The sequence below is a fragment of the Chthonobacter albigriseus genome (assembly GCF_013839445.1).
In the GTDB taxonomy this organism is placed as follows: domain Bacteria; phylum Pseudomonadota; class Alphaproteobacteria; order Rhizobiales; family Pleomorphomonadaceae; genus Chthonobacter; species Chthonobacter albigriseus.
Map to the genome: position 1 here is coordinate 55,227 of NZ_JACDIT010000004.1, position 55,010 is coordinate 110,236.

At 65.9% G+C, this 55,010-nt stretch carries 59 protein-coding genes and 2 tRNA genes (1 of these 61 only partly in view); 33 read left to right on the top strand and 28 right to left on the bottom strand.

The genetic code is table 11. The features are described from left to right. Positions 1–41 precede the first annotated feature (41 nt). From HZ321_RS12500 to pncB, 3 genes are all read right to left on the bottom strand, one after another. Complete coding sequence (locus HZ321_RS12500) at positions 42–221, bottom strand: DUF2158 domain-containing protein (protein WP_181702696.1); 180 nt, start codon at positions 219–221, stop codon at positions 42–44. Between the two features lie 416 nt (positions 222–637). Beyond that, positions 638–808, bottom strand: coding sequence for a hypothetical protein (locus tag HZ321_RS12505; RefSeq protein ID WP_181702697.1), 171 nt, complete (start codon positions 806–808; stop codon positions 638–640). A gap of 57 nt (positions 809–865) precedes the next feature. Beyond that, positions 866–2,167, bottom strand: a complete 1,302-nt coding sequence (pncB, locus tag HZ321_RS12510; protein WP_181702698.1) for a nicotinate phosphoribosyltransferase — start codon at positions 2,165–2,167, stop codon at positions 866–868. A gap of 667 nt (positions 2,168–2,834) precedes the next feature. Between pncB and HZ321_RS12515 the strand changes: the two genes are divergently transcribed. After that, positions 2,835–3,356, top strand: coding sequence for a DUF2585 family protein (locus tag HZ321_RS12515; protein WP_181702699.1), 522 nt, complete (start codon positions 2,835–2,837; stop codon positions 3,354–3,356). 6 nt (positions 3,357–3,362) lie between these two features. Here the strand turns inward: HZ321_RS12515 and fni are convergent, their stop codons facing one another. Continuing rightward, complete coding sequence (fni, locus tag HZ321_RS12520) at positions 3,363–4,388, bottom strand: type 2 isopentenyl-diphosphate Delta-isomerase (RefSeq protein ID WP_181702700.1); 1,026 nt, start codon at positions 4,386–4,388, stop codon at positions 3,363–3,365. Positions 4,389–4,549: 161 nt separating this feature from the next. On the opposite strand from fni, the gene HZ321_RS12525 reads away from it, so the two are divergent. Both HZ321_RS12525 and HZ321_RS12530 read left to right on the top strand, forming a co-directional pair. Beyond that, positions 4,550–5,518, top strand: coding sequence for a polyprenyl synthetase family protein (locus HZ321_RS12525; protein ID WP_181702701.1), 969 nt, complete (start codon positions 4,550–4,552; stop codon positions 5,516–5,518). Between the two features lie 24 nt (positions 5,519–5,542). Beyond that, a complete protein-coding gene (locus HZ321_RS12530; protein ID WP_181702702.1) occupies positions 5,543–6,100 on the top strand; it encodes a sterol desaturase family protein in 558 nt (185 codons plus the stop codon). On the opposite strand, the gene HZ321_RS12535 is transcribed toward HZ321_RS12530, so the two are convergent. The 5 genes from HZ321_RS12535 to HZ321_RS12555 all read right to left on the bottom strand — a co-directional run bounded on the left by HZ321_RS12535 (position 6,042) and on the right by HZ321_RS12555 (position 11,223). Next, entirely contained in the window at positions 6,042–6,965 is a 924-nt protein-coding gene (locus HZ321_RS12535; protein ID WP_181702703.1) for a phytoene/squalene synthase family protein, read from the bottom strand. The two genes, HZ321_RS12530 and HZ321_RS12535, sit on opposite strands and share 59 nt — an antisense overlap. Beyond that, positions 6,962–8,446, bottom strand: a complete 1,485-nt coding sequence (locus HZ321_RS12540; RefSeq protein WP_181702704.1) for a phytoene desaturase — start codon at positions 8,444–8,446, stop codon at positions 6,962–6,964. The genes HZ321_RS12535 and HZ321_RS12540 overlap by 4 nt, the downstream gene beginning before the upstream one ends. After that, positions 8,446–9,600, bottom strand: coding sequence for a lycopene beta-cyclase CrtY (crtY, locus tag HZ321_RS12545; protein WP_181702705.1), 1,155 nt, complete (start codon positions 9,598–9,600; stop codon positions 8,446–8,448). The genes HZ321_RS12540 and crtY overlap by 1 nt, the downstream gene beginning before the upstream one ends. After that, the gene (locus HZ321_RS12550; RefSeq protein WP_181702706.1) at positions 9,597–10,877 is read right to left on the bottom strand and encodes a nucleotide disphospho-sugar-binding domain-containing protein; all 1,281 of its coding nucleotides are present in this window, start codon (positions 10,875–10,877) and stop codon (positions 9,597–9,599) included. The genes crtY and HZ321_RS12550 overlap by 4 nt, the downstream gene beginning before the upstream one ends. Before the next feature lie 163 nt (positions 10,878–11,040). Next, complete coding sequence (locus HZ321_RS12555; RefSeq protein ID WP_181702707.1) at positions 11,041–11,223, bottom strand: hypothetical protein; 183 nt, start codon at positions 11,221–11,223, stop codon at positions 11,041–11,043. Between the two features lie 288 nt (positions 11,224–11,511). On the opposite strand from HZ321_RS12555, the gene HZ321_RS12560 reads away from it, so the two are divergent. Both HZ321_RS12560 and HZ321_RS12565 read left to right on the top strand, forming a co-directional pair. Beyond that, a complete protein-coding gene (locus tag HZ321_RS12560) occupies positions 11,512–11,808 on the top strand; it encodes a hypothetical protein (protein WP_181702708.1) in 297 nt (98 codons plus the stop codon). Between the two features lie 153 nt (positions 11,809–11,961). Further along, positions 11,962–12,162 carry a hypothetical protein gene (locus HZ321_RS12565; RefSeq protein ID WP_181702709.1) on the top strand — a complete coding sequence of 67 codons (201 nt, stop codon included), beginning with the start codon at positions 11,962–11,964 and terminating at the stop codon, positions 12,160–12,162. A 70-nt stretch (positions 12,163–12,232) separates the two neighbouring features. Here HZ321_RS12565 and HZ321_RS12570 read toward each other — a convergent pair whose 3' ends face one another. From HZ321_RS12570 to HZ321_RS12580, 3 genes are all read right to left on the bottom strand, one after another. Continuing rightward, positions 12,233–12,403, bottom strand: a complete 171-nt coding sequence (locus tag HZ321_RS12570; RefSeq protein ID WP_181702710.1) for a hypothetical protein — start codon at positions 12,401–12,403, stop codon at positions 12,233–12,235. Between the two features lie 380 nt (positions 12,404–12,783). Further along, positions 12,784–13,383, bottom strand: coding sequence for a transglutaminase-like cysteine peptidase (locus HZ321_RS12575; RefSeq protein ID WP_181702711.1), 600 nt, complete (start codon positions 13,381–13,383; stop codon positions 12,784–12,786). A 116-nt stretch (positions 13,384–13,499) separates the two neighbouring features. Then, positions 13,500–13,709, bottom strand: coding sequence for a hypothetical protein (locus HZ321_RS12580; protein ID WP_181702712.1), 210 nt, complete (start codon positions 13,707–13,709; stop codon positions 13,500–13,502). Positions 13,710–13,935: 226 nt separating this feature from the next. Here HZ321_RS12580 and HZ321_RS12585 point away from each other — a divergent pair, with 226 nt between their 5' ends. Next, positions 13,936–14,145 carry a hypothetical protein gene (locus HZ321_RS12585; protein WP_181702713.1) on the top strand — a complete coding sequence of 70 codons (210 nt, stop codon included), beginning with the start codon at positions 13,936–13,938 and terminating at the stop codon, positions 14,143–14,145. Between the two features lie 150 nt (positions 14,146–14,295). Here HZ321_RS12585 and HZ321_RS12590 read toward each other — a convergent pair whose 3' ends face one another. Further along, complete coding sequence (locus HZ321_RS12590) at positions 14,296–14,835, bottom strand: hypothetical protein (RefSeq protein ID WP_181702714.1); 540 nt, start codon at positions 14,833–14,835, stop codon at positions 14,296–14,298. Positions 14,836–15,110: 275 nt separating this feature from the next. On the opposite strand from HZ321_RS12590, the gene HZ321_RS12595 reads away from it, so the two are divergent. Then, positions 15,111–15,419 (top strand): hypothetical protein, encoded by a 309-nt coding sequence (locus HZ321_RS12595; protein WP_181702715.1) that lies wholly within the window; start codon positions 15,111–15,113, stop codon positions 15,417–15,419. A 7-nt stretch (positions 15,420–15,426) separates the two neighbouring features. After that, entirely contained in the window at positions 15,427–16,038 is a 612-nt protein-coding gene (locus HZ321_RS12600; protein ID WP_181702716.1) for an exopolysaccharide biosynthesis protein, read from the top strand. Between the two features lie 5 nt (positions 16,039–16,043). On the opposite strand, the gene HZ321_RS12605 is transcribed toward HZ321_RS12600, so the two are convergent. Together HZ321_RS12605 and HZ321_RS12610 are read right to left on the bottom strand one after the other, a co-directional pair. Beyond that, complete coding sequence (locus tag HZ321_RS12605; protein ID WP_425305396.1) at positions 16,044–16,481, bottom strand: YqaA family protein; 438 nt, start codon at positions 16,479–16,481, stop codon at positions 16,044–16,046. After that, positions 16,478–17,365 carry a nickel/cobalt efflux transporter gene (locus HZ321_RS12610; protein ID WP_181702717.1) on the bottom strand — a complete coding sequence of 296 codons (888 nt, stop codon included), beginning with the start codon at positions 17,363–17,365 and terminating at the stop codon, positions 16,478–16,480. The genes HZ321_RS12605 and HZ321_RS12610 overlap by 4 nt, the downstream gene beginning before the upstream one ends. 455 nt (positions 17,366–17,820) lie before the next feature. Between HZ321_RS12610 and HZ321_RS12615 the strand changes: the two genes are divergently transcribed. The 6 genes from HZ321_RS12615 to HZ321_RS12640 all read left to right on the top strand — a co-directional run bounded on the left by HZ321_RS12615 (position 17,821) and on the right by HZ321_RS12640 (position 22,879). Next, positions 17,821–19,353: an O-antigen ligase family protein gene (locus HZ321_RS12615; RefSeq protein ID WP_181702718.1), complete on the top strand. Its 1,533-nt coding sequence runs from the start codon at positions 17,821–17,823 to the stop codon at positions 19,351–19,353. Positions 19,354–19,444: 91 nt separating this feature from the next. Then, the gene (locus HZ321_RS12620; protein WP_425305397.1) at positions 19,445–19,969 is read left to right on the top strand and encodes an antitoxin Xre/MbcA/ParS toxin-binding domain-containing protein; all 525 of its coding nucleotides are present in this window, start codon (positions 19,445–19,447) and stop codon (positions 19,967–19,969) included. Continuing rightward, positions 19,966–20,637: an RES family NAD+ phosphorylase gene (locus HZ321_RS12625; protein WP_181702720.1), complete on the top strand. Its 672-nt coding sequence runs from the start codon at positions 19,966–19,968 to the stop codon at positions 20,635–20,637. The genes HZ321_RS12620 and HZ321_RS12625 overlap by 4 nt, the downstream gene beginning before the upstream one ends. 124 nt (positions 20,638–20,761) lie before the next feature. Continuing rightward, entirely contained in the window at positions 20,762–21,163 is a 402-nt protein-coding gene (locus HZ321_RS12630; protein WP_181702721.1) for a VOC family protein, read from the top strand. 601 nt (positions 21,164–21,764) lie between these two features. Continuing rightward, a complete protein-coding gene (locus HZ321_RS12635; RefSeq protein ID WP_181702722.1) occupies positions 21,765–22,436 on the top strand; it encodes a MerR family transcriptional regulator in 672 nt (223 codons plus the stop codon). Next, on the top strand, positions 22,433–22,879 hold the full coding sequence (locus HZ321_RS12640; protein ID WP_181702723.1) for a PIN-like domain-containing protein: 447 nt from the start codon (positions 22,433–22,435) through the stop codon (positions 22,877–22,879). Before HZ321_RS12635 ends, HZ321_RS12640 begins: the two co-directional genes overlap by 4 nt. On the opposite strand, the gene HZ321_RS12645 is transcribed toward HZ321_RS12640, so the two are convergent. From HZ321_RS12645 to HZ321_RS12655, 3 genes are read right to left on the bottom strand one after another with little or no spacing between them, the layout of a single operon-like run. Beyond that, complete coding sequence (locus HZ321_RS12645; RefSeq protein ID WP_181702724.1) at positions 22,876–23,736, bottom strand: restriction endonuclease; 861 nt, start codon at positions 23,734–23,736, stop codon at positions 22,876–22,878. The two genes, HZ321_RS12640 and HZ321_RS12645, sit on opposite strands and share 4 nt — an antisense overlap. Before the next feature lie 36 nt (positions 23,737–23,772). Beyond that, the gene (locus tag HZ321_RS22030) at positions 23,773–24,348 is read right to left on the bottom strand and encodes a GIY-YIG nuclease family protein (RefSeq protein ID WP_425305398.1); all 576 of its coding nucleotides are present in this window, start codon (positions 24,346–24,348) and stop codon (positions 23,773–23,775) included. Between the two features lie 26 nt (positions 24,349–24,374). Next, positions 24,375–27,779, bottom strand: a complete 3,405-nt coding sequence (locus HZ321_RS12655) for a DNA methyltransferase (RefSeq protein WP_342343847.1) — start codon at positions 27,777–27,779, stop codon at positions 24,375–24,377. A 403-nt stretch (positions 27,780–28,182) separates the two neighbouring features. Between HZ321_RS12655 and HZ321_RS12660 the strand changes: the two genes are divergently transcribed. The 4 genes from HZ321_RS12660 to HZ321_RS12675 all read left to right on the top strand — a co-directional run bounded on the left by HZ321_RS12660 (position 28,183) and on the right by HZ321_RS12675 (position 32,265). Further along, on the top strand, positions 28,183–28,767 hold the full coding sequence (locus HZ321_RS12660) for a recombinase family protein (RefSeq protein ID WP_181702727.1): 585 nt from the start codon (positions 28,183–28,185) through the stop codon (positions 28,765–28,767). A 575-nt stretch (positions 28,768–29,342) separates the two neighbouring features. Beyond that, positions 29,343–30,002, top strand: coding sequence for a hypothetical protein (locus tag HZ321_RS12665; protein WP_181702728.1), 660 nt, complete (start codon positions 29,343–29,345; stop codon positions 30,000–30,002). A gap of 105 nt (positions 30,003–30,107) precedes the next feature. Beyond that, positions 30,108–30,893, top strand: coding sequence for a hypothetical protein (locus HZ321_RS12670; protein ID WP_181702729.1), 786 nt, complete (start codon positions 30,108–30,110; stop codon positions 30,891–30,893). Position 30,894: 1 nt separating this feature from the next. Continuing rightward, positions 30,895–32,265: a hypothetical protein gene (locus HZ321_RS12675; RefSeq protein ID WP_181702730.1), complete on the top strand. Its 1,371-nt coding sequence runs from the start codon at positions 30,895–30,897 to the stop codon at positions 32,263–32,265. Positions 32,266–32,850: 585 nt separating this feature from the next. Here the strand turns inward: HZ321_RS12675 and HZ321_RS12680 are convergent. The 5 genes from HZ321_RS12680 to HZ321_RS12700 all read right to left on the bottom strand — a co-directional run bounded on the left by HZ321_RS12680 (position 32,851) and on the right by HZ321_RS12700 (position 36,555). After that, positions 32,851–34,695 carry a site-specific integrase gene (locus HZ321_RS12680; protein ID WP_181702731.1) on the bottom strand — a complete coding sequence of 615 codons (1,845 nt, stop codon included), beginning with the start codon at positions 34,693–34,695 and terminating at the stop codon, positions 32,851–32,853. A 97-nt stretch (positions 34,696–34,792) separates the two neighbouring features. Next, positions 34,793–34,869 (bottom strand) — tRNA-Arg (locus HZ321_RS12685). 31 nt (positions 34,870–34,900) lie between these two features. Further along, a complete protein-coding gene (locus HZ321_RS12690) occupies positions 34,901–35,206 on the bottom strand; it encodes an ETC complex I subunit (RefSeq protein ID WP_181702732.1) in 306 nt (101 codons plus the stop codon). Positions 35,207–35,269: 63 nt separating this feature from the next. Next, positions 35,270–35,346 (bottom strand) — tRNA-Pro (locus HZ321_RS12695). A 474-nt stretch (positions 35,347–35,820) separates the two neighbouring features. Beyond that, positions 35,821–36,555: a class I SAM-dependent methyltransferase gene (locus HZ321_RS12700; RefSeq protein WP_181702733.1), complete on the bottom strand. Its 735-nt coding sequence runs from the start codon at positions 36,553–36,555 to the stop codon at positions 35,821–35,823. Positions 36,556–36,945: 390 nt separating this feature from the next. Between HZ321_RS12700 and folP the strand changes: the two genes are divergently transcribed. From folP to HZ321_RS12770, 14 genes are all read left to right on the top strand, one after another. Then, entirely contained in the window at positions 36,946–37,767 is an 822-nt protein-coding gene (gene folP, locus HZ321_RS12705; RefSeq protein ID WP_181702734.1) for a dihydropteroate synthase, read from the top strand. Continuing rightward, on the top strand, positions 37,764–38,132 hold the full coding sequence (gene folB, locus HZ321_RS12710) for a dihydroneopterin aldolase (RefSeq protein WP_181702735.1): 369 nt from the start codon (positions 37,764–37,766) through the stop codon (positions 38,130–38,132). Before folP ends, folB begins: the two co-directional genes overlap by 4 nt. Continuing rightward, positions 38,125–38,664, top strand: a complete 540-nt coding sequence (folK, locus tag HZ321_RS12715) for a 2-amino-4-hydroxy-6-hydroxymethyldihydropteridine diphosphokinase (protein ID WP_244635843.1) — start codon at positions 38,125–38,127, stop codon at positions 38,662–38,664. Before folB ends, folK begins: the two co-directional genes overlap by 8 nt. Next, positions 38,661–39,347 (top strand): (5-formylfuran-3-yl)methyl phosphate synthase, encoded by a 687-nt coding sequence (locus HZ321_RS12720; protein WP_181702736.1) that lies wholly within the window; start codon positions 38,661–38,663, stop codon positions 39,345–39,347. The genes folK and HZ321_RS12720 overlap by 4 nt, the downstream gene beginning before the upstream one ends. Before the next feature lie 4 nt (positions 39,348–39,351). Continuing rightward, positions 39,352–39,990 carry an amino acid kinase family protein gene (locus tag HZ321_RS12725; RefSeq protein WP_181702737.1) on the top strand — a complete coding sequence of 213 codons (639 nt, stop codon included), beginning with the start codon at positions 39,352–39,354 and terminating at the stop codon, positions 39,988–39,990. A gap of 19 nt (positions 39,991–40,009) precedes the next feature. After that, positions 40,010–41,437: a DUF6513 domain-containing protein gene (locus HZ321_RS12730; protein WP_181702738.1), complete on the top strand. Its 1,428-nt coding sequence runs from the start codon at positions 40,010–40,012 to the stop codon at positions 41,435–41,437. Then, complete coding sequence (locus HZ321_RS12735) at positions 41,437–42,000, top strand: DUF447 domain-containing protein (RefSeq protein WP_181702739.1); 564 nt, start codon at positions 41,437–41,439, stop codon at positions 41,998–42,000. The genes HZ321_RS12730 and HZ321_RS12735 overlap by 1 nt, the downstream gene beginning before the upstream one ends. A 133-nt stretch (positions 42,001–42,133) precedes the next feature. Then, the gene (locus tag HZ321_RS12740; RefSeq protein ID WP_181702740.1) at positions 42,134–42,343 is read left to right on the top strand and encodes a hypothetical protein; all 210 of its coding nucleotides are present in this window, start codon (positions 42,134–42,136) and stop codon (positions 42,341–42,343) included. A 165-nt stretch (positions 42,344–42,508) separates the two neighbouring features. Continuing rightward, a complete protein-coding gene (locus HZ321_RS12745) occupies positions 42,509–43,942 on the top strand; it encodes an amidase (protein ID WP_181702741.1) in 1,434 nt (477 codons plus the stop codon). A 32-nt stretch (positions 43,943–43,974) separates the two neighbouring features. Further along, entirely contained in the window at positions 43,975–45,639 is a 1,665-nt protein-coding gene (locus HZ321_RS12750; RefSeq protein WP_181702742.1) for an amidohydrolase, read from the top strand. 119 nt (positions 45,640–45,758) lie between these two features. Then, positions 45,759–46,859 carry an ABC transporter ATP-binding protein gene (locus HZ321_RS12755; protein WP_181702743.1) on the top strand — a complete coding sequence of 367 codons (1,101 nt, stop codon included), beginning with the start codon at positions 45,759–45,761 and terminating at the stop codon, positions 46,857–46,859. 3 nt (positions 46,860–46,862) lie between these two features. Then, the gene (locus tag HZ321_RS12760; protein WP_181702744.1) at positions 46,863–47,786 is read left to right on the top strand and encodes an ABC transporter permease; all 924 of its coding nucleotides are present in this window, start codon (positions 46,863–46,865) and stop codon (positions 47,784–47,786) included. Next, on the top strand, positions 47,776–48,582 hold the full coding sequence (locus tag HZ321_RS12765; protein ID WP_181702745.1) for an ABC transporter permease: 807 nt from the start codon (positions 47,776–47,778) through the stop codon (positions 48,580–48,582). The genes HZ321_RS12760 and HZ321_RS12765 overlap by 11 nt, the downstream gene beginning before the upstream one ends. A gap of 29 nt (positions 48,583–48,611) precedes the next feature. Beyond that, positions 48,612–49,634 carry an extracellular solute-binding protein gene (locus HZ321_RS12770; RefSeq protein ID WP_181702746.1) on the top strand — a complete coding sequence of 341 codons (1,023 nt, stop codon included), beginning with the start codon at positions 48,612–48,614 and terminating at the stop codon, positions 49,632–49,634. A gap of 97 nt (positions 49,635–49,731) precedes the next feature. Here the strand turns inward: HZ321_RS12770 and HZ321_RS12775 are convergent, their stop codons facing one another. Both HZ321_RS12775 and HZ321_RS12780 read right to left on the bottom strand, forming a co-directional pair. Further along, the gene (locus tag HZ321_RS12775) at positions 49,732–50,586 is read right to left on the bottom strand and encodes a tetratricopeptide repeat protein (RefSeq protein ID WP_181702747.1); all 855 of its coding nucleotides are present in this window, start codon (positions 50,584–50,586) and stop codon (positions 49,732–49,734) included. A gap of 524 nt (positions 50,587–51,110) precedes the next feature. Beyond that, positions 51,111–52,151: a hydantoinase/oxoprolinase family protein gene (locus tag HZ321_RS12780; protein ID WP_181702748.1), complete on the bottom strand. Its 1,041-nt coding sequence runs from the start codon at positions 52,149–52,151 to the stop codon at positions 51,111–51,113. Positions 52,152–52,179: 28 nt separating this feature from the next. Between HZ321_RS12780 and HZ321_RS12785 the strand changes: the two genes are divergently transcribed. Next, positions 52,180–52,869: a HisA/HisF-related TIM barrel protein gene (locus HZ321_RS12785; protein WP_181702749.1), complete on the top strand. Its 690-nt coding sequence runs from the start codon at positions 52,180–52,182 to the stop codon at positions 52,867–52,869. Here the strand turns inward: HZ321_RS12785 and scpB are convergent. The 3 genes from scpB to nagZ form a co-directional block, all read right to left on the bottom strand. Then, on the bottom strand, positions 52,866–53,588 hold the full coding sequence (gene scpB, locus HZ321_RS12790; protein WP_425305399.1) for an SMC-Scp complex subunit ScpB: 723 nt from the start codon (positions 53,586–53,588) through the stop codon (positions 52,866–52,868). The genes HZ321_RS12785 and scpB overlap by 4 nt on opposite strands. Then, positions 53,585–54,337 carry a segregation and condensation protein A gene (locus tag HZ321_RS12795; RefSeq protein ID WP_244635861.1) on the bottom strand — a complete coding sequence of 251 codons (753 nt, stop codon included), beginning with the start codon at positions 54,335–54,337 and terminating at the stop codon, positions 53,585–53,587. Before HZ321_RS12795 ends, scpB begins: the two co-directional genes overlap by 4 nt. A 111-nt stretch (positions 54,338–54,448) precedes the next feature. Further along, positions 54,449–55,010 carry the 3' portion of a beta-N-acetylhexosaminidase gene (gene nagZ / locus HZ321_RS12800; protein ID WP_181702750.1) on the bottom strand. The gene runs 452 nt beyond the window's last position, so the window shows 562 of its 1,014 coding nt (coding positions 453–1,014); its start codon lies beyond the right edge, outside the window; it ends in the stop codon at positions 54,449–54,451.

The window sequence follows — 55,010 nt, forward strand, 5'->3', positions numbered from 1 at the left end:
ACTGAAGGCGCCGCCGCGTCGGGTGGCGGCGCCCGGCCGCTTCACTGCGGCAGGTGGACGAGGTCGTCCGGCCGGAACGGCACGTTGCGCTTCTGCGAGTATTCGGTCCAGGCGCACCACACCGCGCTCTCTTCGCGCGTCTCGGCCACCTGGATCACGATCATCTTCGGTCCGCCGTCCTTGGGCTGTACGACGTCACCGATACGAAATGAATTCGGCATCAAAACTGCTCCACAACGTCGCATCTGCGATGGAGCAGAGTTGGCGTCGAGGCCCTCGCCTGTCAAAGCGCAATTGGTCGTAACGGGCGCAAACTCCTCGTTTACGTAAACGCCGAACCGGGATGACGCAGACGAGGGGCCCGGCAGGAGGTCGTCTGCCAGCCCCTCGTCCGCAACATCGACTTTGACGCCTAACCTACCTGTAGAAATCAAGCTGCGCTTCCACCGACGCCCCCGCCGGCGCGGCGGAAAACCCGCCGTACGCCGTGCCATATTGGAACACTTCCGCCCCGAGTCCACGTCGAAACGCTAGGCACGAGGGACGTCCGCCCGCTTTGTTGCAACGACGACACGCATTAGTCCGATGGAATGAGGAGGGACGCGAGAGTTCTACGGAGACAGCTCCCGGCGAGGTTTCAGCCGGCTGACCGGTTGGCGCTCTGCTGGGCCCGCGCGTCGAACAGCGCCTTGCGGCGTTTCTCGAACCAACGTTTGAAGAACGGGTCCACGTGCATCCGCGTGATGATCTCGCCGTCGCTCACGGTTCCGGCTGTCCATCCGAGCCAGGTGGCCATGTAGCTGTCCATGGGGCGCCTCCTTTGCTTTCAGGAAGCAAAACGCCCGCCCCCGGCACGTCGTTCCCGTTAGACAACAACCTCCCGTTCGACCCGCCCGCCGGTGCCGAACACCCGGAGGTAGCGCTCGATCTCCTCCGGGTCGCCGGTCGCCTTCGACGGGTTGTCGGAGAGTTTCACGGCGGGCCGGCCGTTCGCCTTGGTCACCTTGCAGACCAGCGAGATCGCGTCGAGTTCGTGCGCCGCATTCGGCGCGCAGCCGCGGAAGTCGTTGGTGAGGTTGGTGCCCCAGCCGAAGCTCATGTTCACGCGGCCGTCGAAGTGCCGGAACACCTTCTCGATGGTGTCGACATCCAGCGCATCGGAGAAGACGAGCAGCTTGTCGCGCGGATCCTGGCCCTTGGCCTCCCACCACTCGATGATCGCGTCCCCGCCCTCGATCGGCGGCGCGCTGTCCGGGCGGAAGCCCTTCCAGTTGGCCACCCAGTCGGGCGCATCGCGCAGGAACGCGGCCGTACCGAAGGCATCGGGCAGCACGACGCGCAGATTTCCGTCGTACATGTCGCGCCAGTCGCGCAGTACCTTGTAGGGCGCTTCCCGCAGGTCCTGGTCGGAGTTAGCGAGCGCGGCATAGACCATCGGCAGCTCGTGCGCGTTGGTGCCGATCGCCTCCAGGTCGCTCTTCATGGCGAGGAGGACGTTCGAGGTGCCGATGAAGGCGCTGCCGAGCCCCTCCTTCAGCGCGTTCACGCACCAGTCCTGCCAGAGGTAGGAGTGCCGCCGACGGGTGCCGAAGTCGGCGATCCTCAGCCCTTCCAGCGTCCGCAGCCGCTCCACCTTCGACCACAGCTTCGCCTTCGCGCGGGCATAGAGCACGTCGAGCTCGAAGCGGCCCATGGCCTTCAGCACCGCGCGCGATCGCAGCTCGTTGATGATGGCCAGAGCCGGGATCTCCCACATCGTCGTGTGGGTCCACGGCCCGTGGAACTCCAGCACATACTGGCCGTCCTCGCGGCGCAGCTCGTATTCGGGAAGCTCGAAGTCCTTCAACCACTCCAGGAAGCGCGGCTCGAAGATCTGGCGGTGGCCGTAGAAGCTGTTGCCTGCGAGCCAGATCCATTCCTTCTTGCCGAGCCGCAACGTCCGGGCGTAGTCGAGCTGGGCGCGCAGCTCCCCCTCGTCGATCTCGTCGGCGATCCGGATCCGATGCCGCCGGTTGATCAGCGAGAACGTGACCTCCACATCCGCGTAGCGGCGCCAGATCAGCTGCTGCATCAGCAACTTGTAGAAATCGGTATCGAGCAGCGAGCGGACGATCGGGTCCAGCTTCCAGCTGTGATCCCAGACCCGTTTGGCAATATCGATCGTCATCGTCCTTCTCCCGAGTGGGGGATCCTCGGGGCCGACAGGCCGCTGCACCGCGGACGCGGCGGCAGAGGTCAAGTCACCTCGCCAAACGCCATATACCTCTGGCAACCGGACAACCAGACCTTTTTCGCTCGATTGCGGACCGCGCGCGTCTCGGGCGGGAACCGGCCGGGGGCCGAGCAGCTTCCCATCCCGATCGTACGTTCCGGCTAGAGCCCAACGGAAAACCACAGGAAGAACCCGCCAAAGGCAAGCCCAACCGCCGCCATCTGCCGTCTGGAAGTCCGTTTGGAGCGGTCCTTCGCCAGGTTGGCCGCCGCGATGAGCCAAATCGTGGCTACGAGGCAAGATACGCCCATCCAAGCCATGAAGATTTTCAGCAAAATCATGTCGACTCTACTCACCAGAACCAACGCAAACCGACTCTCCTTGATCAGATTAAGAACTTGTTAATCTGTCTCAACCCGCCGAACCGGAGGCTGGTGAATATACAGTTGAGACATCGCGCGGGGATTGAATGAAAAGCTTGCGATACCGTGAAGGAAACAAGACGGGTCCGGACCCCCACCTTGCAAGGGCCCTCCCCGGATCGGACCGTTCGCCTTCACCGACCCTGGCAGCCGGGGCACGGTGGGTCTCGACGCGCTGTCCGGGAGCCGGTCGAACCGCCATGGGGGCCCTCCTGATCTTCGCCGCAACGGCCTTCGGGCTTCACCTTCTCGGTCGAAACCTCGTCTGCGGCTGCGGAGAGATCCTGATCTGGTGGGACGAAGCAGAGGGCATCGGCAATTCCCAGAACCTCTCGGACTGGTATTCGCTGCTCCACTTCGGCCACGGCATCCTGACGTGGCCGCTCTTGCGCTGGCTTGCGCCGCAGTGGCCGCTTGGGAAAAGCTGTCTCGTGGCGCTGTTCATGGGATCGGGATGGGAGCTCGTCGAGAACACGCCCTTCATGATCGCGCGTTTCGGCGACAGCGGGCCCGGCGATTATCCATGCGACAGCATTCTCAACGCGCTGAGCGACATGAGCTTCGGCCTCGCCGGATTTCTGTTCGCTCGCAAAGTCCGGCTGCGGGCCGGACTTGCGGCCCTGGTGGCGATCGAGCTGACGGTCACGGTGGCGATCCGCGACGGGTTCGTCCTTGGTGCGGCGCGGCTTATAGCGCCGTCTGTCGTGCTTGCCGAGGAGTAGCGCTTCTTAGACAGGCGAGAGTTGCGCAGCCCGCAACGCGGCAACGTTGGCGGAACCCGTGCAGAAGCACGCGATCTGCAGTGCGCAGATCATGGTCCGGAAATGGTCGACAACGGCGTCTGTAGAGGCCACCGCACCTTCCAGGACGACCGCCGCCTGTCCGACCAGATCGGCACCAAGCGCCAAGGCCTTGGCCGCGTCGATCCCCGTGCGAATGCCACCCGATCCGATGACGGTGACGGACGGGCACGCCTTTCGGACCTGCGCGATCGCCTCGGCGGTCGGAATACCCCAGTCGGCGAACGCCATCGCCACCGCCCGGTCGCTTTCCGTCGCGGCCCGTTGGCCCTCGACCGCTGCCCAACTCGTGCCCCCGGATCCGGCCACGTCAATGACCGAGACCCCGGCGTCGACGAGCCGGCGGGCGACGCTTCCGGAAAGCCCGGCGCCCACCTCCTTGACGACGACGGGTACCGACAAAGCCCGACAGGTCGCCTCGACGCCGGCGAGCACGCCTTTCCAGTTCCGGTCGCCCTCCGGCTGCAGCGCCTCCTGAAGCGGATTGAGGTGGATGATGAGCGCATCCGCTTCGATCATCTCCACGGCGCGTTTCGCGCGATCCAGACCGTCGGCCCCGACCATCTGGGCTGCGCCGAGGTTGGACAGAAGCGGGATCGTTCGCGCCGCCCGGCGGAGGGCCCCTGTCAATCCGACATTGCCGCCGGTTTCGATCGCGATCCGCTGCGAGCCCACCGCGAACGCCAGGCCGAGTGTTTCTGCCGCTTCCACCAGGTGCCGGTTGATGGCCGCGGCTCGCGCAGGGCCGCCGGTCATCGAACTGATCAGGAAAGGTGCCCGCAGGGTCCGGCCGAGAAAAGCTACGCTCAGGTCGATCGCGTCGAGGTCCAGTTCGGGCAGCGCCACGTGGTCGAAACGCAGCCGGTCGAAGCCGGCGCCCTTGCCCTCCACCGCGCCGCCACCTGCCATCACGATGTCGAGATGATCGTCCTTTCGGCCGGCGATCCCGCCCATTCCAGGCGTTGTCGCCCTCCCCACAACGGAAACCATCAGGCGTCCCCAGCGTTGGTGCAAAGAACAAGACGAAGACCGTCCTCCGCAGCACAACGCGTGCCGGCGCGAGAAGTTCGTTCAAGGCGCCGGCATCGACACCGGTCTCCGAGGAGTTTCAAACCATGAGATCAGCGGTGGCCGGCAGCGTTGACCTGCAAACCGAGATCCGCGACGCGCGGTCCAGGATCGACCACAGGCTCGATCGCCTGATGCTGTCGGACCCCGGTCAGCGAGACCTGGTCAAGGTCGCCATGCGGGAGGCGGTCCTGCTTCCCGGCAAACGGCTGCGGCCGCTGATGACGGTTCTTGCGGCGCGCGACCTTGGCTTCGACGGGCCTGCCGCTGTCGATGCCGGGTGCGCGCTGGAACTGGTGCATACCGCGTCCCTGCTGCTCGACGATCTGCCCTGCATGGACGACGCTACCCTCCGGCGCGGGGAACAGACGATCCACCTGCGCTACGGCGAGGATGTTGCCGTGCTCGCCTCGATCGGGCTGCTGACCCAGGCCTACGGGCTGCTGGCGGTCGCACCGATGCTGACCGACGTGCAGCGGACGCAGTTGGTTCAGATCCTGTCCGACGCGGTCGGCGTGAACGGCCTCGTCGGCGGCCAGTACACCGACCTGCGCGGCGCCGACCGGCGACCCAACCCGGCGGACGTTGTTGTCACCAACGACCGCAAGACGGGCGCGCTCTTCATCGCCGCGACCGAATTCGCCTGCCTTGTCGCCGACGCCGGCGAGGAGGCGCGAACCCACCTCCGGAACTTTGCCCGGGAGCTCGGGCGGGCCTTCCAGATCATGGACGACATGGTCGACGCGGACGGAGATGAGATCGCAGCCGGCAAGGACGTCCGGCAGGACCACGGAAAGGTGACCATGCTGTCGCTGCTCGGTCGCGATGCGGCCCGCCGCCGACTGTCGGGCCATGTCGCGGGATCGCTCGCGGCGTTGGCCGCCCTGCCCGGGGGGCCGGGCCGCATGGCTTTTCTCGTCCGCCAGACCTTCGGGGAAGCGGTCGAGGCCCGGCGGCGGGCGATGGGTCACCACGGGACGGAAGCGGAAACGTCGTTCGCGGCGAGCGCCGAGTAGGCCGAACCAACCCCTGGAGGCTGTGTGCAGGTACTTCTGAACATCCTGATCGTTGTCGGCACCGTGGTGGTTATGGAAGGCGTCGCCTATGCCTCCCATCGCTGGATCATGCACGGTTGGGGATGGGGCTGGCACCAATCCCATCATGAAGAACACGACGGGATCTTCGAGCAGAACGATCTCTATGCCGTGGTCTTCGCCGGGGTCGCGATCCTGCTGTTCGCCGTGGGGGCGGCGCACTCGCCATCTCTCTTCTACGTGGCCGTCGGCGTGACGATCTACGGCGCGCTCTACTTCGTCGTCCACGACGGCCTGGTGCACCAGCGCTGGCCGTTCCGGCGCGTCCCGAAGAGCGGCTACCTCAAGCGCCTGGTACAGGCCCACCGCCTCCACCATGCGATCGAGGGAAAGGACGGCGCCGTCTCCTTCGGCTTCCTCTACGCGCCGCCGGTCGATGAACTGAGGGCGGCGCTGAAGCGACGCCACGGTCGCCGTCTCGGACGGGACTCGGGATCGGGGTCGGTCAGACCGGACGGGTCCAGAGCGTCGGATCCCGGAGAGCCGATCCACGGTGACGGCTGACCAAAACGCCGACGCCCGCGGACGCGGCATGGCCGATCTTCTCCGGTCCCGATGTGCGGACACGCTCGTCCCAGGCTGCAGCGCCCCGGCGGCGAACCTTGACGCCGATTGCCCGGTAGACATCGAGGGCCGTGCCGATCGCCCAGGCGGAACGGAGCGGCAGGTGCGAGAGCCCGAGCCGTGCCGAGGCGTAATAAGGCTCGGCAGCGTCGAGCAGCCGGGCGACGACGCCGGCCAACGGCTCGCGATACGCTGGATCCGCCAGCCGGTCAGCGGGGATCCCCGCGTCCTCCAGCCAAAGCCGCGGAAGATAGACCCGGCCCGTCAGGGCGTCCTCAACCACGTCTCGAGCGATATTGGTCAGCTGGAAAGCGATCCCGAGATCTGCAGCCCGGTCAAGGGTTTGCGACTGGCGCCGCCCCATCGTCATGCTCATCATGACGCCGACGACGCCCGCGACCCGCCAGCAGTAGAGCAGGAGATCGTCCAGGGTTCCGTAGCTCCGGCCTTCGACGTCCATCCGGTAGCCGGCGAGGTGCTCCAGGGGATAGCTCATCGGGAGCCCCACCCCGCGGCTGACCTCCGAGAAGGCCTGGAACGCCGGATCATCCGGCGGCGGCCCGACATAGGCTCGACGCGTCTGCTCCTCCAGGCGGGCCAGACGGTCGGCGGGCGAGCCGGCGTAGGCTCTGCCGGGGCCGCCGAGGAACTGACCGTCGATCACGTCATCGCAGTGCCGGCACCAGGTGTAGAGCAGGACGGCGTTGCGCCGGGTCGCTGGATCGAGGAGTCGGGCGGCGGCGGCGAAGCTGGAGGACCCGGCGGCGATGGTCAGGCCGGCGTGGCGGTGGATCGAGTCGGTCATCGCCGGGCGTCCGCGATCATCAGGCCGGCAGTTGCCTTGGCCGATCCGACCACGCCGGGCACGCCAGCGCCCGGATGGGTACCGGCTCCGACGATGTAGAGGTTATGGATCCGGTCGTCGCGGTTGTGCGGCCGGAACCAGGCGCTCTGCGTCAGGATCGGCTCGAGCGAGAAGGCCGAGCCGACGAAGGCATTGAGTTCGCTCTTGAAATCGTCCGGCGTGAAATGCCGGACGGTGACCAGATCGTCCCTGAGACCCGGCAGAATGCGCTGTTCCAGGTGGTCGAGGATCAGGTCCCGGTAGCGGGGCCCCTCCACGCTCCAGTCGAGCGGGGCGTGGCCGAGGTGCGGGACGGGGGCCAGGACGTAGTAGCTGCCCATGCCAGGCGGAGCGAGGGAGGGATCGGTGACGCTCGGAGCGTGAAGGTAGAGCGAGAAATCCTCGGCAAGCCGGTCGCTGCCGAAGATCTCGGTGATGAGCGGCCGGTAGCGGGGACCGAACAGAACAGTGTGGTGTGCGATCGGGTGGTTGCGGCGGAGGCCGAAGTAGATGACGAACAGCGACATGGAAAAGCGCTTGTTCATCAGCGACTTGGCTTTTGACGCCCCATGCGGGTGATTGCTCAGGAGATCGCGGTAGGTGTGGACGATGTCGCCGTTGGAGGCGACGAGGTCGACCGGATGGCGCTCGCCGGCGGCGATGACGGCGGTAATCCGGTCGCCGGCAGTCTCAATTCGGTCGACTGGCGTGGAAAGGCGCAGATTTCCGCCGATGTCCTGAAAGAGACGGACCATGGCGGCGATCAGGGCACCGGTACCGCCGCGAGGGAACCAGACGCCGCCTTGCCGCTCGAGGGCGTGGATCAGCGTGTAGATCGAGGACGTCGAGAAAGGATTGCCGCCGACCAGAAGCGAATGGAACGAGAAGACCTGCCGGAGCTGTTCGTCCTTGATAAATTTCGAGACCATGCTGTAGACGCTTCGCCATGCCTGAAGCTTGGCGAGATCCGGCGCGACACGGATCATGTCCTTGAACGAGAGAAACGGGACAGCCCCGAGTTCCTTGTATCCCTTGGCGTAGACGGCGCGGGAATAGTCCAGGAAGCGACGGTAACCCTCGATGTCGTCCGGCGACTTCATCGCGATCTGCCGGTCCAGCAGATCCTGGTCGTTATCATAGTCGAAGGCATAGCCGTCGTCAAACAGGAGTCTGTAGAACGGCGATACCGGTAGAAGTTCAACGTAATCGCTCATCCGACGTCCAGCCGAGGCGAAGACTTCCTCAAGACATGGCGGATCCGTGATCACGGTCGGGCCGGCATCAAAGATGAAACCTTGATCCTCGTAGACGTAGGCGCGGCCGCCGGGTTTGTCCCTCTTCTCGAAGAGACTGGTCTGGATACCTGCGGCCTGCAGCCGGATCGCCAGCGCGAGGCCACCGAAGCCTGCGCCGATCACAGCCGCGGTTCTTTCTGAGGTCATCAATGGCTCCGGGAGTGGACGGTGGCGGCCAGGGCGCGAAGCGCCGGGCCGACAGGAATGGGCGGCCGGCCGGCGAGGATGCGGATCTTGTCACCGAGGGTGGACCGGCCGGCGTAGAAACGGGCGATGAGGGGTTCGGGGAGCGCGTAGAACCGAGCGAAGATCGGCCGCCGCCCGGCCGGCTTGGCGGCCAGAAACAACATACGATTCAAGGCTCTGTAGAAGCCCTGCCGACGCCACTGCGCCTTGGCGTGGGCCTCCAGCGCCGCAAAGATGGCAGCAGCGTCGAGGGTCGGCAGGTGGGCGATCAGGTCGGCGGTGCGGACGGCATCGGGAAGGGAATAGCCGGTCGTCGGGTGGAAGAAGCCGCCCGCGGCACCGAGCTTCGGCACGCCGGCGGCCTCTTTCCAGAAGGCGTCGATGTCGCCGGAAAGGGTGATCGGGAGATCGCCGACCTCGCTGCGGAGGGTGTCGATCGGCTCCCAACCCTGCTGATCGACGTAGTCGTAGGTGTAGTCGTGTTTTTCGCGCGCTTCGGACGCTACGTAGCCGGTGTCCTCCACGAGAAGGACCTCGGGAGCGAAGGGCAACAGATAGATGAAGCGATATCCGTCGGTCTGCGGGACGGTGGCGTCCATGATGACCGGTCGGTCGAGACCGTGTGGATGCGACAACCGGAATACATGCCCGACGAAGACCTGATGGCCGAACGCCATGTGCGGCGTGGCGACGGGTCCCCGCCCGTCGATCACGGCCTTGGCGGTCAGCATGGTGCCGTCGGCAAGCGTCGCGGTGGTCGGCGTCAAGGCCCGGACCGGCGTCCGTAGCCGAATGTTATCCCCGCCGATGTCGGCTGCGATAACCTGCCGGAAGCGATCGGAGGTGATCGAGGCGTAGCCGCCGGAGAGAACCCGTGACTGGCTTGGAAACCGCACGGACTGACCTCTCCAGTGGCGCACCACGAGCGGCTCGATCCACTCTCTCTCCCTCGGCAGGAGGTCGGTGTCATGGAAGGACCAGGTATGTTCGCCGCCGATGCGGTCGCTCGCTTCCAGGACGAGCAGCGTCACCTCCGGCCGGTGCATGCGCAGGCGGCGGGCGAGCAATCCGTTGGCAAGACCGCCCCCGACGAGGATGATGTCAGGCGCGGTCACAGCGTGACCTCCGCTTCCGGCACGGAGCGGTGCTGCGGATTGGCGAAGTGGAGGACGATCTCCGCCGCCCGGGCCGCACCGCCGGCCGCGGCGACCTCCGGTGCAAAGCTCCGCGCTTGGTCGCGGAAGGTCGGTTCGTCGATGAGGCGGGTGAGCGCATCGGCGACGGCATCGACCTTTAGCCGGCGCTTGGACAGGCGGAGCCCGACCCCATGGTGGACGATGCGGGCGGCGGCGCCCGGCTGGTCGAAGGCGATCGGGATCGCCAGCACCGGCACGCCGGCGGCCAGCGCGTCGAAGACCGTGTTCGTGCCAGCATGGGTGACGACCGCAGACGCCTGACGAAGCATCGCCCTCTGCGGGACGAAGTCGGTGATCAGGTCCGCGCCGATGTCGGCGGCCGCAAGAGCATCGAGCCCGCCACAATGGGCGACGACCGAGCGGGCCCCGATCCTGCGGCAGGCCTCGGCGACGGCGCGGAAGATGCCTGCGCGGTGGCCCTGGAGCGTGCCGAGGGAAACGAAGACCACCGGACTGTCATCGTCCCACGGCAGGCGCACCGGCGGCTCGCTGTCGTCCATAGGCCGCAGTGGCCCGACGTGCCGCAACCGCCGCTCAGGCCGGGCGCGCGGGAACTCGAAAGCCGCGACGGTCTGGCTGACGGTGGCGAGCGGCGACACGCAATCGGCCAGCGTGCAGCGTGGGCGCAGGCCCAAACGGGACGACTGGCGGCGGATGGCGCGGTGGAGATCGCCCATGAGGGCGTCGTGAATACGGGCGGCGAAGCGGTTCCGGGCCAGTCCGCGCGGGCTGGGATCGTAGTCGAACGGCAGCACGGGAAGCGGCACCGCCGGATCGCGCTCCACCGGCAGCGCGGAGGCGAGCGAGATCCACGGGATGCCGAGATGGTCGGCGACGAGCGCACCGGCTGCCTCCATCTGATCAGCGACGACGATGTCGGGCCCGAGGCCGCGCATCACCGCGGGCAGCCGCGCGCACAGCATGTCGGTCTGCCGCCGCATCTCGTGCACGACGCCGAGCAGGCCCCACGGCGTGTCCGGCGACGCCGCGCGACGGACTGCGGCTTCCTGCGCACCCGGGGGGTAGTGGTCGGAACCGACGGGAATGAATCGCAGCGACGGCAAGCGGACAAGCTCGCCCATGTCGGGGATGCCGACGAGTGTCGCCCGGTGGCCGGCCGCGGTCAGGCGCTCCGCGACAGCTTCATGTGCGCGCAGATGGCTCACGAACGGCGGAGCGATGAAGACCGCGTGCACCGTCGAACCGCCTCCTTGCTGCTGTCATCGGCAAGGGCGGAACGCGGGGGTTTCGGAAAAGTTGCCGCCGGGGAGGAAGAAGATGCGGGCGACGCGCGAAAGTGATCGGAACGGCCCCTGCCTCAGGGCGCCCGGCGCTGCGCGGGTGATGCCCGAACTCGTTCTATCCCGAGCCGCCGGGTGCGACCGGCGTGGAGGGCTCGCCCGGTCCTGCCGGGGCGAGCACGTCGGTGGGGCCGACTTCGGTAAGGTAGATGTAGAGGAGGACGACGACGATGCACACGACCAGCGCGACGCCCAGGGCCGCAAGGCCGCGACCGTTCGGATCTTGCTGCGGATCGGACATCTGCCTTCCCCCTCGGGCCCGGTGCTGAACCATTCGACCGGGTGGCAGAACCCTACCCCGGAAATTGAAGAAGCCGCCACCCGAGGGTGACGGCTTCTCTAACCAGCGCCCGCGGCGGTGGGGGGCGATGACTGCGGACGCTGCTATCCCAATAACGGCGCCCCGAAAGGTTCGTTCCGCGAGCCGCGAGATTTTTTCATATCGGCATGGGGCGGGCCGGAGAGAGCTGCGGCGGGATCAAAAGCCGGGCGGCAAAGGTTGTGGTGCCGTTGGAAGGAGGTGACGCCGATGAATACCGCCAATCTGCAACTGGAAGGCCTCTACACGGCCCTGACCGCCTTGCTCGCGGTTCTGCGGGAGAAGAACGTGCTGTCGCGCGAGGACGTGGATGAGGCACTGGACCGGGCGGAGCGGAGCATCGAAGCCGACGCGCGCCGGCCTGCCGAGGTAAGCGGCTCCAACCGCGACGCGGTCCGTTTCCCGGTTCGCTACCTGCGCCAGGTGAACCGCGCCCTGGAGGGCGGCGAACTTCCGAGCTTCACCGACGTGGCGGGTGCGATCGGCGCCGAAAAGGCGGGACGGTGACGAAATTGGTTCGCCGGAGACTTTGCCGGGGGCACGCTCCCGCCCATCTTTGCGTCGGAAGAGGCAGTTTTCGCAACGACGGGCTTGCCGCGTTGCCGGAAGCCGGCTAGCAAACCGCTCCATTGGACCTGCCGAGAAGACGGACAAGGAATTATGGCAGAATACCTGCTCTGGGCGATCGGCATCGGTCTTGTCGTCGCGGCCATCGGCTTCATCGTGTACTGGCTGACCCCGGCCGACCTGGACTATCAGGGACGACTGAAGGTGAGCGAGTTCGCCATGGCCGTAGGCCTCGTGGTGGCCGTCGTCAGCGGGATCGTGCTCTACACCATGGCGACCGCCACGCCGATCTGACACAGCGCTCCGAGTAGCGGATGGCTGGCTGCCGGCGTGCGGAAGAGGTCCGGCCGGCCGGCCGATTCGATCAGCTGGTCACGCGCCAGATCATCGCTGCGATGGCCAGCGCACCGATGGCGACGGTGGTGATGAGGCGGACCGGCGTGGTACGCGGCGGATCGGGCGGCTCTTTCGGATCCGGCCTTGGGACCGCAGCGCGTGCCCGCGGATCGGCGGATGGGTGTTCGTCTTCGGCCATCGGTCGGGGCCTCCGGTCTCCTCGCCCTCCCCCGCACCGGATGCTCGCACGGCTCACGGAACTGTATCAATCCGAAACATGATGTGATTTCACCAGCCGCCCGATCCGTGATGAACTCGACCACGTCTTGATGACGTACGCTTTGGATCGACTGATCTCCCGGAGCGCCAGGACCCCTTCCCGCCAGACGAACCCACCTGGCAGCCGGAGGTGTCTCGGATCAACGGACCGGATCAGGCCTCGGAGGCCGGCAGTGCCGGGCGGCGGGCTCTGGCCGGATTGGATTTCAGACAGTCGATTTGATCGGCAGACCTCCATTTCGCTGACGACTGGCCGGCGCTCCTCACCGGAGCGCCGGCCTTCCTCGTTGGAGGCAGCGATCAGAGGGCGAGCCAGCGCAGCGGATTGTCGGGCGACTGGATCTTCACCAGGGTGAGATCGGTGTTGAACCAGGTGCCGACCAGCGGGCTGCGGTTGTCGAGCACGAGGTCGCCGCTGTCGGTGCGCACGACGAGAACGGCGTGGCCTTCGCCGGCGCGGGTCTGGGCCACCGCGACGAGCAGCGCCGAAGCCGGGAAACCGGCGGCGATGAGGCGGCTGCGCTTGGTGAGAACGAAGTCCTCGCAGTCCCCCGTCCGCGGCTCCAGCGACCAGACGTCCTTCAGCGGGCCCTTTCCGGTGTCGGGCCTCAGGCGGATGGCGGCGTTGACGCTGCGGTTGACGCGGCTGATGAGGGCGAAGGCGTCGGTGTCGAGCGCGACGAGGGAGGGGCTTTCGCTGGCGGCACACTGGGCGGGGTGCTCGGCGCAGAAGACCGCGAATCCCATCGGCGCGAGTGTGGGCTTGCGGAGGGTCTGCAGTGCCACCTTCAGCGCCGCGACCTTGTTCGGGGAAGAAACAGAATCTGCAAGGGCGGATGAGGGGGACGCCAGCGAAGCCGCAACGGCGAGGCAAATAATCGCGAGAGCAGACTTCTGCATCCCGGACTCCTGTTTACGCAACACGCCGCATCATGCGAGCGCGCGCGGGGCCTCACCGGTACACTCACGGCCGGGAGTTAACCATTGATTTACATGTTTGGCTAGAGCGGGGCCGATCAGTGGCCGTTGCGCGGCGGCGCCGGCTTCGGACGCCGAAATCCGAGGCGGCAGCCGGAGACCAGGCGTTGACGGACGATGTTGATGCCGATCACGGCGGCAAGGCCGGCCGCGCCGACCAGTGCGACGCCGACAAGAACGGTCTTGCCGAGTGCCGGGCCGATCTCCCGCTGGAGCAGGTGACGCGCGCCGTTCGGTCTGGAGGTCATCCGTCCAACCTTTCACCCTGGGAAACAACGCGGCCTGCGGATGTACAGTTCCCGCCCGGCTAACAGGCGGTTGCAAGCGAGGTTAGCAGGCAGACCGCCTGCGATATAATGAGGGATATTATTATCAATAGTTATGCGTATATTGATTTATGTAACGATGGTTTTATTTACGTGGAGCACCATTGGTGCGACAATAGGGCCTACATCGATTGGGGGGAGCCAAGCGATGATCTTTACCAAGTACGATGCGAATCTGGCTTTGATTCGGGCCATCGACGTGCTCTCTGAACACGCCAACAAACCGATGAGTGCGGAGACATTGGACCTGCTCGAAGCCTACATACGGCGCATGCAGGAGGCCTACGCGCAGCTTCGAACCCTTTGTGATGAAGCGGCTAGCGTGCAGCCCGCCTCCAACGTCGTCTATCTCGACTGAACGCAACAACATGACCGACCGCTTCCGTCGCGGCAGTGCGACGGAAGCGTCTCGCGACCCTCCCAGAAGCGCTGCGGCGACGGAAGCGGCCCGCCATCGCTGAATCTGTGGCGAGGCCCGCCTCTTCGGGCCCCGCCGGATCCGGCCGGATCAGGGCTTGCAGCCGCACGGACCACCGTGTCCGCCGCCGTCGCCATCCCCGCCGGCGCCGCCCCCGTCAGGGCCGCCATCGCCGCCGCCGTTGTCACCGCCGTCCGGATCGCCGCCGCCGTTGTCTCCGCCGCCGTTGTCACCGCCGTCCGGATCCCGGCCAGGCCCGGCGCCGCCGGGTGCACCGTTGCCGCCGGAATCGGCGACTTCGGTGTCGTCGTTGTTGTCGCGGGCCGGATCCCAGCCGCTACCACCGGGTGAAAGGCACGCCGTGCTGCCGGTGCCGAACAGCAGCCGGATGAAGGCGTTGGTCTCGCAGCCGTCACGCACCGGATCGGCGGTGAGCCCTTGCGGGCGCGGCTCGATGGATCCCGTGACGATGTCGTCGGGATCCCCGGCGACGGCGACCCGCGGAGCGTCGCTGCGGGAGATCGAGCCGGTGGTCATCTGGTCCGGGTCGGCATAGGAACTTGCCGGGAGATCGGCGGCGTGGGCGCTGGAGGTGAGAAGCGCCAGGGCGATGAGTGCGCGCGGATACATGCAACATCCTTTCCGCAAGTCATGACGGTTAATAGTTCGTGAGGCCTCAAACTAAAAGTCGAACTCAATGGCGCGGGTCCGGTTCCCGCTTGCCGTCCCGGATCGGCGTCTTCGTGGGCAGGGAAAGCGACACGTTTGCGTGTGTTGCGTCTTGAACACAGGCCGGGCCGTGCCGATCTCTGGGACGACCCGTGGTCCGGGCCCCTCTGGCGGACGCTGAAACGCGCGTCCCGCGATGTCGGACCTCCCTTCACGTCTTGGAATGGAGCCCGCCGATGATCATGGATTTCCTGATTTCGCTGTTCGTCTTTCTCGTCGTCGACCCGGCGCAGGCGCAGATCCAGTCGGCGATGGAAGCCGCAAACGTGCCGGCCGCCGTGGTGTCCCAGGTGCGCGACTGCGTTTCCGCCGCCGGACCGCAGCTGGCCGAACGCGCCTGGAACGACCCGTGGTGGGGCGTGACGACCGCGATCTCCGTCGCCGTCGGCATGACCGACGCGACGGCCGCGATCGGCGACGTCGCCCCCGGCTGCGCCACCGCGATCGACGGCGTGCTGCCGCTCCTGCTCGAAACCGAGGTGTGACCCGGCCATGCGCCGCGATCTGCCGAGCCGCGTCCTGGTCCGCCTCGCCCGCGGAGCCGCCGGGGAACGCCCGTCCGTCGGCGATGTGATCGACCGGCTGGGCGCATCCGGCCCCGGCATCCTCCTGATGGTGCTCGCCGTTCCGGCGCTGCTGCCGAGCCCGGGATTGCCCGTCGGGTTCGTGTTCGGCGCGGCGCTGGCAGTGGTCGCGGCGCAGATGGTGCTGGGACGCAATCGGATCGCCCTGCCCCCACCGCTGCGCGAACGCCGGCTGCCCGGCGCCTTCCTGCGCCACGGCGCCCGCTGGACGGCCCGCCGGCTGGCCGGCCTGGAAGGCGTGCTCGACCGACGGCTGCCGTGGCTGACCGGCGGCGCCGGCCGGCGCGTCGTCGGGCTGGCGGCGCTGGCGATGGCGGTGGTCATCATGCTGCCGATCCCGTTCGGCAACGCACCGGCCGCCGCGGCGGTTCTGCTGATGGGCATCGGGCTCGTCACCCGCGATGGAGCCGCGCTGCTGGTCGCCTATGCGGCGATGGCCGCGGCTGTTGTGGCGGCCGTCTGGCTGGCCGGCGCCGGACTGGACGCGGCGGGCGCCCTGCTGCAGCGGGCGGCCGGCTGACGCGCTCAGGCGGACAGCCAGCCGAGCGTCGCCCCGGCGAGCACGAGGTAGCGCCCCACCTTGCCGATCGCAACCAGCGGCAGGAACGTGACGAGGGGTTCGCGCAGCGCGCCCGCCACGACCGTGAGCGGATCGCCGACGACGGGAAGCCAGCTGAGCAGCAGGCTCCAACGGCCGTAGCGTCGGTACCAGCCCTCCGCCCGCGCGAGTGCCTCGGGCTTCACCGGAAACCAGCGCCTGTGCATCAGGCGCTCCGCCGACCGGCCGATCAGCCAGTTGATCACCGCGCCGAGCACATTGCCCACGCTGGCGACCAGGACGAGCAGCCACGGCGCGGTGTCGCCCTTGACGAGCAGGCCCACCAGCACGGCCTCCGACTGCGCCGGCAGCAGCGTGGCCGCCAGCAGCGCCGCCAGGAAAAGGCCGCCGAGCTCCGCCATCATGCAGCCGCGAGCCCGCCGAGCCCGTGCAGGCCGATGTAGATCCCGACCGCGATGATGAGCAGACCGGAGACGTAGGGCGCCCGCCGCGCCAGCGCGCCGAACCACGCGACGCGACCGCCGATATGGCGCACGCCGAGAGCGGCCACTGCGCCGACCGTCACCAGCGTGATGGCGAGGCCGATCGAGAAGCAGAGCACCAGCACCGCGCCGAGCGCCAGCTCCCGCACCTGCAGGCAGAGCAGCAGCACGGTGATCGCCGCCGGACACGGGATGAGCCCGCCCGTCAGCCCGAACATGAGGATCTGGCCGTTGGTCACCGTCCGCCCTGCGAACCGCCGGCGGATATCCTCCGCATGGGCGCGTCCGTGGGCGTCGGCGTCGTCGCCCCCAAGGTCGACGGGCGGATGGTCGTGCCCGTGCTCGTGCGTGTGGGGATGATCGTGCCCGTGCGGGTGGTGATGATGATCGTGCCCGCGCGGGTGGTGATGATGATCGTGGTGATGATGATCGCGATGGTGATGGTCGGGCGCGCGGCGGCGATTGTCGCGGCGGATCTGCCGGAGCATCCAGAGCCCCACGCCGATGATGACGACGGCCGAGGCCACCTGGAAGTAAGGTTCGGCGGCGTCCGCATCGAGGCCGCGCCAGAGGGTGAGCCCGCCGAGCGCGATACCCCACACCACCAGGGTGTGCGACACGGTGGCGGCCAGCCCGAGCAGGACCGCCTGCCCCACCGTGCCGCGGATCGCGACGATGAAGGCGGCCATCAGCGTCTTGGAATGGCCGGGCTCAAGCCCGTGCAGCACGCCGAGCAGCACCGCGCTCGGCATGAAGAGCCAGGCGTGGACGGCGCCCTGCTGAAGCAGATCGGCGAAGGACGGCATCAGGGACTCGGCGCTGTGCAGGAAAGGGCCACCCCCAAGTCGAGCCACGGACAGGGCGGGCGCGTCAAGGACCAAGGATGGGCGGAAATCGCCAAGCCACCGGGCACGCCGGCCCCTTCATAAAGATGTTGTTAAGGACAACTAGGGTCTTTTTCGTTTCGAAACACCAGACCCGGATACCCGAAATGCCCCCCATCCGATTTGAGACGATGATCTTCTTCTCCCTCATGGCCCTCGTGGTGCACTTCGGCACCTGGTGATTTCGGACAACGGGAAGCAGGGCCTTGACGGGGCCTCCCGCGCCCACTTCCGAGCGACGTGATCCCCTCGACGGCAGGTCGTGGGCCAACGGGCGCCGATCGGCAGACCCGATACGAAGAGTTGTAGTTTCCCTTTTTACGGGTAGATTTCTGGCTAGCAACTTTTAATTTATCTGCGCTGCAAGCCGGACGCCCGTGAACCACCCATTCGGCCCTGTCGGTGGCGACAGGAGCGAAGCCATCCCCCTGGTTCCGCGGCGAGCTAAGGCTCTGCCGAGATCCCCCGGGATTCGCGCCGCCCAGACTGCCACCGCCTGCCTGATCTTCGCAGCCTTCGCCACCGCCAGTTTCGACGTGACCGGAAACATCCGGCTCGGCGGAGCGAACCTACGGCTCTTCAACCTGCTGCAGATCGCGGTGATCGGCGCAGCGGCCTTGACGCTGCTCCAGAACGACCGGCTGGACGGCCGGGTTCTGAAGTTGTTCGGGGCCGGATCCGCCTGCCTGGCGATGGCGGCGGGCGTGGATCTGGCCGCCGGCCAGATCGCCGCAAGGCCGGAGAGCAAGGCGACCGGCTACTCCCTGTGGCTTCTCCTGAACGGAACCTTCGCCCTCTCCGGGTATCTCGTCGGCGCCTACATCCTGAAACCCGCCCGGCTGATGAACCTTTATCTCGCATCGTTCCTGGTGACGTGCGCGATCGGCGTGGTCCAGTTCGTCCTCGGCATCGGCGGCATCAACTTCTTCGTCAAGCAGTGGTGGATCGAAGGCCGACTGCCCCGCCTGAACGCCTTCACTTACGAACCAAGTTATCTCGCGACCTACCTGATCACCGGTTTCGTGGTCGCCACCCACCTGTGGCGCTGCGTGCCCGCCCCCATGAAGCCGCTTCCCAGGCTGACAAGCATCGCCACGGGCTTCCTCATCCTGTTGTCGTCATCGCGCATGGGCATCCTAATGGTGGCCGCCTACCTCGCCTGGATCGGGGCGCGCGATTTCATCAGCCCGCGGGTGCCCGCGATCCGCAAGCTCATGACGGCGAGCGCGGTGCTCTCGGCGCTGACGATCGGAACAATCGGGCTCCTCGCCGTCGGCGTACCGGACGGAATCAAGGAGATGTTCCTGTCCGGGACAGGGCTGGCGGGAACGGCGGACCATTCGGTGTCGATGCGCCAGTCGCAGATCGAGGCCACGTTCGAGGTGTTCCTCGACCACCCCCTGATCGGCGTCGGCCTCGGCAACGTCGGCATCTCGGCCTTTGAGATCCTCTACGGGGACGCAGTCTCGCTGTTGGATCCGAGCGGCCTGACCGGGATGAACATCACATACGAAACGCTGGCCGGCATGGGCGTGGTCGGCTTCTGCTTCCTGGCCGCGTTCGTCGCCACCCTGTTCCGCGGCGCACGCCGCAGTCTCGCCGCCGCGCCCGCGGCGCGCAGGGTCTTCCATGGCTCCATGCTGGCCGGCTTCGCCGCGCTGATGCTGATCCTGCAGCTGAACCAGAACATCCTGCGCGGCTATATCTGGTGTCACCTCTTCGCCGTCGCCGCGATCACCGGGGCGATGCTCGTCAACACGGCCAAGCCCCGGCCCGCCCGGCGGCGCGGCCGGCGCCGCCGCCTGTCTAGGCTGTCGATCGGCATGCGGCCGTTCGGAATCGTGAGCCGCCACTTCGGCACTGAGGAAAAAGGGCCGGGACTGGCTCCCGACCGCGACACTGCCGGCTGACAGCCTCGCGGTACCACGGCCGCGGCAAAGACCCCTTCGGGTTGCATCAAGTCCAATTCTGGACTATATCCATATCCGGATGGAGATGATCATGCCTGCTGCCCGGACCACCCCTGCCGAAAGGCCCGTCGCGCCCACTCTGGGAGGTGCGGAACGGTTCTCGCCCGCCAATCGGCGACGGCTGAGCGGGCCGGGCTTGCGGACCTTCCTGGCCATCGCCGACCTCTGGGGACTTGCCGACGAGGAGCGTCTGCTGGTGCTCGGATTGCCGTCGCGGTCCACCTATTACAACTGGGTCAAGGCGGTGCGGGAGCACCGGGACATCACCCTGGACGTCGACATGCTGACCCGCATCTCCATCGTGCTCGGCATCCACCAGGCGCTCGGCATTCTGCATGGCACCGAGCGGGAGGGCGTCGCGTGGCTGCGGACGCCGCACGCCGCGCCGCTGTTCGGCGCCCGCCCGCCCATGGCGCTGGTCACCAGCGGGACCCAGGACGGCCTGATGAGCGTGCGCCGGTTCCTCGACGCGGCCCGCGGCGGGCTCTACATGCCGCCGGGCGACATCGACCGGATTTTCCGCCCCTACACGGACGCCGACATCGTCTTCACATGAGCGACCGCCACGCCCCGGCGCCGGTGCCGACTTACCGACTGATCCCGTCCCGATTTCCGCCGATCGGCCTGTTCGACACGGTGGCGACCGCGGCCGACCTGGAGGCCGTCATGGACCTCGCGGGCTGGACCAACGACCGCCTGGTGGCCGAACGCGTCGCGCGCCTGCCGAAGGCCGAGTGGGTGTTCGGCCGCCCGAACGCCAGCGTGGTGATGGCCGCCTTCCTCCACGTGGCGCCGGGCGGCATGCGCTTCAACGGCCCGGACCTCGGCGCCTGGTATGCGGCCGCAAGGGTCGAAACCGCCATAGTGGAGGTCGGCCACCACCTGCGGCGCGAGGCGGCGGCGACGGGCGCCCCTTCGTTGTCCCGCCAATACCGCGCCTACACCGCCTGTCTTGCCGGCGACTACCTCGACATCCGCGGCGAGCAGGCGGCAAGGCCCGACGTCTACGCTTCGGACAGCTACGCCGCCGGGCAACGGCTCGGCGAGGCGGTGCGCGCAGCCGGCGGCGCCGGGATCCTGTTCGACAGCGTCCGCCACCTCGGCGGCACCAACGTGGTCGCCCATCGCCCGCCGAACGTGCTCGACGTCACCCAGGCCGATCATTTCGAACTGACGGTTGAAGCCGCCACACCCCGCATCGAAGCTCGCCGCCTGGCCGTTTGACCGGCAACGGGAACGGCTTCGGATGGGCGGGAGAACGCGGGGCTGGCGTAGTGGCAAGAGGCTGTGACGCAGCACAGACCGTGTTACCTTTCGTTCATCCGATCTCCGGGAGGGGGGATAGCGAATGCGGGTTCAAGCCGTCCATCATGTTGCAATTGCTACCCGGGACCTGGAGAAGTCACTGGCATTCTATTGCGGTGTTCTGGGCCTGGAAGCTGCGCCCCGGCCGAACTTTCCAGTCGGCGGCGCTTGGCTCGATTTGGGGTCAACTCAAGTCCATCTGGTCGTTCATTCCGACGCGACGTTCCGCGGCAACGACAACATTGACAACAACGATTGTCACTTCGCTCTCCGTGTCGAGAACTTCGACGACGCCCTTGAGCGATTAAACCGGCACGGCTTCACGGAAGATGGAGGTACGGGCAAACGGCTTTTGGTGAAACGGCATGGACCTGCCGGCTTCCCGCAGGTCTATGTTCTCGATCCGGACGGGCACGTCGTCGAACTCAATGCCGAAGCCGGATAGAAGATCCCAACGCCAAACGGCAGGTTGGGAACAAGGGCAAAACACCGAGAAAGATCGAAGTTGTTTTTTCGGCGTGGCGACCCCGAGAGGGTGGAGCAAACCAGACGTAAAAGCGTCGACAGAACAATATCTTGGCGATGCCCGAAGGTGAGCATTTGTACCACCCCTCTGGCCCTGCCTCAAGACGAATGCCCCGGATCTCCCGGAAAATTCCCGGAGCAATCCGAAGGGTCGCTCGCGTGAGACGGACATCTTTTTGGCAACAGCAAGTGTTTGCCCCTGTTGTCGGCGGCGGAAAGTGGACTCGGCATTCAAACCCAACGGCAACAGCTGGTATCGCTGAAGATTAAGACCTGCAACCGGATACGATTGCGAGACCTTCAGGGCGCTAATCATCGAATCCTGCGTCGCCCTGCCCGCATTACAGAAGACTGTTTTTGCCCTGCCACCTTGTCTTCGACACGATCTATAACTTAATCGATATCGCAATCTCTGCCGCGACAAAGGGCATGCAGGACGGAGACTTGCTACTACAGGTGCATCGAAAGGACACCTTTACAGTTGATATCGCGACATGTCCTTTAGGATCGGAGCAGATTCGATGGAATGGCGAGACGCGATACGAGAAGGCGTATATCCGGTGGCTTTCGTCGCAAAGCTGACGGGATCCACATCCACGCGCGTATCCTCTTGGCTCAAAGAGACAAGCAAGTCGAAACTTCCGCCGGCCATATGCACTCCAAACATATCGGTCCAAGGGAAACGGGTTGTCTCGTTTCAAGGTCTGGTCGAGGCCCGCTTTATCGCGCACTTCCGCAAGCACGGGCTTAGCCTGCAAACGATCCGGAAGGCGGCAAAGAAGCTCCGCGCCAATAACGGCCCTCATCCGTTTGCAACGAACTCGCGTTTTCGTACAGACGGGAAAAGAGTCTTCATGGAGGAGGCGCTAGACGATAACGAGCGCCGAATTCTAGATGTCATGACTGATGAATTTGGCTTTCCAACTGTGCTGGAACCGTCTTTGTTTGAGAGCATCGTTTATCTCGACGATGTGGCCGCAAGACTGATTCCATTCCCGGAATTCCCGAACGTCATACTTGATCCACGCTTTGCTCTTGGCCGCCCTGTCGTATCCACAGGGTACATTCCGACAGACACATTAGCAGCAGCCTTCTTGGCTGAAGGGGATGTCGACGAAGTCGCCGAATGGTACGGGACCGATACAGCATCCGTGTTCCAAGCAGTCGGTTTTGAGCAACGACTTGCCGCATGAAGATCAAGTTCGATGAGAACATTTCTCCGAAAATCGTCGAAGCAATCCGCAATCTCGAAACCGATTCAAGTATTGAGATTAGCACTGTCCGTGAAGACTACGGCCAAGGAATAGAGGATCCAGATTGGATATTCCGCTTCAAATCCGAAGGCGGAACAGCGATGATTTCTGGTGATCACAACATCCTACAAGATCCTGTCAATCTGAAATCGTATACCGAGTCTGGCTTGATCTCCTTCTGGCCACCGCGAGGCTTCCCCGAACTAAAGAAATTTGGCCAAGCGGCTCTACTTATTCGCTGGTGGACCGTGATTAAGGAGAAAGCAAGACAATCCACCCCTGGATCCCGATGGCGCATACCTCAGACTGGCCTGTGGAGTCCTGGTGCCGACAGGTTTGAACAGATCAGAGATCCGCGGATCGACAAGGCGGACGACAACTAAACCGCCCCGAACCACTCCTCCTCCACCTCCACCTCAGGCACCAGCCGCGTCTTAACTCCGAGCTTCAGATCCCGCAACAGCTCGCACAGCGCTTCTCCGTCTACGAGATCGATGGCCGGTGCGCCGTCCCTTGTCGCTTCCCGGCGGGCCTCTGCCGTGAATGTGCTGGTGGTGATGATCAGCCCCTTGTCAGCCCGGCCGACCATCGCGCCCCTGAAGTCCCGCACGACGGCGGGGCCAACCGCCCCCTGCCAGCGCTTGCACTGAAAGATCACCTGGAAGGAGACGAGGTTCATACGGAGGATTCCACTCCCGTCTATGCCACCGTCTCCGGAGCGCCCAGTCACATCCACGCGCGTGAAGCCGGACTCCCGGAGGATTCGTTGCGCCAGACGCTCGAAGGCATCGGCCTTCATCGCCTGTAGGATCGCCAGGAGCCGATCAGACCAGAGCATGGATGCCACGTCCTGAACGGCAGCCTCTTCGCGGTCGTCGGCCGTTGGCTTCCTGGCGTCCTTCTTCGCTCTTGCCTTCGCCGCCTCCTTGACGTTTCGGCGAAGAACCTTCTCGTCGATCCCGAGAGCCTTCCGGCCATTGTCGGTGAGGATCCACAGACCGCGCGAGGGGTTATCGGCAAGCCCGGCGATCTTGAGATATGACCTAGCCCAGGCAATTCGATCCGCTACGATCGGAACGCCCGTTTTCTCATAGACCTGATCAAGAAGTGCCGGACCAAGCCCGAGTTGTACCGCGACCTTGTCGTCGATCTCGCCATTGGTGGCGGAACCACCAAGCGCATCAAGCGCGATCAGGACCGGACGAAGGAAGTCATCGTACTTTGGAACATTAAGCGACATATTGCACCATGATCCAAAGAAGAGAAGATTGATAAATTACCTACGGACTCCGTCGTTCATGAAGCTGTTCCTCTGGCGTTGGTCAGCTTCTTTGGCCTCCGCGATCTTCTTTTCTTCGGCCGACGCAAAAGCTGTATGCGCTATGGCCATCCCGATCAGGGGCACAGACGTGAGAAGGAGTGCTGATAGGAGGGATATACGGACGTCGTAAAAGAGGACCACTGCAAAGGGGACAAAAAGGATTGCCGCAACACCTAACGCCTTCATTTCGTACGATGGACGGCCAAGTGTATAGGCGATGCCGAATCCACTGGATTCGCCATGCACCCTGTGTCCGAGGCTTACGGCAGCGTTTCGCGCCGTCTCTGGAGAGCACCGAAAAAATTCTCGATTCTGAGAAACGCGATGTGCCGATAAGACTTTGTGTATTTGCGCCTCCGTTTCGATTGGCCGATGAGTTAAAATGTACCATTCCAATTCGAATGGCGTAGGAACTCCCGTTGTTTGGCCAAGACAATCGACACGGGCTGTCGGGGAAACATTCGACATGCCGATCTTTACAAGACCGGGCATAGAAGGATTGGTGGCGCAATAAACATACATGCGGTGCATTCCCAATGCATCTAGAATAGAAACTATCACGCCACCCTACGTAGCGCGAAGCTTCTGCCCCCGTCCGTCGATGAAATTTCCCCGATCCGCGCGAGCGCCATGAGCACATCGGTGATGTCGGAGCGGACATTCCGGCCGGGCTTGAAGGTGGCGGCGAGGGTGGCAGCATCGATCGAGCCTCGGGCGTTGGCCAGCGCCGCCCTGATAGCCTCGGTCTGGTCCAGTTCGGATTTTGGAAAAGCCGGGAGCGTTGCAGCCTCGGAAGAAGCGACAGCGCCGCCGAGATCGGCTTCGATCTGCTTGGCCTTCTCGCTCTCCGTGCCGAAGCGAGGGATCTGGTACTCGGGACGAAGCCAGCGGACGAGGCCACGCTTTTCTTCTGCCGCCCGTTCCTGGTTGAGGGCGACAAGCCGGGCAAGGATCTCCTCTTCGGGCAGGTCGGCAGGCCAGCCGTAGGCTTCGGCAACGGCAGCGTCGAGACGGTCGTGGAGTTCCTTCAGGATCAGGACGAGACCGTCGTCGAAGATGCGTCGCTCGCTCGCGTCAAGATCGTCACGGGACGCGCCAGCGCGGAGGCGTTCCAAGACATTGTATAGGCCCGTCAAGGTGAGATGCGGATGGCGGGTGAGAACATCCTTCCGGTGCGCGTTGAGGTTCTCAGCAAGTGCTTCGATGGTCGTGCGTTGACTTTCGGCCGAATTCGGGAAGGGGAACGGGTCGAAGCAACGCGACTTGGAATAGCGAGGATCATTCCCGATTCCGAGCCACCCTCCGGCCCGTAAAGCCCATGTAGAGTGGACCTTCGATGATAAAACCCCGAGATCAAAACCACTAGACAGAGCGATCGCAACTAACATGTTGTCGGGCAGTATCGCACGATCGAGAAACTGGAATACGCGATGCTTCGATGTCTCAACCGTCGCAATGTAGCGAGTCAAGCCCGCTAGCGCCGGCCTTAAGTCACGTCGAGGTTCGCCAAAGACCCACCAACGGTCACGGTAGGTTTCTCGGTTGTTGTGGTCTCTCTCCGGTTTCACAGTCGCCAAGATGCGCTGGTAGACCTCAGGGAAGCGTTTCCGCACCTCGTCGGCTTCGAGCCCGAAGAGGTCGATCACCATCACCCCGCGCGGCCGGGCCGTCAGATCCCGTCCGTTCCGATATTCGCGAATGTGGTCCTCCAAGCCGGGCCTTCGTCCAAGGCCTAACAACTCGGCTTCGGCCTTTGTGACGATGAACCCTGATCCGTGAAGCTTTACCCCCGGCGACGAGAGCCCCTCTCCGGCGCGAAGCGGAACCGCGCGAGTCACATCCACACCGACCGACAAGTCCGAGTTGATTGTCCCTGCCCTCTCGACGAACCCAATTACAGGCGCATCCGTGTCGAGATCAGCTTCGGCCGTCACCTCGCGCAACAGACCGTCACTCTTCCCCGCCAACGCCACCGTCATCGCGATGCGGACCGCCGCGCTGTCCCGGCTGACCTTCGTCCAAGGATGATCGGGAATTGCCATGACAATCGACAGCGGCTTCTTGGCCGTGAGATATCTCTCCATGACCCGGCGCTGGAAGACCTGGCTGATCGAATTCGTCGTCACGAACCCGAAGCGCCTGAGCTTGGTGCCCTTGGCGAGCAGGATATCCGCCGCGCGGTTCCACCAGTACATGACGAAGTCCGCGCTCTCGTTCATGGGCTTGTGCGCCGACCAGAGCGCTTCGGCGTAGCCATCGCCCATCCGCGCCCGTATGTCCTTTCCGCCGACGAATGGAGGGTTGCCGACGATGAAGTCCGCCTCCGGCCATTTAGGCCGACGCGGGTTCGGATAGACCTCCCTGCCACCCTGCACCTTCGGCAGGGGATAGCCGTCCCAGGTGAGCACGGCGTCCATGGCCGTGATGTTGTGGAAGGCGGACAGCACCGGTTCGCCAGGCGGTTCTCCAAGGGTGCGGAAATACCACTGAAGGTACCCGATCCAGAGCACCAACTCGGCAATCGCTGCCGCCCGTCTGTTGACCTCCAGGCCGAGGAACTGACGGGGATTGATCGTCCGCCTTCCAAGGTCGGTCGTCGCCTTGCCGCCTCCGAGGGAGGCCAGAGCGTCCAGAACCTCACCCTCCAATCGCTTCATGAGTTCGAGGGAGACATAAAGGAAGTTGCCCGTGCCACACGCCGGGTCGAGCACGCGGGTGTCGCAGAGGCGGTTGTGGAAAGTTTGGACGGTTGCCACCGCAGCGCCGCTCCGGCCATCCGCTTTTTGCCGTTCGGCCGTAGACAGGACGTTCGCCCAGTCCGCTCGCAAGGGGTCGATGATGGTGGCGATCACCAGTCGCTCGACATAGGCTCGCGGCGTGTAGTGAGCACCGAGCCGCCGGCGCTCTTGCGGATCGAGCGCCTGTTCCAGGAGTGTGCCGAAAATCGCAGGCTCCACATTCTTCCAGTTGTGTTCGGCCGCCCGTCGAAGCTCGCCGATCTCCTCCTTCGGGAGCGCGAGAGCGCGGCGGTTCTTGAAGAACTCACCGTTGAAGTGCTTCACCTTCTGTCGAAGTGTGGCTGAAAAGGTGCCCTCGTCCATCGCCCGCCACAGGTCTTCCAGCATGCCGGGGAAGATGGCCGGATTCGCCTCACAATCGCGGAGCAGTTCCTTGAAGCAATCCTTCGGGAGAAGTTCGACGTCCTCGGCGAACATCGTGAAGAGGACCCGCATGAGGAACATGGCGACCTCTTCGGGCGGGTGCCCGGCCTTCTCCAAGGCCATCGACACCTTCGCCAGCCGGGAGGCAATATCCCGCGTCACCTCCGCCGCATGCCGGGAAGGGTCGAGCGACATCGGGTCTTCCCAGATCGCGCGGAGGCGATCCCGGACGGCAGCGTCCCGGAGGTCTTCCAGATAGACCCGGTATGCCCGACGATCCGGGTACTGGTCGAACGCCTTCCCGTCCCGGCGGAAGTTCGCGTAGACCTCAATGCAGTGCCCGACATCGCAGACGAGGACGAACGGCGGCGGCTGGTGATCGGCAGGGAGAAGGCGGACATAGTCTTCAGCCTGCCGCCGGGCGTTCAGCATCAGGACGTCCCAGGCGCGATCGGTGCCACGCCGCCCGCGCGGAGCGGCTTCCGGTATGCCCGGTGAGGAGTGTTGAGGCCCGCTCGGCTGCTTGTCGCCGGAGAAGCGGGATTGCTTGGCTTCCAGGATGAAGCTGTCGCGTTTGTAAAGGTCGATCCGGCGGCTGGAGACGGTGCCGTCCCTCCCGATCTCCTTCACCACCCGTTCGAACACATAGTGGTTCTGTTCGGTTGTCGCCTCGGCCGGATCGGGCCTCTGAACGCCAAGCACATCGCAGAGTTCGGCGAGGAACAGGGCGTAGTTGGCCCGTTCCTGCCCGCCTTCCTTGCCCTGCCAGCGCCTGATGAACTCCTCGACCGCCGCAGCCACAGTCCGCCCGCCCCCGCCGCAACGAGGAAGACGATACATACACGCAGAGGAGTCGACAACAAGAAGAGCAATCCGAACGTGTTTGATATATTGTAGGAATTATGAGTGTTGATGTGCTGTTTGCCTCCTCGCTGTCTGGTTATCCGGACCGATGCCAAGGGTCGCGCACGTGAGAGGTGACCTGTACGCGGCAAAGGCACCGTTTCCCCCCTCTACCCCCCCCCGGCGATGCAAATACGGCGGGTCCGACCGGCCAAGGCAAATCGCCCGTCCAATAGACCCCGCCCTCTCGGACGTGTCCGCCCCCGCCCGTTAACCGCGTCCAAAACGTGGCCATTGACTTCTGGACGATGGCGACTCAGCATCTTTAGACCTTCTGGACACCACCGAGAAAGGATCAAGGATGCTGATCGGGTACGCACGCACCTCCACCACCGAACAGAAAGCCGGGCTCGAAGCTCAACACCGCGACCTCACCGCCGAGGGATGCGAGAAGATCTTCGCGGAGCACGTCTCCTCGGTGGCCGATCGGGCAGAGCTTGAGCGGGCGCTGGAGTTCGTCCGCGAGGGGGACACGCTGGTTGTCACCAAGCTCGACAGGCTCGCACGGTCCGTCACCACCGCTTGGCACGTGGTCGAGCACCTGGAGAGGAAAGGGGCGGGGCTCCGCATCGTCAACCTCGGAGGCGACCGCGTGGACACGAAGAGCGCCACCGGCAAGCTCATCCTGACCATCTTCTCAGGGTTCGCACAGTTCGAACGCGAGATGATGCTGGAGCGCCAGAAGGAAGGCATCGCCAAGGCCAAGGCGGAAGGCCGCTACAAGGGCCGGCCACCAAGCGCCAAACTCAAGGCAGACGCGGTGCGGTCCATGGCGGCGGAGGGCAAGACCCCGACCGACATAGCAAAGGCCCTCGGGATCGGGAGAGGCAGCGTCTACCGAGCCCTCGCCACCACCACCACCGCCCCCGACACCACCACCGCATGAAACGAGAAGGGCGAGGCCCGAGGTCCAACCTCAAGCCCCGCCCCTTCGGCTCTCCCGGCGGACCAGCCGCAAGGCTGACCGCTTGCCGCCTGTCGCATGGATTTGACCGTCCGTAGCCCCTCAAGAGCACCTCGGTGAGAGATCTGCAACTCCGGGTTATCCGATGGAAGGCTTGAGGCACCACCATGCGGCCTCCTGGAGGAAGTCATAGACGAAGTCCCGAGGCATCACCGGACCCCTAGAGAAAGTCCTAGACCAAGTCCAGGGGCATCACCATGTGGCCCATAGACAAAGCCCTAGACGAATTCCAGAGAATGCACCAAGTGTATTCAAGATATACACAAGACCTATTCGAGGGCAATCAAGAGACAACTCATTCGAGTGCGGGTGTTGAACAAGAGGATGCATCGAGGCGAGCTCAAGATGATGCCCTGTATGCTGACCGTGATCTGGCGGAGACTGGATCGGAGGAGGAGAAGTGTTTGACGAGCGAGGGAGAAGCGCGTACGCATAGGTTGCGATCAGTCCGTCGTTCTATCGATTGATCTGCATGTAACGCAAACCTGGAGTTCTTCATGTCGCGTCAAGTGCGTAACCGCCGCCTCCCCGCTCCTGCCCTCGCCGCCCTCGCTGCTTACAACGACAGCTTGCTAGAGACTGATCCGGCACCGGCCGACGCTCGTCTTCTGCCGCTGTCGGGACTGGAAGAAGTCGGCATTGCCCGTGCGAATATCAAGCAAGACATCCAAGGTCAGTACGTGGAAGTCTGGTTTCAGAAGCCCGATGCGGAAGGTCTGACCGAGCGTCTTCTTGATATTCCGATGTATTATCTCCTCCTCCTTCATTTTATCAGTGGAGTTTGGGTCGAGATTGACAGGAAAGGTAAGAAAAACGGCTACTATTTTCCAAAGGTAAACTTCAAGGACAAACCATCCGGGATCATGCTCGGGCGACTGGTCACGGACGCTCAGCCGGGCTATCTCGCCGCCTCAAAAACCAAAGAGGGCGAATTCAAGGATCTACGCCGGTCCGCTCCGTGGCGCTTTTCCAAGCATCCGACTGCCAAGTACGGACGAGAGGACGCCATCTCCTGGTCATGCGAGAAGCTGGCCACCGCCCTTGCAGCCGGAGAGGGCAACTTCGGCGGGCTGACCCCCCGTGATCTCGATGCCATGCTCCGGGACGGCTACGCCTTCCTCGACCAGCACTATCCGCTCGGCACCTCGGACGCCTGACCCGCCATGGCTCCTCCCCGCCGCCGCCCCTCTCAACTCACCGTCCGCGCCCTCGAACGCTCGGCCGACGCCAGCCGTTGCTGCGCTGTGTTCGGATGCGGTCGAGTGCCCGAGGCGGCAGCGGGAACGGGCCTGTCGCTGTTCCTCTGCCGCTATCACCGCCAGTTCAAGGCCCGGCACGGATCGGAGTGGAAGCGTTCGTACTCTGCCGCCGACCTTGCCCCCTACCGCCGCGCCGCTGCCCGATACCTGAAGCCCCGCAAGCCCGACTTCTGGATCGCAAACGCCCTGATCGCCATCGAGACGCTTCTCGCTTCCGGCCGGTCGACCCGCATCACCGACCTGCGCCGCGCCAATCCCGACGTGAAGGCCCGCGCCGCGTTCGCCCGCCTGAGAGATGCCAAGATCCCGCCAGCCGTGATCCTGGAGCGGTGCGTGGCCGTCCTTGCGATGCACCTGGAGGACCACTCAAAGCCGTCCGGTCGGGAGTTCCTTGACGTCCAGCTCGCCAAGTCGGTCCACCGCCTCGCCGCCGGCAAGCGGACCAGCTACGGCCCCGGTTCGTCCTGGTACAGGGCGGCCAAGTCCAGCGGTCAGGTTCTCCGCACCCTCGGGCGCACCCTGAGGACCGCATGCGAGTTCGTCGAGGCGGAGCACGTGCCCGCCGTGCTGGCCCTCAAGGTCGAGCGCGACGGTGCCAAGCCGTACCGGCAAGAGCCCCTGGTCCGCTCCAGGTTCGGCAACGATCGTGCCCCGCCACCGATCCCGCCCGAGGACAGGCCCCTAGCCGGAGACGGGGACATCACGCCCCGCATGGTGGAGGAGGAGGCCAGAAAGATAAGGCGTAGGTTCCGCGAGATCGGATGGAAGGCCTTCGAGGGAGAGTTCTGAGGTGGACCAAACGACCCGCCCGGACCCTGCCGGCGATGATGAGGATGAGGACACCTTCGCGAGTGAACTGGTGCGGGAGGAAGGGGAAGCACAAATCGGCTCTGCCCGGCCGTGGTTCGATCCGTACTGGACCACCACCAATCCCGCCCTCCACCTCCTTGCCGAACACCTCATCGCCATCCATGACGCCCGCAACCCGCGCCAACGCAAGCGCAGGGCCACCGACGCGGCTCTCCTCCTTCGGTCCGTCCTTGCGCTTGTCTCCAACGCTGCCCTGGAGCGACTTCAAGGCCACCCCGAGCCCGCCTTCCGCATTGCGCTCGCCACGCCCCGCACGAAGCTCGCTCCAGGCATACCCCGAGGCCAAGCCTGCCTCGCCAAGCTACTGCACACGCTCCAAGCGGCTGGTGTGGTCTCCCTGACCGCCTCTCCTCGCCTCAAAGGCAAGCCCGCCAGTCCCTCCTGCCTTTTCATCCCCGCCGCCTTCTTCGACCCGCCGTTCCCCGCTGCCGTCTCCCGTGGAGACTTCGGCCGCACGTCCGACTTCGCGCCGATCATCCTGCGGGAGACCTTCCGCAAGCGCGATGGCTCGTCCGAACGCCTCCCCGTGCCCTTCCGTAGGACGCACCACGTGAGACGCATGGAGGAGGAGGTGGAGCGGATCAACCGGGCGCTCTGGACTGCCGAGATCGGCTTCAAGCCCGACCAAGAGCCCTCTCCGCACTTCCACCAGCGGTTCCTCAGCCGTCGTTTCGTCGTGCCCCGCGACGCGCCCGGCCGCCGTGCCCTCGACCACGCGGGACGGCTTTACGGAGGCTTCTGGCTGAACATGCCGAAGGAGCGCCGCTCCCGGTTGAAGCTCGACGGGGAGGCGGTGGCGGAGGTGGACTTCTCGGCCATGATGCCCCGCCTCGCCTACATCGCCGCCGGCCACCCGCCGCCTGAGGGTGATCTTTATGACATCCGCCTTTCTGGCTCGCTGGAAGGCCATACACGGGCGATCGTGAAGAAGGCGACATCTGCACTGCTCACCGCAAACCGGCCGCTACGGAGCTTCCCTGAGTCAATCGACGCCAAAGCGCGTAAGGAGGCGGGCATCACGTGGTCTGCGCTCCGGGAATCAATCCGCCGCCGCCATCCCCTCATTGCCGAGAGCTTCGAGAGCGGCGCAGGGCTCCGCCTTCAGAAGACCGAAAGCGACATCCTCGTGCTCGCTCTCCTGAAGCTCCTGGACCGGGGGATCACCGCCCTGCCAATCCACGACGCCGCCCTCGTGCCGGTCTCCCGGAAGGCGGAAGCGGAGACCGCCATGGAGGATGCCGCCGAGGCGATCTGCGGTCGGCGCTTGCCGTTGAATATACGAGTTGCGTAATTCGTTGCTCAATAGGATCGTAGAGGCATAACTCATTGCATCTGCTGCGTTATCGCCGCTCTCTCACTTTATGCCACTCGCAATGCCCCCCGGTGTGCCCTCAGTAGCTCTCGTAGACCCCTCCTCCTCCGCCATCCACCACCACCGCCGACGGGCTTGAAGCCCCTCTACAAGCATGACCTGAAGCCCTCGCCAAGCCTGCCTGAGGAGACCATGACGGTTGGCTCTGTGTTCCAAGTGACCAGGGTGACACCGGACAGTGTCTCCAAGTGGCAGGCCGGGGAGGAGGAGGGAGGGAAGGACTATCCCCTCAAGGTCGGTCCCTCAGAGCACTGACCTCAAGCCCGGCTCGTAGCCCCTGCCTCAAGCCCGGCCCGAAGCCGTACCGGAAGCCATTGAGGCGGTGGAGGCGATCCACCATCCCCGCCCCTGCCCTGGAGCCAGACCCGAAGCCAGACCCGAAGCCCTGCCCGAAGAACTGGTGGAGGCGAGGGGGTCTGCACGAGCGGAGCGAGACACGCGAGCGGAGCGAGCAATCGAACAATGGACCGAGCGAAGCGAGGACCACCTGACCACGGCCCGGCTCTACGTCTTCTTCACGACCCGCGCCGGAGCTTTCCTCAAGACCACGGGACGCCCCGGCCTCCAGGTCAGCCCCGACAGGTCCACGGGAGCCCTGACCTTGTCCATCTCCGCCACCAGACGCGTCAGGGGAACCGACCCGTAGCTCCGCCCGACGCCTCCCCCTGCATGCCCGGTGAGCGCATCGTGCACCTCCTCATCGAGCCCCGCGCCTCGCGCCATGGACTTGAAGGTGTGCCTCAGCGAATGGAAGTCCTTGCCCCTCGGCAGGCCCGCCTCGTTACGCTGCCGCCCGAACCACTTGGACCACGCCGCCGCGCCTTGCCGCTCAGGATCGAACTGCACGTGCGGCCACAGCGGAGCTTCCGGCCCGTCCGTGAGGCGGGACTGGTGATAGGTGAGGAGCCCGATCCGCTCAAGCTCGGGATGGACGGGAACGATCCGCCGGAAACTCGCCGTCTTCAGCCGCCGTCCTTCGTGCGAGACCACCTGGAACACCGCCCGGCCGGTCTCAGGGTCCGTCTTCAGGTCTCCGACCCGGAGCCCCGCAATCTCGGCCAGCCGCATGCCCGAGAACAGGCCGATCAGCGGGAACCAGAACGCCGCCTCGCCTCCCCCGCCTCTCGGCCGGTCGTTCACGGCGTAAACCGGCCGGGCGAACAGGGCCGTGAGATCGTCGCGGGACAACTCCTCCCGTCCTTCGGCCGCGTTCTCCGCCTGCGTCAGTTGCAGGTCTACGAATGGATTGCGGAAGTCCGGGATCGCGTCCAGGTGCCCGGCCTTCTCCGCCGCCGCCACCACAGCCCCGATCAGCGTGATCTCCTTGTTGACCGTCGAGACCGACCGAAGCGGGTACTTTCCGAGATCGGCCCGCTTCAGGATCTCCATAAGGGGAAGGTCCGCGATCTTCTTCGGAAGCCCCTTCGGCAGTCTGACGAGCGCATCCCGGAACTCCCTCGCCTTCGCGCGGGTGATAGACCCGACCTGGAGATCCCCGTAACGCTCCGTGAACCGCCGAACCGCCCGGCCCGCCTCTTCTGCCGAGAGGGCCGTCACCTTCCGTCCGTCGCGCCCTCCCCCGCCCGCCTTCCACTCGGCAAGCGCCTCCGAGAGCTTCGGCCCTCGCTGCGAAGGCAAAGCCGTCCAGACCACCGTCTCCCGCCCGGCTTGGCGTTCCGCCATCTTCTCCAGTGCCGAAATCCTTGCATCGAACGCCGCCGACAGGAGCGCTTTCACCTCCTCCCGGTTCTCCGGCATCGTGAGGCCAAGTGAGCGGAGATGAGAGGCGAGTTCCACCTTCACCGCCGCCACATCTACCTCGGAGCGTGCCAGCCGCGCCGCTGCAAGCTCCTCTTCAATGAACTCCCCGTGGACCGCGTGATGGTCCTTCTCCATTCCGAAGTCCCCCGGCCCCTTCGTGAGAGGCACCAGGTCCGGCCACCGCCGCCGATCCTCCTCCGTCTGAAAGTTCCGCCGATCGTCGCCACCGAACCGCTGCTCCTGAACGAATGCCAGCCAATCGGCCACCACCGCCTCCGCCATCTCCGCACGGTCGGCTTCGGTCGGCACCGGGGGACCGGCCCGGAGCATGCGTTCGGCCATCTCAAAGAGATCCTGCACGCGCGACCCCTCACGGGCGTTCCTCGCGCTCGCCGTGCGGTAGTCCGCTGTGCCGAGAGACTTCGTGACCTCTCGCTTGAAGTGACCGGTGGCGGGATTGATGAGTTCGGGACACGCGCCCCTGAGATGCGCGGGAACAGGCAACCCGGCCAGCGAACGCGGCAGTGCCTTGCGGAACTCGTAGATGCCGCTGCCCTTGCGCCTCTGCATGTAGCTCAGCCCTGTCATCCGGCACCCCGTTTGTACAACGTGTTTGTACCAGCGGGCTTCTGCCAAGGTGCTGAGAGCGTACAGCTTTTTCGTTCAGAAGGGCTTAAGGAAGTACTGGCGACCCCGAGAGGGCTCGAACCTCTGACCTGCCGCTTAGAAGGCGGCTGCTCTATCCAGCTGAGCTACGGGGCCTTGGCCGTCTGGCCGCGTGCGGGAGGGACCGTCAGTGGGTCCAGCTCTCGACGCGGTTGAACTTGAAGTTGTCGGAGTAGGACATCCGCTTGGCCTTCTTCTCCTTGGGCTCGGAGACGCGATAGGCGATGCCGTGGCGGGTGCAGTAGGCGATCGCCTCCTCCTTGGTGTCGAAGGAAAGCTGGACCTGCTGCAGCATGTCGGTGCTGGAGGTGTAGCCCATCAGCGGCTCCACCCCGCGCGGGCGCTCCTGCTCGTAGGTGAGAACCCACTGCTTCGTCTTGGCCTGGCCCGATTGCATGGCGGTCCGCGACGGAATGTAGATGCGAGCGGTCATGACCAATCGGCTCCTCTCAGCCGGCCGCGCGCCGCATGGCCGGTTCCTGTCCGATCCGCGCGCTGGTCGGGGCAGCAAGATTCGAACTTGCGGCCCCCTGCTCCCAAAGCAGGTGCTCTACCAGGCTGAGCTATGCCCCGAGACACGCGAACCTCGCGGATTACCTAGCGATTTGGGCGGGGAAAGGCAACTGCTCACGGAGGCTCATTCGAAACGGATTGGCGCCGATCGAAGCATTTCGGAACCATGAGTTCCGGAAAAGTCCCGAAATGGGTTGCTGCTATGTTCCCGCCGCCCCCCCATCGTCCAGCACCGGGCTTTCACGAGGTGCACTGCCGATTGTGAATGCAAGAGGGCGTGACCAGGTGCGATTCGTGAACTGCCACACGGTCACGGACGCGGCGAGGTTTGCAAATGCTCGCACCGACGGCCCTCTCCGCTTCGCCGAGAGACACTTCGGCAGTAACCCGCGACAGCGAATGATGGAGACGGTTTTGTAAGTCCGGCGTGCCCTCCGTGTCGTCGAACAGCAAAACTGATCGCGCCATCAGCATACCCACGCTCGGCGACTGTCTCGCCCACCGCTGCACGATCGACGTCTGGTGCGGCCAAGATCAAGCGGCCGTTGCCACTTTGCGGATGCAGAAAATCCAGATCTCATCGCCTTTTGCTTTTCGATGCGGCGGTTTGAGGATCTCCTGAACGCAGTAACGTCCCTGACCCCAACCCAACACGACGAACGGCAGGATCTTTGGGTTAACTCCGAATGGGTCAAGTTCAGTGACACCTGATTCAGAATGCGCGGTCGTGTGTTCCAGATAGAGGACACCTCTGTCGGAGAGCTGGCCGACCCAAGCGTCTACCGCTTTCTTGGGATCGTAGGCATGGTCGTGAGAGTTCGTGTAGACGAAATCGAACTGACCAACCCAGTCGGGATTCTCCTCATGAAAATCCCACTGGACCATGTCAGGAACGGCGGTCGCCGTCGGGGAAATGTCCGTCCCGATAACCTTGCAATCGAGCTCGGTCGCGAACCAACGGATTTCCGAGCCATTACGCGACCCGTGGCATAGTCCCTGGCGAACATTTGGGATATGACGCCGAAGGTGCTCGGAGATGCAGCGCACTGTCTCCTGATCTGCCCAGACCAAGTCGAATTTTCGCTTGTTGCCCTCGATCTGCTTTTCCGCGTAGGCTGAATAGCTGAATTTTTTCGCACCATCACTATAGCCGCTCAGGTTCAGTGCGTAGTCTTCATCCCTATCCTTTTGGAAAAACTTGGAGACGTAAAATCCCCGCGATTTGAGATAGTGCCTGCTCAGTCTGTCCAAAGTGCGTGTTAGGAACATAGCGACTGCCTCGCGTTTTCCGGTGTCCTAGTGCACCCGGTAATCACGGTCAATGCGGGTCCGATCCCACCGGCTTGTCAGCAGCCTGTTCGCTGACACTTGCCGTCAGTTGTTCCTTATACGTTCTCATGCCATCTCTCAGTGATGAGAACAGTCCCTCCTCCAAATCACGATGGAGGCTGTACTTGCTTTGATGTTCGCCGAACGCACAATGCCCCGCCATCCCTAAGGCCAGTGGGGCGCCGATGCGAGAACTCAAGATAGCAGCGTGTGCCGAAGTACCCCCTCCCCCACTGCGGCAATGTTTCCCCGGGGGCGATGGCGGCTGTACAACTGGGGGGGAAAACCGCCTATAGGAACGGTGCCGGTCACCGTTCGTCTGGAAAGCCCATGTCCCGCATTCCGCTGCTGCCCCGCCTCGGCAAAAAGACCCTCGTGATGGGGATCCTCAACGTGACTCCGGATTCCTTCTCCGACGGCGGCCGCTTCGCCGCGCTGGAGGCGGCGGTGGCGCAGGCCGATGCGCTGGTGGAGGAAGGCGCGGATATCCTGGACGTCGGCGGCGAATCGACCCGGCCGGGCGCCGAGGTCGTGCCGCTGGACGAGGAGATCCGCCGCGTGGTTCCGGTGATCGAGGAGGTGTCCGCCCGGCATCGGGTTCCGATCTCCATCGACACCTACAAGGCCGGCACCGCGGAAGCCGCCCTGAAGGCCGGCGCCAGGATCGTCAACGACGTCTGGGGCCTGCAGCGCGAGCCCGACATCGCCCGCGTCGCCGCCGCGCACGGCGCGCCGGTGATCGTCATGCACAACCGCCACGCCATCGACGAGACGGTGGACATCATCGAGGACATGAAGGCCTGGTTCGGCCGCTCGATCGAGATCGCGCTGAAGGCCGGGATCCCGGACGCGCACATCATCGTCGACCCCGGCGTCGGCTTCGGCAAGACGTTCGAGCAGAACCTCCAGGCGATCGCCCGGCTGCCGGAGATCAAGGCGCTCGGCTACCCGATCCTGATGGGCACCTCGCGCAAGAGCCTGATCGGCATCCTCAACGACAACAAGCTCGTCCCCAAGGACCGCATCAACGGCACCATCGCCTCCAACGCGGTGTCGATCCTGCTGGGGGCAGACATCATCCGGGTTCACGACGTCCGGGCTCACATCGAGGCGGCCCGCGTGGTGGAAGCGATCAAGGAGCGGATGCGGTGACGGATCGGATCTTCGTCAAGAACATCGCGGTGTTCGCCTACCACGGACTGCACCCGGAAGAGGAGAAGCTGGGCCAGCGCTTCTTCATCTGGCTGGAGGCCCGCGTCGACAGCCGCGCCGCCGGCCTCGCGGACGATTTCGAAAAGACGGTCTCCTACGTCGACCTCACAGAGATCGCCGTGGAGATCGCCACCAAGCGCCGCTTCCGGATCATCGAGGCCCTCGCCGAGACCATCGCGGCTGCGATCCTGGAGCGCCTTCCGGACGTCCAGTCCATCGTGGTACGCGTGGACAAGCCGTCCGCCCCGGTTCCGGCGGTGATCGACGGCGTTTCCGTGGAGATCGAGCGCGCCCGCCATGGCTGAACACTCCGCCGGCATTCCCTTCCAGATGCACCGACCGGCGCACGCCTACCTGTCCATGGGCGGCAACATCGGCGACGTGCGCGCCACCTTCGAGGACGCGCTGGCGCTGCTCGCCGAACGCGGCGCCCGCGTGATCGCCCGCTCGTCCGACTACGAGACCCCGCCCTGGGGCAAGACGGACCAGCAGCCCTTCGTCAACGCCTGCGTCATCGTGGAAACCTCGCTCGCCCCGCACGAACTGCTCGACCTCTGCCTGGAGGTGGAGAAGGAGCTCGGCCGGATCCGGATGGAGAAGTGGGGTCCGCGGGTGATCGACATCGACGTGCTCGCCTACGAGGGCCGCGTGATCGAGACGCCCGACCTGATCGTGCCGCACCGCTACATGCTGGACCGCGCCTTCGTGCTGGTTCCGCTCTCCGAGATCGCTCCGGATCTGCCGATCGGCGGCGTCACCGTCGCCGAGCACGCCAAGGCCTTCGACAGCACCGGCATCGTCAAGCTGCCGCCGCGCGCCAAAGGAAACGCCGCATGACCGCGCTCCTCGTCTCCGTCACCTCGCCGGAGGAGGCCGAAGTCGCCCTCGCCAACGGCGCCGCCTACATCGACGCCAAAGACCCTTCCGCCGGTGCGCTCGGCGCCCTCACCCCGGACACGGTGGCCGCGATCGTCCGCACCGTCGGCGACCGGGCGACGGTGACCGCCGCCGCCGGCGACAGCGCCGACCTCGCGGTGATCGAGGCGCTGGTTGCCGCGGGCGCGCCCATCGTCAAGGTGGCGGTTCCCGCTGGAGACGCCGGCGCGGAAACGCTGGCCCGGATCGGCGGCGCGCTGGGTGCCCGCACGAAGCTCGTCGCCGTCTTCGCCGCCGACCGGGAGCCCGACCTCGGCCTCGTCGGTGTCGCGCGCTTCTCCGGCTTCCACGGCGTGATGCTCGACACGGCCGGCAAGGACGCCGGTCTGCTGCAGGCGATGGAGCTGGCGGACATCGCGCATTTCGTCGCCGCAGCCCGAAAGAACGGCCTGATGGTCGGCCTCGCCGGCTCGCTGAAGGTGGTGGATGTGGGAACGCTGCTCCCGTTCCTGCCCGACGTGGTCGGCTTTCGCGGCGGCGTCTGCGAGAACGACGTGCGCACCAACCCGATCGATCCGGCCAAGGTGCGTGCCGTCGCGACCGCGCTTGCCGTGCACGGCGCCCGCCGCGCCGCAGGCGGCTGACGCCATGGCCATGCCGCGGACAGGCGATCGGGTGATCGTGAAGATCGGCGGCAGCCTGACCGCGGACCGCGGCCGCCTGCGCGAGATCCTGTCCAGCCTGACGACCGCGTCGGCGCGGATCGTCATCGTCACGGGCGGCGGCCCCTACGCCGATGCGGTGCGCGAGGTGCAGGGCCGGCTCGGCATCTCGGACCGGCTGGCGCACCGACAGGCCCTGGCGGCGATGAACCTCTTCGCCGAGGCGATCTGCGAACTCGAACCGGCGCTGGTGATGGCGACCTCCCGGAACGAAGTGGACGCTGCGCACGCAGCCGGCCGGATCCCGATCTTCCTGACCGACCGGATCCAGACCGGCGGCGGCGGCCTGCCCGAAAGCTGGGCGCTGACCTCCGACAGCTACGCCGCGTTCCTCGCCTTCGAACTCGACGCGGTCGGCCTCGTGCTGGTGAAGTCCGCCGACGCTCCGGCCAGTGCCAGCACCGGCGAGCTCGCCCGTGACGGGCTGGTCGACGCTGCTTTCCCGAGCCTGGCTGCGCGGTTGTCCTGCCCGATCCGGATCATCGGCCCCGCGACCGTGGACCAACTTCCCGACCTCGTCGGCTTGCCCCGCTCGAAACTGGGCTCCATCGTGACGAACGCCTGAGCCAGGGACTGGAAAGCCGATGGACGACACGGCCGTTCGCGATCACGTGGTGCTTCTGACCGGCAAGCTCGCCTACCCCCGGGTGGAGACGGTGATGGCCGGCATGGCACCGGACACGTTCCGCTATTCCATCCTGGACGTCGGCGTGAAGGTGGCCGCGCTGATGACCGAGGAGATCATCCGCCGCCGCGTTACCCTGCCCGCCGACGCCACGCGCGTCGTGCTGCCCGGTCGATGCCGCGCGGACCTCGATGCTCTCGCCGCCCATTTCGGCGTGCCGGTCCTGCGCGGCCCCGACGAGGTGGTGGACCTGCCGCAGTTCTTCGGCCGCGGCGCGCGGGAGCCCGACCTGTCGCGCTACGACCTCCTGATCTTCGCCGAGATCGTGGAGGCCCCGGAAAGCAGCATCGAGCACGTCGTCGCCCGAGCGCGCGAACACCAGTCCGCGGGCGCCGACGTGATCGACATCGGCTGCCTGCCCGATACGCCGTTCCCCCATCTGGCCGAGCTGGTGCGCACGCTGAAGGCTGAGGGCTTCAAGGTTTCCGTCGACAGCGCCAGCGTGGACGAGTTGCGCATCGGCGCGGAGGCCGGCGCGGACTACCTGCTTTCCCTGAACGAGAACACCCTCCCTCTCGCCCGCGAGGTGGCGGCTGTACCGATCCTGGTGCCGGCAAGCCCCGGCGACCTCGACTCGCTGATCCGCGCCGCCGAACAGATGGACCGCTGGGACCTGCCCTACCTGGCGGACCCGATTCTCGACCCCATCCACTTCGGGTTTGCCGACTCGATCGTCCGCTACGTGGAGTTCCGCCGGCGGATGCCGGAGGCGCGGATGCTGATGGGAACGGGAAACCTCACCGAGCTCACCGAGGCCGACACCACGGGCATCACCGCCACGTTGCTCGGCATCTGCTCGGAGCTGGACATCTCGGGCGTGCTGATCGTCCAGGTGAGCCCGCACACCCGCCGGACCGTGCACGAGCACGACGCCGCCCGTCGGATCATGGCCGCCGCCAAGCGCGACGGAGGGCTGCCGAAGGGGTATTCGAGCGCGCTGCTTGGCCTGCACGACCGCAAGCCCTACGCCAACACGCCCGCAGGCATCGCTATGGCGGCCGGCGAGGTGCGCGACCGGAACTTCCGGATAGAGGTCGCCGAGGATGGCGTCCACGTCTACAACCGCGACATCCACGAAATCCACACCGACGCCTTCGACTTCTTCCCCAAGTTGGGCGTCGAGACCGACGGCAGCCACGCCTTCTATCTCGGCGCGGAGATCCAGAAGGCCGAGATCGCCTATGCCCTCGGCAAGCGCTACGCCCAGGACAATCCGCTCGACTGGGGCATCTCCGCCGACCGCAAGGTGGAGGACCTGACCCGACTGCAGGAGGCCGGGCACACGCTGGCGACCCGCAAGACCCCGCGCCGGACCGAGGAGGAATGATGCCGTTCATCCTGGAGACGATCGTCGCCACCAAGAACACCGACGGCAGCTTTCACGTACGCCCCTATGGCCTGCACCGGGACGGCGACGACTGGATCTTCCTGCCGTTCCGCCCCTCGCCGGCGATCGAGAACCTGGCGCGCCACCCCTTCCTGGTGGTGTCCGCCCCTTCGGACGTCCGTGTGATCGCGGGCTTCCTGACCGGACGGGGCGACTGGCCGACCGTCCCGGCCGACAGGGTCGACGGGGTGCGGCTGGCGGATACCACCGGGCACATGGAACTGGAGGCCGTGTCCTTCGAGGATCACGAGCAGCGTCCTCGGTTCCGCTGCCGGGTCGTGCACCAGGTGGCGCACCGGCCGTTCCTGGGGTTCAACAGGGCACAGGCCGCAGTGCTGGAGGCCGCCATCCTGTCCACCCGTCTCGGCATGCTTCCGGCCGAGAAGGTCGACAGCGAGATCACATATTTGAGAATTGCGATAGAAAAGTGCGCCGGGCCCGAGGAATTGGAGGCCTGGAGCTGGCTTATGCAGCGGATCGAGGACTATCGGAACGCTCAGTAAACCTTAACAGCGCGTATTTCATTTAAAGAGAGCGTGTTGCCCGCGAGCCGATTTAACTAGAATTCGCAAACGCGCTTTATCTCACATTCTAATTAGATATGAATGGGGCCGACCACGGAGTTGGGAGGTTCCCATGTTGCTCACCCGCCACGATCTGTCCGACAATCAGTTCGAACTGCTTGTCTTCATCACCAAGCAGAGCGTGCGCTCGGTCCAGACCGACCCGGTGAACAAGCTGGTGGACCTCGGCCTGATTTGCCACCGCGACGGCTACCTGCGCGCCACCCACTCGGCCTGGTCGCTGCTCCTGTGCGGCGCCACCCGCCTCGCCCCGGCCGAGTGAAGCCGACACCCTCCGGTCGCAGAACAGACGCGACACGGAGCTTGTGTGTTTCGGACGTTGTCGCCTGAGGAAACGAATTCCACCGATGGGGGATTGCCGCCCTCCCCCCTCCCCGGCTTAAGCTCTTCGAAAGCCCGCCAAGGGCATGCGTGAGAGCGGCCGCGAATGACCAAGCCCGACGACACCACCGCCTACCTGTCGGGCGCCGAGGCGCTCCGCCTCTTCAAAGCCAAGTCCCTGTCTCCACTCGAGTATCTCGAGGCCTGCATCGCCCGGGCCGAGGCCGTAGAGCCGACCGTCAACGCCATCGCGGACCGGTTCTACGAGGCCGCCCGCAAAGCGGCGGCCATGGCCACGGACCGCTACGCGGGCGGCGCGCCCACCGGCCCGCTCGATGGCTTGCCGCTGGCGGTGAAGGAAGCCGACAAGCTGGCCGGTACCCGCCGCCCCAACGGCTCCCTCATCCACAAGGACCGGGTCGACAGCGACACCGCCCCGGTGGTCGAGCGGCTTCTGGCCGCCGGCGCGATCCCGCACATGAAGACCACCGTGCCCGAGTTCTGCATCCTCGGCGCCACCCACTCCCGGCTCTACGGCGTGACCCGCAACCCCTGGAATCCGGACTTCGGACCGGGCGGCTCCTCCGGCGGGTCCGGCGCCGTGCTGGCGACCGGCGGCTCGCCGCTGGCGACGGGATCGGACATCGGCGGATCGATCCGGATCCCCGCATCGGCCTGCGGCGTGGTCGGCTACAAGCCTCCCTACGGGCGCAACCCGGCGCCCTCCGGCTCCAACCTCGACACCTACTGCCACTACGGTGTGATGTCCCGCACGGTTATCGATACGGCGCTGATGCAGAACGTGGTTTCCGGTCGCCACCCGCGCGACATCGCCAGCCTTGCCGACCGTGTGGTGGTGCCGACTGAAGCCCCCGCGAACCTCAGGGGCAAGCGGATCGCCTATTCCATCGATCTCGGCGCCTATGAGGTCGACCACGGCGTCGCAGCGGCAACGCGGCAGGCGATCCAGGTCCTTCGCGACCTTGGCGCCGTCGTGGAGGAGGTAGAGACCGGCTGGACCAGCGAGATCACCCGTGCGGCCGAGCGATACTTCGCCCACGGCTGGGGCAACACCATGTCGAAAGACTTCGAGCGCGACCGCACGTTCATGACGGGCTATGCGATCGACTACATCCTGGCGGCCAAGAGCGCCACGCCGGAGGACTACCACTACGCCCGCACCGTCGAGGCGCAGATGTACGACCGCTTCGGCCCGATGATGGAAGGCTACGACGCCTTCGTCTGCCCGACGCTGGCGCTGCCGAGCGTTCCCGCCGAGTTCCACCCGCTGAAGACGCCGCTGGTGTTCAACGGCGTGGAGAAGATCGTCAGCGACGACGACTGGGCGATGACAACGCCCTTCAACACGTTGAGCCGGCTGCCGGTCCTGTCGGTGCCGAGCGGCATGCACGAAACCGGCGTTCCGACCGGCATCCAGATCGTCGGCCGCGCCTACGACGACGTCTCGGTGTTCCAGGTCGGGCTGGCCTACGAGCAGGCCTTCCCCTGGCTCCAGGCCGGTAACCGGCCTCTCGCCTGATCCACGTCGACAAGCCCAAGGAAGAGCCCCTGATGAACAACGCCGATCTGGTTATCGTCAACGGCCGGGTGAGGACCGTGGATCCCTCGAAACCCTTCGCCGAAGCGGTCGCCATTCTGGGGAACCGGATCGCCGCGGTGGGCGACAATGCCGAAATTCTCGCGCTGAAGGGCTCGGCCACCCGTGTGTTCGACGCAGCCGGCCGCACCGTGCTGCCCGGCTTCGTGGAAAGCCATCTCCATGTCTTCCCGGGCGGGTTGGAGCTGGACCACTGCGACCTCTCCGGCGTGCGCGGGGTCTTCGCGGTATCGGAGAAGATCCGCGGCTACGTCGCCACCCGGCCCGGTTCGGACCTGGTGATCGGCCAGGCGGCCGACTACACCATGCTCTCCGACCAGGCGATCACCACCCGGCAGGACCTCGATGCCATCCTGCCGGACCGCCCGCTGCTCCTGTTCGCACCCGACCACCACACCGCCTGGGCGAACACCGCGGCGCTTGCGGCAGCGGGGATCCTGCACGGCAAGCCGGTCGGCGTCGGCAACGAGATCGTCATGGCGCCGGACGGAACGGCGAGCGGCGAACTACGCGAGGGCGAAGCCTTCGGGCCGGTGCTGGCCCTCTCCAAGGTCGGCACCCGCGTCCGCCAGGGCCTGACCAACGGCGGCGAGCCGGAACCGCCGACGCCGGAGGAACGGGCGGCCGACCGCGCAGTGATGAAACGCGGGCTGGAACACCTTGCCCGGCACGGCATCACCAGCTTCCACAACATGGACGGCAACTTCTACCAGCTGGAGCTGATCGACGAGCTGATCGAGGCCGGCGACTTCATCTGCCGCGCCCGGGTGCCGATGCACTTCGTCGACGCCATGCCGATCGAGGCGCTGGAGAAGGCGAGCGCCATGACGGCCAGGTACGACAGCGACCGCCTGCGCTCAGGCTTCGTCAAGCTGTTCATGGACGGCGTCATCGACAGCGGCACGGCGGCCATGCTGGAGGACTACGCCGACCGGCCCGGCTGGCGCGGCGACCCGCTGTTCACCGCCGAGCGCTTCAACGCCATCGCGACCGAGGCGGACCGGCGCGGCCTGCAGATCGCCGTCCACGCCATCGGCGACAGGGCCGTGCGCATGGTCCTGGACGGTTACGAAGCCGCCCGCAAGGCCAATGGAGTCCGCGACAGTCGGCACCGGATCGAGCACATCGAGGTGATCCACCCCGACGACATCCCCCGTCTCGTCGACTACGGCGTGATGGCCTCCATGCAGCCGCCGCACCCGCCCGGCGCGGGCAACTTCCCGCTGGAACCGACGGTCTCCAAGATCGGCGAGCACCGCTGGCCGTGGGCCTACGCCTGGAACACCATCCGCGATGCAGGCGGCCGGCTCGTCTTCGCCAGCGACTGGCCGGTCTCGCCGGTCAGCGTCACCGAAGGCATCCAGGCGGCGGTGACACGGCCGTCGTGGAAGGAGGGCCTGCGTGATCACAGGCAAACCCTGGACCAGGCCATCGCCGGCTACACCATCGACGGCGCCTACACCGAGTTCATGGAAGACCGGAAGGGCATGCTGAAGCCGGGGTATCTGGCCGACGTGGTCGTTTTGTCGGGCGATATCGATGCCACGCCCCCGCAGGAGATCGGCGGTCTTCAGGTCGCCCTCACCGTGTGCGACGGCATCGTGACATGGGAAGGTTGAGCAGCTGAACCGCCGATTGGTATGTGATCACAAACATCGGCCGAACACCATTTGCACACTTGCGCAGCAGCCTTGTTTACGGGCAGTCTTCCTGGAACAACGATATCGGGGGCGAGCGGTTGTCCAGCGTCGTGGCAAAGGCCGGACTTGAGATCCGGAACGTGGGAAAGCTCTTCACGCAGCCTGGAAAGGGCGACTTCCGCGCCCTGGACGACGTCTCCCTGTTCATCAAGCCGAACGAGTTCTTCACGCTGCTGGGACCCTCCGGCTGCGGGAAGACGACGCTGCTGCGGATGATCGCCGGTTTCGAGTACCCGACCGAGGGCGAGATCCGCCTGAACGGCGACGAGATCTCCGACCTGCCGCCCTACCAGCGGCCGATCAACACCGTGTTCCAGAACTACGCGCTGTTCCCCCACCTGACGGTGGACCAGAACATCGCCTTCGGCCTGGAGATGCTGCGCCGGCCCAAGGGCGAGATCGACAAGACGGTCGACGAGATGCTGCGGCTGGTGAAGATGACGGAGATGCGCGGCCGCAAGACCAGCCAGATTTCCGGCGGTCAGCAGCAGCGCGTAGCGCTCGCCCGGGCGCTGGCCCCGCATCCCAAGGTGCTGCTGCTCGACGAGCCGCTCTCCGCGCTCGACCTGAAGCTGCGCAAGGAGATGCAGATCGAGCTGAAGCGCCTGCAGCACGAGACCGGCATCACCTTCGTCTTCGTCACCCACGACCAGGAGGAGGCGCTGACCATGTCGGACCGCATCGCGGTCATGAGCGCCGGCAAGGTGCTCCAGGTCGGCTCCCCGCGCGACATCTACGACCATCCGGCCAACCGCTTCGTGGCGAATTTCATCGGCGAGACCAACTTCCTGACCGGCACCGTGCTGTCCGCCGCCCCCGGGCGGGCCGACATCAAGCTGGGGACCGGCGCCGTCATCGCCGCCGGCGTGCCGGACGGCATGACGCCGGCCGGCGAGGTCACCGTGGTGGTCCGCCCGGAACACGCCGTCATCACGGACCCCGAAACCGCCGCTGTGAAGGGCACGGTCGACACCGTCGTCTACTTCGGCACCGACACCCACTATCACCTGAAGCTGGACAGCGGCGCGCCCTTCACCGTGCGCCAGCAGAACCGGCGCGGCCGGGAGGTGCACCTAGCGGCCGGGCAGCCCGTCGGCATCGACATACCGGGCGGCGTCGCCCAGGTCCTGAGGGACTGACCGATGAGCGCGCTGCAACGCTCGACCGCCAAACGCGACGCCGGCATCGACCGGGTGAGCCGGCTGCTGACCTTGCCGTCGCTGGCCATCATCTTCGTCTTCGGTATCCTGCCGCTGGTGATCATGCTGGTCTATTCGTTCCTGAAGCCGGCAGCCTACGGCGGCGTGGAATGGGAGTTCTCCACCGAGGCCTACGTCTCGTTCTTCTTCACGCAGGACATCTTCGACGAGACGCTGACCTTCAATCCGGACTATCTCTCGATCTACCTGCGCTCCTTCGTCTTCGCCGTGGGGACGATGATCGCCTGCCTGCTGCTCGGCTTCCCGACCGCCTACTTCATCGCCACGCGGCCCGCGCACCAGCGCCAATGGTGGCTGCTCCTGGTGACGATTCCTTTCTGGTCCAACCTCCTGATCCGCACCGTGGCGATCATGCTGATCATCCGCGACGAAGGCCTGGTGAACCACTGGCTGATCAACCTCGGGGTCATCGACCGTCCGATCGTGATGCTCTACACCAACTTCGCCATCGTGCTCGGGCTGTTCTACAGCTTCTTCCCCTTCATGGTGCTGCCGCTCTACACCTCCCTGGAGAAGCTGGATTTCCGCCTCGTGGAGGCCGGCTTCGACCTCTACGCGACCCGCGGCCGGGTGCTCCGGCGCATCATCATCCCGCTCGCCAAGCCCGGCATCGTGGCGGGCTGCCTGCTGGTGTTCATTCCAGCGCTCGGCGCCTATGTGACGCCGCTGATCCTCGGCGGCGGCACGCACCTGATGATCGGCGATCTCATCGCCCAGCAGTTCGGCTCCAGCCGCAACTGGCCGCTCGGCGCGGCGCAGGCGCTGATCCTGATGTCCGGCGTGCTGGTGGCGCTGTTCTTCTATGCCCGCAACACCGCCGGCAAGGGGGTGGGCCATGGCCGGTAGGGGCACCGACGTCCGCCGCCAGCCCGGCTTCGGATTGATCGCCGGCCTCTGCCTGACGATCCTCTATGCGCCGATCCTGGTGCTGGTGATCTTCGCCTTCAACGCCAACTCGATCGTCAGCATCTGGACGGGCGTATCGTTGGACTGGTTCGCCAAGGCGCTCGACAACGAAGGCTTCCACCAGGCGGCTACCAACACGATGATCGTGTCGATCACCGCCACCATCATTGCCACGATGGCCGCGACGGCGGCGGCTCTCGGCACCACGCGGGTGCGATCCTGGCGTGGCCAGAGTGCCGCCTACATGACCATCAGCCTGCCGCTGATGGTGCCCGAGATCATCACCGCGGTGGCGACGCTCTCCTTCTTCGCGCTCGTCGCCTCGGTGTTCGGGATCAACCTCGGCCTCGGCAACCTGATCGTCGCCCACACGGTGTTCTGCATCCCGTTCGCCTACATGCCGATCCGGGCGCGGCTGGAGGACATGGACCTGACGCTGGACCACGCGGCCGCCGACCTCTACGCGACGCCCTGGATGACCTTCCGGCGTGTGACACTGCCGCTGCTGGCGCCCGGCATCGTCTCGGGCGCGGCGCTCGCCTTCATCGTCTCCTTTGACGACTTCACCATCAGCCAACTCGTGGCCGGACCCGGACAGCAGACGCTGCCGGTGTTCATCTGGTCGATGACGCGTCGGCCGATGACGCCCGAACTCAACGCCATGTGCGCGATCCTCCTGGGGATCTCGATACTCTTCATTTCCTTCTCGGCACTGATCGGCCAGAGACGCCGCTAGCTGCCGGGCGGATTGCTCGGAGGTGGACCATGACAAGAACGATACTGGCAACGACCGCGATCTGGACACTGATCACCGCGCCGGCTCTCGCAGCCGGAGAGCTCCACATCTACAACTGGGGCGATTACACCAGCCCCAAGCTGATCGAGAAGTTCGAGAAGGAATTCGACGTCAAGGTGACGCTCGACAGCTACGACAGCAACGAGACGATGCTGGCCAAGGTGCGCGCCGGCAACTCCGGCTTCGACATCGTGGTGCCGTCCGATTACACCGTGAAGGTGATGATCGACGAAGGTCTTCTTGAGGAGACCAAGCCGAACGAGATGGCGAATTTCAAGCACATGATCCCGAAGTTTGTGGACGTCTACTGGGATCCGGGCCGCAACTACACGGTTCCCTGGCAGTTCGGCCTGACGACCTACGCCGTCAACACGGACAAGTACAAGGGCCCGATGGACTCCATCAGCCTGCTCTTCGCCCCGCCGGAGGAGCTGAAGGGCCGCATCAACGTGCTCGACGACATGAACTCGCTGATCCACGCCGCCGAGCGTTTTGTCGGCGTCGACCGCTGCACGTCGAACAAGGAAGACCTGAAGAAGGTCAACGACGCGCTCTTGGCCGCCAAGCCCTACTGGCGCACCATGTCCTACGACACCATCACCAAGATCACCTCCGGCGACGTCGACGTGACGCAGACCTGGAACGGCGCCGCCTACCGCATGCGCCAGCAGATCCCGGCCATCAAGTTCGCCATGACCAAGGAAGTGATGGAAGGCTGGATGGACAACGTTTCGGTGCTGAAGGGCGCCGCCAACGTGGAGAACGCCAAGCTCTTCCAGAACTTCATCATGGCGCCCGAGAATGCCGCGCTGATCTCCGAGTTCGCCGGCTACGATAACGGCATCGAGGGCAGCAAGGCCTTCCTCCCGCCGGAGTTCGCCTCCGCGCCGGAGATCAACATGCCGGAGGGCGCCACCTCCGAATTCGTGCCGCCCTGCCCGAAGGAGGTCGTCGAGATCTACAACAAGATCTGGACCAACCTGAAGAAGTGAGCTGCACGGCCACGACGTGACCAGGGGCGGAGGGAAACCTCCGCCCTTTGGCGTTTCTGCGGTCTCGTGATGACGGCCGGATCGGCGTAGAACGCGGTCAGTTGCCCGCGGCGGTGGCGACGACGGAAGCGTTGTCCTGCAGCCACTGGTCGGCGAGCTGCGTCGCCTTGCGGCGCAGATCCTCGTTGGCGAGCGAGAAGGCCTGCTCGTGGGCGGCACGGATCGTGCCGTCGTCGCGACCGGTGGTCTGCGCCGACTTGAGCGCAATGGTGAGCCACATCAGCCCGTGCACCGGGTTGGGCTCGATCTCCTCGCCGAAGAACAGCATCTGGCCGAGGCGGGCCTGCGCCTCGACCTGGCCCTTGCGGGCGGCGAGCAGGAACCAGCGGGCGGCCTGGCGCGGATCGCGCTCGCCGCCAACGCCGGCGAAATACATGTCGCCAAGCTTGGTCTGCGCCAGCGCGTCGCCGAAGTAGGAGGCGGCGTAGGTGAAGATCTCGCGGGCGCGGCCGACGTTCGGCTCGACGCCCGAGTTGGCGATGCCGGTGAGATAGTAGGAGCCGATCTCGACGAAGGCGTTGGCAATGAACGGCGCCTGCGGCGAGGTCGGGCTGTCCTCGGCGTGGACGGCGACGATCTGGTTGAAATATTCGAAGGCCTTCAGGTCGTCCTCGGCCACGCCGTCGCCGGCGGCATACATCCGCCCGAGCTTCCACTGCGCGGCCGGATGGCCCTTCTCCGCGGCGATCTGCAGCCCGTCGAGGGCGGTCGCCGTGTCGCCGGCGTAGTAGGCGCGGGTGCCTTCGCGGAAGACTTCCTCGGTGCTGACATCGCAGCAGGGCACGGCGCGATTGGGCGCGACATCGAAGGCAGCGGCGGGCCCGGACAGGGCGAGCGTCGCCGCCACGGCGGACGCCAGACCGAGGATGTGAACGCGTTCGACCTTCACCATGACCGCCTGCTCAGAGCACCCGGAACCGGCCCGGGCTCGATACCGCACGGGACAGGAACCGCTTCGGCCCACCCCGCCCCGTTGTCAGCGGATCCTTGCCGGGGACCCGTAAATTTCCCGTTTGTTCTGTCGACCGACGACGGAACGCCCGGACTCTCGTATGCCATTCCGGCGAATTCGGGACTGCGAAAAATCGCGCCCGGCATCCGCCGTTTATCCACGAGTCTGAATGGGTTCGGAGCGTTTCCGCAGGTACCGCTCGAGCTTGCGTTTTTGGCGAGGATAAGGCCGAAACGGCCGATTTCGGCCGATCTCACCGCCCCGCCTGGGCATCGCCCCGCCCGGTCTCCCCACACACTCATGTCCCACTCGACCCGTACGCCGCATCCCGAAGTGCCGGCACGCTCACGCCGGATCGTGGCTGAAACACGGCATCTCCGGCCGTCCGTCGGGAGCAGCCAGCATTTGAATCGGTTCGTGTGGCGGAATCGTCACATCCTGCAGCCGGCCGCGGGGAACGCGAATCAGCCTCCGGCGAGCAGCGCGACGGCCACGGCGGGGGCGCAGGAGGCCGCCCTGGCGGCCTCGGCGGGAGCAACCGGCAGCAGGGCGGAGAGGTCGACATACGGACGCCCGAGCCGACGGGCGAGCTCCGCCACGGCGAACCGGCCGATGCCGCAGCCGACAACGGGTGCGTCGGCCGGCAGCGGCGAGGCGGACAGCGCGAGCGCCGCCGCGTCGTGCACCCGCCGGACCTGCGCCTCGGCGAAGGCTTCGGCGACGCGGGTCCAGCCGGCCTCGTCGAGATCGGCCACATCGCGGCCGACCATGCGCGACAGGCGAAGGCGGCTTTCCGCCACGCTCTTGCCACGGCCGTCGGCAGTCGGGTGCTGGTCGGCGCCGACATCGAGTCGACCGAGGATGCGGTTGGCGTCCGCCATCGTAGCGAAGTATTCGGCCGCGACGCCGCAGAGCGTGCCTGCCACGGGCACGGCCGGGGCGATCGCCATCAGCGCGGTCCGCGTCGCGCCGGTGTAGACGAGCTCGCCCGACGCCAGCCGCTCCGCGTCGGTGTAGCCCCGCGCGGCGACCCGGCCGGCTCGGACCGGAATGATGTCGGTCGTGGTCGAGCCCATGTCGACGAGAAGCGCGTCGGGGACTGCCGCGCCGACGAACGCCGCGGTGGCGTGCCAGTTGGCGGAGGCGATCGCGTCGGCGTGGCCGGCCGCGGCAGCGGGATCGACGAAGCCGTCCCGGCCGGCGTAGATCCGGACACCGGGACAGCGCCGCGCGGCGACCGTCGAGAGCCGCGCGACGCCGTCGGCCCGGTTCTCGAACAGGTCGACCAGTTCGCCTGTCATGGTCGCGGCATGCCGGTCGGCAGGCCCGAGGCGGGCGAGAAGGGCATCGAAGGCCGCGTCGAGCTTGTCGAGGCCCTGCCAGAGCGGGCACGGCTCCTGCGCGACCGCCGCGATGCGGCCATCCACCACCCGGGCCGCCTTCAGGTGGGCGCCGCCGATGTCCCAGCCGAGGGTCGCCTTCCCGGCGCCGCCGTGCGATGTCATACTTTCCTCTCCGCCTGCGGAACCCATCATGCGCGTCATTCCCGTCCTCGATCTGAAGCACGGCCTCGTCGTCCGCGCCAGGGCCGGTGACCGGGCCGCCTACGCGCCCATCGTCACGCCGCTGTCGCCGACGTCCGAACTGCTCGACGTGGCGGCGGGCCTGATGTCAGTCGCCCGCTTCGACGCGCTCTATATCGCGGACCTCGACGCGATCGAAGGCCGACGCGGCAATCTGGCCGCGATCGCCGCGCTGGCAAAACGCTGGCCGGACGTGGAGATCTGGCTCGACGATGGCCTCCGCGAGGCGTCCGGGCTGGCGGAACGTCTGGCGATTCCGGGCCTGCGCCCGGTGATCGGCACGGAGAGCCAGGAGGACGCTGCGGTGCTGCGCGCCGTCGGTGCGCGAGGGGTTCTGTCGCTGGACTTCAAGGGCGAGACCTACGCCGGGCCACCGACGCTGCTGGACCCCGCCTGCTGGCCGGAGGATGTGATCGTCATGACGCTCGGACGCGTCGGGACAGGCGGCGGCCCGGACCTCAACCGGCTGCGCGATATACAGGGTGCCGGCGCGCGGCGGGTCTTTGCTGCGGGTGGTGTGCGGGGACCGGCGGACCTGGAGACGCTGAAGGCAATGGGCGTTGCGGGTGCGCTGGTCGCGACCGCCCTCCACGCGGGGACGCTGACCGGAGACGACGTTCGGCGCCTCGGCGATTGCTAGTCCTCGTCCTCGCCGAACTCGCCGAACGGGAGCTCCGGCTCGTCGAGCGGGTCCTCGTCGGGCGTCAGGGCGCTGGCGTCGGTCGGGAGCGGAATGCTGAAACCGGGGGGGATGTTGCCTTCCAGGAGGCCCGCGCCGCGCAATTCGTCGAGGCCCGGTAGATCGCCGATCGCGTCGAGGCCGAAGTGGACCAGGAAGGCTTCGGTGGTGCCGTAGGTGATCGGCCGGCCGGGCGAACGCCGGCGGCCGCGCATCCGCACCCAGCCCGCTTCCATCAAGATATCTAGCGTGCCCTTGGCGGTGGAGACGCCGCGAATCTCCTCGATCTCGGCCCGGGTCACCGGCTGGTGGTAGGCCACGATGGCGAGCGTCTCCAGCGCCACGCGCGTCAGCTTGCGCTGCTCGGTGGTCTCCCGCTGGAGCAGGAAGGAGAGATCCGGCGCGGTGCGGAACATCCACTTGCCGGCGACACGTACGAGATTGACGCCGCGGCTTTCGTATCGCTCCGACAACTCGGCGATGAGGTCGGCAACGGCAAGGCCGCGCGGAAGACGGAAGGCGAGGTCGTCCTCCGACAGCGGCTCGGCGGACGCGAACAGCATGGCCTCGACGATACGGGACGCAAACAGCCGCTCCTCCGGCGACACCGGGCTGTCGCCGTCATCCTCACCGCTCGGCGGCGCCCCATCGGGCTCCGTGTCGTCGCGATCGGACGTCACGACCCGCCCTCCCCCTCCGGCACGGCGCGCGGCCCGGCGGTGCGAATGTAGAGCGGCCCGTAGGCCTCGCTCTGGCGTAGCTCCAGGCGGCCTTCGCGCACCATCTCCAAGGCCGCGGAAAAGGCCGACGCCCGCACTGTCGCCTTCATCTCCGGACCGGCGAGGTAGGGCAGAAGGAAGCTCTCGATCGGCGTCCAGTCGGCCAGACGGCCGACGAGGCGGGTCAGGATCTCGCGCGCGTCAGCAAGCGACCAGACGGTGCGCCTGCGGACATGGACGACGCTGACCATTTGCCGTTGCCGCTGCGAGGCGTAGGCGGAGAGAAGGTCGTAGAGCGTAGCGTCGTAGGTGCTGGTGCGCTGGACGGCGACCGGCTCCGGCGCGCCGCGGGCGAACACGTCACGCCCGAGCCGCGGGCGATTGACGAGGCGGGCCGCGCTGTCGCGCATGGCTTCGAGCCGCTTCAGCCGGAAGGCGAGCAGCGCGGCGAGTTCCTCGCCCGTCGGCTCGTCGTCGTCCGACTTGACCTCCGGGATCAGCAGGCGCGACTTGAGGTACGCGAGCCACGCGGCCATCACCAGGTAGTCGGCGGCCAGTTCCAGGCGGAGCTTGCGGGCCTCCTCCACGAAGACGAGGTACTGCTCCGCAAGCGCAAGGATCGAAATCTTGGCGAGATCCACCTTCTGGCTGCGCGCCAGCGTGAGCAGGAGGTCGAGCGGGCCCTCGAACCCCTCCACGTCGATGATCAGCGGGTTTTCGCCCGCGGGCGGATCGCGGGGAACCGGCGCGTCAGGGCTCCAGTCACCGTTGTCGGCGGCGGCAGGCAAGGTCTCGTCCGTGGCGCCCAACCTGCCCTCTCCTCAGATGCTGGTGCCGGCGTCGAAGGCGGCGAGCGCCGCATCGAGCCGGACGTTGATGGCGGCGACGTCCACGGTGTCCGGAGGCCGGACGAAGGACAGCGCCCGCTCGGCGCGGGCGAGCGCCATGCCGGACAGTTCGGGAGCAGCGGCGGCCACCTGCTCCATCTCCGCCAGGATGCCGTTGCAGTGGAGAGCGATGTCGCACCCCGCCCGCAGGCAGAACCCGGCTCGCTCGCCCAGCGAACCGGTCAGCGCGTTCATGGAAAGATCGTCGGAGAACAGCAGCCCCTGAAACCCGATCAGCCCGCGAATGATCTCGCCGATGACCACGGACGACTGGGTGGCCGGCCAGTCCGGATCGAGCGCTGTGTAGACCACGTGGGCAGTCATCGCCGCAGGCAGGTCGGCCAGCGCCAGGAAGGGCGCGAAATCGGCCGCCTCCAGGTCTGCGAGCGGAGCCGTGACCACAGGCAGCGCATGATGGCTGTCGACGGTTGCGCGGCCGTGGCCGGGAATGTGCTTGATGACCGGCAGCACGCCGCCCGCAAGGAGCCCGTCCGCG

Excerpts from the sequence above, each read along its gene's own strand:
- HZ321_RS12500 (WP_181702696.1), bottom strand. The coding sequence starts at position 221 with ATGCCGAATTCATTTCGTATCGGTGACGTCGTACAGCCCAAGGACGGC.
- HZ321_RS12505 (WP_181702697.1), bottom strand. The coding sequence starts at position 808 with ATGGACAGCTACATGGCCACCTGGCTCGGATGGACAGCCGGAACCGTG.
- pncB (WP_181702698.1), bottom strand. The coding sequence starts at position 2,167 with ATGACGATCGATATTGCCAAACGGGTCTGGGATCACAGCTGGAAGCTG.
- HZ321_RS12515 (WP_181702699.1), top strand. The coding sequence starts at position 2,835 with ATGGGGGCCCTCCTGATCTTCGCCGCAACGGCCTTCGGGCTTCACCTT.
- fni (WP_181702700.1), bottom strand. The coding sequence starts at position 4,388 with ATGGGCGGGATCGCCGGCCGAAAGGACGATCATCTCGACATCGTGATG.
- HZ321_RS12525 (WP_181702701.1), top strand. The coding sequence starts at position 4,550 with ATGAGATCAGCGGTGGCCGGCAGCGTTGACCTGCAAACCGAGATCCGC.
- HZ321_RS12535 (WP_181702703.1), bottom strand. The coding sequence starts at position 6,965 with ATGACCGACTCGATCCACCGCCACGCCGGCCTGACCATCGCCGCCGGG.
- HZ321_RS12540 (WP_181702704.1), bottom strand. The coding sequence starts at position 8,446 with ATGACCTCAGAAAGAACCGCGGCTGTGATCGGCGCAGGCTTCGGTGGC.
- HZ321_RS12555 (WP_181702707.1), bottom strand. The coding sequence starts at position 11,223 with ATGTCCGATCCGCAGCAAGATCCGAACGGTCGCGGCCTTGCGGCCCTG.
- HZ321_RS12560 (WP_181702708.1), top strand. The coding sequence starts at position 11,512 with ATGAATACCGCCAATCTGCAACTGGAAGGCCTCTACACGGCCCTGACC.
- HZ321_RS12565 (WP_181702709.1), top strand. The coding sequence starts at position 11,962 with ATGGCAGAATACCTGCTCTGGGCGATCGGCATCGGTCTTGTCGTCGCG.
- HZ321_RS12570 (WP_181702710.1), bottom strand. The coding sequence starts at position 12,403 with ATGGCCGAAGACGAACACCCATCCGCCGATCCGCGGGCACGCGCTGCG.
- HZ321_RS12575 (WP_181702711.1), bottom strand. The coding sequence starts at position 13,383 with ATGCAGAAGTCTGCTCTCGCGATTATTTGCCTCGCCGTTGCGGCTTCG.
- HZ321_RS12580 (WP_181702712.1), bottom strand. The coding sequence starts at position 13,709 with ATGACCTCCAGACCGAACGGCGCGCGTCACCTGCTCCAGCGGGAGATC.
- HZ321_RS12585 (WP_181702713.1), top strand. The coding sequence starts at position 13,936 with ATGATCTTTACCAAGTACGATGCGAATCTGGCTTTGATTCGGGCCATC.
- HZ321_RS12590 (WP_181702714.1), bottom strand. The coding sequence starts at position 14,835 with ATGTATCCGCGCGCACTCATCGCCCTGGCGCTTCTCACCTCCAGCGCC.
- HZ321_RS12595 (WP_181702715.1), top strand. The coding sequence starts at position 15,111 with ATGATCATGGATTTCCTGATTTCGCTGTTCGTCTTTCTCGTCGTCGAC.
- HZ321_RS12600 (WP_181702716.1), top strand. The coding sequence starts at position 15,427 with ATGCGCCGCGATCTGCCGAGCCGCGTCCTGGTCCGCCTCGCCCGCGGA.
- HZ321_RS12605 (WP_425305396.1), bottom strand. The coding sequence starts at position 16,481 with ATGATGGCGGAGCTCGGCGGCCTTTTCCTGGCGGCGCTGCTGGCGGCC.
- HZ321_RS12610 (WP_181702717.1), bottom strand. The coding sequence starts at position 17,365 with ATGCCGTCCTTCGCCGATCTGCTTCAGCAGGGCGCCGTCCACGCCTGG.
- HZ321_RS12620 (WP_425305397.1), top strand. The coding sequence starts at position 19,445 with ATGCCTGCTGCCCGGACCACCCCTGCCGAAAGGCCCGTCGCGCCCACT.
- HZ321_RS12625 (WP_181702720.1), top strand. The coding sequence starts at position 19,966 with ATGAGCGACCGCCACGCCCCGGCGCCGGTGCCGACTTACCGACTGATC.
- HZ321_RS12630 (WP_181702721.1), top strand. The coding sequence starts at position 20,762 with ATGCGGGTTCAAGCCGTCCATCATGTTGCAATTGCTACCCGGGACCTG.
- HZ321_RS12635 (WP_181702722.1), top strand. The coding sequence starts at position 21,765 with ATGGAATGGCGAGACGCGATACGAGAAGGCGTATATCCGGTGGCTTTC.
- HZ321_RS12640 (WP_181702723.1), top strand. The coding sequence starts at position 22,433 with ATGAAGATCAAGTTCGATGAGAACATTTCTCCGAAAATCGTCGAAGCA.
- HZ321_RS12645 (WP_181702724.1), bottom strand. The coding sequence starts at position 23,736 with ATGTCGCTTAATGTTCCAAAGTACGATGACTTCCTTCGTCCGGTCCTG.
- HZ321_RS22030 (WP_425305398.1), bottom strand. The coding sequence starts at position 24,348 with ATGCACCGCATGTATGTTTATTGCGCCACCAATCCTTCTATGCCCGGT.
- HZ321_RS12660 (WP_181702727.1), top strand. The coding sequence starts at position 28,183 with ATGCTGATCGGGTACGCACGCACCTCCACCACCGAACAGAAAGCCGGG.
- HZ321_RS12665 (WP_181702728.1), top strand. The coding sequence starts at position 29,343 with ATGTCGCGTCAAGTGCGTAACCGCCGCCTCCCCGCTCCTGCCCTCGCC.
- HZ321_RS12680 (WP_181702731.1), bottom strand. The coding sequence starts at position 34,695 with ATGACAGGGCTGAGCTACATGCAGAGGCGCAAGGGCAGCGGCATCTAC.
- HZ321_RS12690 (WP_181702732.1), bottom strand. The coding sequence starts at position 35,206 with ATGACCGCTCGCATCTACATTCCGTCGCGGACCGCCATGCAATCGGGC.
- HZ321_RS12700 (WP_181702733.1), bottom strand. The coding sequence starts at position 36,555 with ATGTTCCTAACACGCACTTTGGACAGACTGAGCAGGCACTATCTCAAA.
- folP (WP_181702734.1), top strand. The coding sequence starts at position 36,946 with ATGTCCCGCATTCCGCTGCTGCCCCGCCTCGGCAAAAAGACCCTCGTG.
- folK (WP_244635843.1), top strand. The coding sequence starts at position 38,125 with ATGGCTGAACACTCCGCCGGCATTCCCTTCCAGATGCACCGACCGGCG.
- HZ321_RS12720 (WP_181702736.1), top strand. The coding sequence starts at position 38,661 with ATGACCGCGCTCCTCGTCTCCGTCACCTCGCCGGAGGAGGCCGAAGTC.
- HZ321_RS12725 (WP_181702737.1), top strand. The coding sequence starts at position 39,352 with ATGGCCATGCCGCGGACAGGCGATCGGGTGATCGTGAAGATCGGCGGC.
- HZ321_RS12730 (WP_181702738.1), top strand. The coding sequence starts at position 40,010 with ATGGACGACACGGCCGTTCGCGATCACGTGGTGCTTCTGACCGGCAAG.
- HZ321_RS12735 (WP_181702739.1), top strand. The coding sequence starts at position 41,437 with ATGCCGTTCATCCTGGAGACGATCGTCGCCACCAAGAACACCGACGGC.
- HZ321_RS12740 (WP_181702740.1), top strand. The coding sequence starts at position 42,134 with ATGTTGCTCACCCGCCACGATCTGTCCGACAATCAGTTCGAACTGCTT.
- HZ321_RS12745 (WP_181702741.1), top strand. The coding sequence starts at position 42,509 with ATGACCAAGCCCGACGACACCACCGCCTACCTGTCGGGCGCCGAGGCG.
- HZ321_RS12750 (WP_181702742.1), top strand. The coding sequence starts at position 43,975 with ATGAACAACGCCGATCTGGTTATCGTCAACGGCCGGGTGAGGACCGTG.
- HZ321_RS12760 (WP_181702744.1), top strand. The coding sequence starts at position 46,863 with ATGAGCGCGCTGCAACGCTCGACCGCCAAACGCGACGCCGGCATCGAC.
- HZ321_RS12765 (WP_181702745.1), top strand. The coding sequence starts at position 47,776 with ATGGCCGGTAGGGGCACCGACGTCCGCCGCCAGCCCGGCTTCGGATTG.
- HZ321_RS12770 (WP_181702746.1), top strand. The coding sequence starts at position 48,612 with ATGACAAGAACGATACTGGCAACGACCGCGATCTGGACACTGATCACC.
- HZ321_RS12775 (WP_181702747.1), bottom strand. The coding sequence starts at position 50,586 with ATGGTGAAGGTCGAACGCGTTCACATCCTCGGTCTGGCGTCCGCCGTG.
- HZ321_RS12780 (WP_181702748.1), bottom strand. The coding sequence starts at position 52,151 with ATGACATCGCACGGCGGCGCCGGGAAGGCGACCCTCGGCTGGGACATC.
- HZ321_RS12785 (WP_181702749.1), top strand. The coding sequence starts at position 52,180 with ATGCGCGTCATTCCCGTCCTCGATCTGAAGCACGGCCTCGTCGTCCGC.